This window comes from Halomonas sp. McD50-4 (genome assembly GCF_022348135.1).
GTDB classification, from domain to species: domain Bacteria; phylum Pseudomonadota; class Gammaproteobacteria; order Pseudomonadales; family Halomonadaceae; genus Vreelandella; species Vreelandella piezotolerans.
On record NZ_JAKRFG010000011.1, the window covers coordinates 1 to 54155 of the forward strand.

General features: G+C 57.7%; 66 protein-coding genes, 2 pseudogenes and 1 riboswitch (1 of these 69 running past the window's edge). Of the genes and pseudogenes, 22 read left to right on the top strand and 46 right to left on the bottom strand.

Annotated features, from left to right (window positions below):
- Positions 1 to 131: pseudogene (locus tag MHM85_RS13275) on the top strand (IS481 family transposase); the annotation flags it as partial.
- Here MHM85_RS13275 and MHM85_RS18420 read toward each other — a convergent pair.
- Positions 123 to 326 (bottom strand): annotated as a pseudogene (locus MHM85_RS18420) (porin); the annotation flags it as partial. The pseudogenes MHM85_RS13275 and MHM85_RS18420 overlap by 9 nt on opposite strands.
- 405 nt (positions 327 to 731) lie before the next feature.
- Here MHM85_RS18420 and MHM85_RS13285 point away from each other — a divergent pair.
- Both MHM85_RS13285 and MHM85_RS13290 read left to right on the top strand, forming a co-directional pair.
- Positions 732 to 1895: a glycosyltransferase family 1 protein gene (locus MHM85_RS13285; protein WP_219862419.1), complete on the top strand. Its 1164-nt coding sequence runs from the start codon at positions 732 to 734 to the stop codon at positions 1893 to 1895.
- Positions 1858 to 2397 (top strand): phosphatase PAP2 family protein, encoded by a 540-nt coding sequence (locus tag MHM85_RS13290; RefSeq protein ID WP_219862417.1) that lies wholly within the window; start codon positions 1858 to 1860, stop codon positions 2395 to 2397. Before MHM85_RS13285 ends, MHM85_RS13290 begins: the two co-directional genes overlap by 38 nt.
- A 131-nt stretch (positions 2398 to 2528) precedes the next feature.
- Here the strand turns inward: MHM85_RS13290 and MHM85_RS18425 are convergent, their stop codons facing one another.
- A complete protein-coding gene (locus tag MHM85_RS18425; RefSeq protein ID WP_255303963.1) occupies positions 2529 to 2660 on the bottom strand; it encodes a hypothetical protein in 132 nt (43 codons plus the stop codon).
- A gap of 692 nt (positions 2661 to 3352) precedes the next feature.
- On the opposite strand from MHM85_RS18425, the gene MHM85_RS13295 reads away from it, so the two are divergent.
- The 4 genes from MHM85_RS13295 to MHM85_RS13310 all read left to right on the top strand — a co-directional run bounded on the left by MHM85_RS13295 (position 3353) and on the right by MHM85_RS13310 (position 5145).
- Positions 3353 to 3484, top strand: coding sequence for an entericidin A/B family lipoprotein (locus tag MHM85_RS13295; protein WP_139527897.1), 132 nt, complete (start codon positions 3353 to 3355; stop codon positions 3482 to 3484).
- A 5-nt stretch (positions 3485 to 3489) separates the two neighbouring features.
- Entirely contained in the window at positions 3490 to 4020 is a 531-nt protein-coding gene (locus MHM85_RS13300; protein ID WP_139528004.1) for a YqiA/YcfP family alpha/beta fold hydrolase, read from the top strand.
- 74 nt (positions 4021 to 4094) lie between these two features.
- The gene (locus MHM85_RS13305; RefSeq protein ID WP_139527896.1) at positions 4095 to 4271 is read left to right on the top strand and encodes a DUF6435 family protein; all 177 of its coding nucleotides are present in this window, start codon (positions 4095 to 4097) and stop codon (positions 4269 to 4271) included.
- A gap of 4 nt (positions 4272 to 4275) precedes the next feature.
- On the top strand, positions 4276 to 5145 hold the full coding sequence (locus MHM85_RS13310; protein WP_219862412.1) for a ChaN family lipoprotein: 870 nt from the start codon (positions 4276 to 4278) through the stop codon (positions 5143 to 5145).
- On the opposite strand, the gene ntrC is transcribed toward MHM85_RS13310, so the two are convergent.
- From ntrC to glnA, 4 genes are all read right to left on the bottom strand, one after another.
- The gene (ntrC, locus tag MHM85_RS13315; RefSeq protein ID WP_139527895.1) at positions 5142 to 6572 is read right to left on the bottom strand and encodes a nitrogen regulation protein NR(I); all 1431 of its coding nucleotides are present in this window, start codon (positions 6570 to 6572) and stop codon (positions 5142 to 5144) included. The genes MHM85_RS13310 and ntrC overlap by 4 nt on opposite strands.
- A complete protein-coding gene (gene glnL, locus MHM85_RS13320; protein ID WP_139528002.1) occupies positions 6569 to 7627 on the bottom strand; it encodes a nitrogen regulation protein NR(II) in 1059 nt (352 codons plus the stop codon). Before glnL ends, ntrC begins: the two co-directional genes overlap by 4 nt.
- A gap of 206 nt (positions 7628 to 7833) precedes the next feature.
- The gene (locus MHM85_RS13325) at positions 7834 to 8376 is read right to left on the bottom strand and encodes a DUF4124 domain-containing protein (protein ID WP_153843221.1); all 543 of its coding nucleotides are present in this window, start codon (positions 8374 to 8376) and stop codon (positions 7834 to 7836) included.
- An 89-nt stretch (positions 8377 to 8465) separates the two neighbouring features.
- On the bottom strand, positions 8466 to 9872 hold the full coding sequence (glnA, locus tag MHM85_RS13330; RefSeq protein WP_139527893.1) for a glutamate--ammonia ligase: 1407 nt from the start codon (positions 9870 to 9872) through the stop codon (positions 8466 to 8468).
- Between the two features lie 555 nt (positions 9873 to 10427).
- Between glnA and MHM85_RS13335 the strand changes: the two genes are divergently transcribed.
- Positions 10428 to 11021 carry a hypothetical protein gene (locus MHM85_RS13335; RefSeq protein WP_219862410.1) on the top strand — a complete coding sequence of 198 codons (594 nt, stop codon included), beginning with the start codon at positions 10428 to 10430 and terminating at the stop codon, positions 11019 to 11021.
- A 58-nt stretch (positions 11022 to 11079) separates the two neighbouring features.
- Here the strand turns inward: MHM85_RS13335 and MHM85_RS13340 are convergent, their stop codons facing one another.
- Positions 11080 to 12105: an acyltransferase gene (locus MHM85_RS13340; RefSeq protein WP_219862408.1), complete on the bottom strand. Its 1026-nt coding sequence runs from the start codon at positions 12103 to 12105 to the stop codon at positions 11080 to 11082.
- Between the two features lie 199 nt (positions 12106 to 12304).
- On the opposite strand from MHM85_RS13340, the gene MHM85_RS13345 reads away from it, so the two are divergent.
- A complete protein-coding gene (locus MHM85_RS13345; RefSeq protein ID WP_239286245.1) occupies positions 12305 to 13204 on the top strand; it encodes an alpha/beta hydrolase-fold protein in 900 nt (299 codons plus the stop codon).
- On the opposite strand, the gene MHM85_RS13350 is transcribed toward MHM85_RS13345, so the two are convergent.
- Positions 13153 to 14787 (bottom strand): sensor domain-containing diguanylate cyclase, encoded by a 1635-nt coding sequence (locus tag MHM85_RS13350; protein ID WP_219862406.1) that lies wholly within the window; start codon positions 14785 to 14787, stop codon positions 13153 to 13155. The two genes, MHM85_RS13345 and MHM85_RS13350, sit on opposite strands and share 52 nt — an antisense overlap.
- Before the next feature lie 146 nt (positions 14788 to 14933).
- On the opposite strand from MHM85_RS13350, the gene MHM85_RS13355 reads away from it, so the two are divergent.
- From MHM85_RS13355 to MHM85_RS13380, 6 genes are all read left to right on the top strand, one after another.
- Positions 14934 to 15245: a hypothetical protein gene (locus tag MHM85_RS13355; RefSeq protein WP_139527890.1), complete on the top strand. Its 312-nt coding sequence runs from the start codon at positions 14934 to 14936 to the stop codon at positions 15243 to 15245.
- 337 nt (positions 15246 to 15582) lie between these two features.
- Entirely contained in the window at positions 15583 to 16200 is a 618-nt protein-coding gene (locus MHM85_RS13360) for a hypothetical protein (protein WP_239286301.1), read from the top strand.
- Positions 16201 to 16482: 282 nt separating this feature from the next.
- Positions 16483 to 17217 (top strand): ABC transporter ATP-binding protein, encoded by a 735-nt coding sequence (locus MHM85_RS13365; protein WP_239286303.1) that lies wholly within the window; start codon positions 16483 to 16485, stop codon positions 17215 to 17217.
- Positions 17201 to 18091: a metal ABC transporter permease gene (locus MHM85_RS13370; RefSeq protein WP_239286247.1), complete on the top strand. Its 891-nt coding sequence runs from the start codon at positions 17201 to 17203 to the stop codon at positions 18089 to 18091. The genes MHM85_RS13365 and MHM85_RS13370 overlap by 17 nt, the downstream gene beginning before the upstream one ends.
- A gap of 43 nt (positions 18092 to 18134) precedes the next feature.
- The gene (locus MHM85_RS13375) at positions 18135 to 19262 is read left to right on the top strand and encodes a zinc ABC transporter substrate-binding protein (protein WP_239286249.1); all 1128 of its coding nucleotides are present in this window, start codon (positions 18135 to 18137) and stop codon (positions 19260 to 19262) included.
- Between the two features lie 139 nt (positions 19263 to 19401).
- Complete coding sequence (locus MHM85_RS13380; RefSeq protein WP_239286251.1) at positions 19402 to 20079, top strand: cupin domain-containing protein; 678 nt, start codon at positions 19402 to 19404, stop codon at positions 20077 to 20079.
- On the opposite strand, the gene MHM85_RS13385 is transcribed toward MHM85_RS13380, so the two are convergent.
- Entirely contained in the window at positions 20076 to 20441 is a 366-nt protein-coding gene (locus MHM85_RS13385; protein ID WP_153843229.1) for a DUF6164 family protein, read from the bottom strand. The genes MHM85_RS13380 and MHM85_RS13385 overlap by 4 nt on opposite strands.
- Before the next feature lie 2 nt (positions 20442 to 20443).
- A complete protein-coding gene (gene gloA / locus MHM85_RS13390; protein WP_139527884.1) occupies positions 20444 to 20977 on the bottom strand; it encodes a lactoylglutathione lyase in 534 nt (177 codons plus the stop codon).
- 191 nt (positions 20978 to 21168) lie between these two features.
- Between gloA and MHM85_RS13395 the strand changes: the two genes are divergently transcribed.
- The 7 genes from MHM85_RS13395 to MHM85_RS13425 all read left to right on the top strand — a co-directional run bounded on the left by MHM85_RS13395 (position 21169) and on the right by MHM85_RS13425 (position 25795).
- On the top strand, positions 21169 to 21543 hold the full coding sequence (locus tag MHM85_RS13395) for a DUF2237 domain-containing protein (RefSeq protein WP_153843231.1): 375 nt from the start codon (positions 21169 to 21171) through the stop codon (positions 21541 to 21543).
- A gap of 124 nt (positions 21544 to 21667) precedes the next feature.
- Positions 21668 to 22012: a hypothetical protein gene (locus MHM85_RS13400; protein WP_139527882.1), complete on the top strand. Its 345-nt coding sequence runs from the start codon at positions 21668 to 21670 to the stop codon at positions 22010 to 22012.
- Between the two features lie 44 nt (positions 22013 to 22056).
- Positions 22057 to 22148, top strand: a riboswitch (TPP riboswitch).
- 24 nt (positions 22149 to 22172) lie between these two features.
- On the top strand, positions 22173 to 22982 hold the full coding sequence (gene thiM, locus MHM85_RS13405; protein WP_219862390.1) for a hydroxyethylthiazole kinase: 810 nt from the start codon (positions 22173 to 22175) through the stop codon (positions 22980 to 22982).
- Positions 22972 to 23586, top strand: coding sequence for a thiamine phosphate synthase (thiE, locus tag MHM85_RS13410; RefSeq protein WP_219862389.1), 615 nt, complete (start codon positions 22972 to 22974; stop codon positions 23584 to 23586). Before thiM ends, thiE begins: the two co-directional genes overlap by 11 nt.
- Entirely contained in the window at positions 23583 to 24503 is a 921-nt protein-coding gene (locus tag MHM85_RS13415; protein ID WP_219862387.1) for a LysR family transcriptional regulator, read from the top strand. The genes thiE and MHM85_RS13415 overlap by 4 nt, the downstream gene beginning before the upstream one ends.
- A 90-nt stretch (positions 24504 to 24593) precedes the next feature.
- The gene (locus MHM85_RS13420; RefSeq protein ID WP_153843235.1) at positions 24594 to 25001 is read left to right on the top strand and encodes a DoxX family protein; all 408 of its coding nucleotides are present in this window, start codon (positions 24594 to 24596) and stop codon (positions 24999 to 25001) included.
- A gap of 56 nt (positions 25002 to 25057) precedes the next feature.
- Positions 25058 to 25795 carry a class III extradiol ring-cleavage dioxygenase gene (locus MHM85_RS13425; protein WP_153843236.1) on the top strand — a complete coding sequence of 246 codons (738 nt, stop codon included), beginning with the start codon at positions 25058 to 25060 and terminating at the stop codon, positions 25793 to 25795.
- A 3-nt stretch (positions 25796 to 25798) separates the two neighbouring features.
- Here MHM85_RS13425 and MHM85_RS13430 read toward each other — a convergent pair whose 3' ends face one another.
- From MHM85_RS13430 to rpoB, 36 genes are all read right to left on the bottom strand, one after another.
- A complete protein-coding gene (locus MHM85_RS13430; RefSeq protein WP_153843237.1) occupies positions 25799 to 26674 on the bottom strand; it encodes a DMT family transporter in 876 nt (291 codons plus the stop codon).
- Between the two features lie 105 nt (positions 26675 to 26779).
- Positions 26780 to 28171, bottom strand: coding sequence for a serine hydrolase (locus tag MHM85_RS13435; protein WP_239286253.1), 1392 nt, complete (start codon positions 28169 to 28171; stop codon positions 26780 to 26782).
- Positions 28172 to 28368: 197 nt separating this feature from the next.
- Entirely contained in the window at positions 28369 to 28755 is a 387-nt protein-coding gene (gene rplQ / locus MHM85_RS13440) for a 50S ribosomal protein L17 (protein ID WP_044628819.1), read from the bottom strand.
- A 39-nt stretch (positions 28756 to 28794) separates the two neighbouring features.
- Positions 28795 to 29790, bottom strand: a complete 996-nt coding sequence (gene rpoA / locus MHM85_RS13445; protein ID WP_239286255.1) for a DNA-directed RNA polymerase subunit alpha — start codon at positions 29788 to 29790, stop codon at positions 28795 to 28797.
- A 125-nt stretch (positions 29791 to 29915) separates the two neighbouring features.
- Positions 29916 to 30536, bottom strand: coding sequence for a 30S ribosomal protein S4 (gene rpsD, locus MHM85_RS13450; RefSeq protein WP_044628820.1), 621 nt, complete (start codon positions 30534 to 30536; stop codon positions 29916 to 29918).
- Positions 30537 to 30548: 12 nt separating this feature from the next.
- Complete coding sequence (gene rpsK / locus MHM85_RS13455; protein ID WP_009099028.1) at positions 30549 to 30935, bottom strand: 30S ribosomal protein S11; 387 nt, start codon at positions 30933 to 30935, stop codon at positions 30549 to 30551.
- A 52-nt stretch (positions 30936 to 30987) separates the two neighbouring features.
- Entirely contained in the window at positions 30988 to 31344 is a 357-nt protein-coding gene (gene rpsM, locus MHM85_RS13460; RefSeq protein WP_062363022.1) for a 30S ribosomal protein S13, read from the bottom strand.
- Between the two features lie 121 nt (positions 31345 to 31465).
- A complete protein-coding gene (gene rpmJ, locus MHM85_RS13465) occupies positions 31466 to 31579 on the bottom strand; it encodes a 50S ribosomal protein L36 (protein WP_009099023.1) in 114 nt (37 codons plus the stop codon).
- A gap of 28 nt (positions 31580 to 31607) precedes the next feature.
- Positions 31608 to 32939: a preprotein translocase subunit SecY gene (gene secY / locus MHM85_RS13470; protein ID WP_054640906.1), complete on the bottom strand. Its 1332-nt coding sequence runs from the start codon at positions 32937 to 32939 to the stop codon at positions 31608 to 31610.
- Complete coding sequence (gene rplO / locus MHM85_RS13475; RefSeq protein WP_089674586.1) at positions 32940 to 33374, bottom strand: 50S ribosomal protein L15; 435 nt, start codon at positions 33372 to 33374, stop codon at positions 32940 to 32942.
- A gap of 3 nt (positions 33375 to 33377) precedes the next feature.
- Positions 33378 to 33560 carry a 50S ribosomal protein L30 gene (gene rpmD / locus MHM85_RS13480; protein WP_139527875.1) on the bottom strand — a complete coding sequence of 61 codons (183 nt, stop codon included), beginning with the start codon at positions 33558 to 33560 and terminating at the stop codon, positions 33378 to 33380.
- A 6-nt stretch (positions 33561 to 33566) separates the two neighbouring features.
- Positions 33567 to 34067 (bottom strand): 30S ribosomal protein S5, encoded by a 501-nt coding sequence (gene rpsE / locus MHM85_RS13485; protein WP_044628824.1) that lies wholly within the window; start codon positions 34065 to 34067, stop codon positions 33567 to 33569.
- 11 nt (positions 34068 to 34078) lie between these two features.
- The gene (gene rplR, locus MHM85_RS13490) at positions 34079 to 34429 is read right to left on the bottom strand and encodes a 50S ribosomal protein L18 (protein WP_139527874.1); all 351 of its coding nucleotides are present in this window, start codon (positions 34427 to 34429) and stop codon (positions 34079 to 34081) included.
- Positions 34430 to 34438: 9 nt separating this feature from the next.
- Positions 34439 to 34969: a 50S ribosomal protein L6 gene (gene rplF / locus MHM85_RS13495; RefSeq protein ID WP_139527873.1), complete on the bottom strand. Its 531-nt coding sequence runs from the start codon at positions 34967 to 34969 to the stop codon at positions 34439 to 34441.
- Between the two features lie 9 nt (positions 34970 to 34978).
- Entirely contained in the window at positions 34979 to 35371 is a 393-nt protein-coding gene (rpsH, locus tag MHM85_RS13500; RefSeq protein ID WP_009723892.1) for a 30S ribosomal protein S8, read from the bottom strand.
- A 32-nt stretch (positions 35372 to 35403) separates the two neighbouring features.
- Positions 35404 to 35709: a 30S ribosomal protein S14 gene (gene rpsN / locus MHM85_RS13505; RefSeq protein WP_044628827.1), complete on the bottom strand. Its 306-nt coding sequence runs from the start codon at positions 35707 to 35709 to the stop codon at positions 35404 to 35406.
- 10 nt (positions 35710 to 35719) lie between these two features.
- Positions 35720 to 36259 carry a 50S ribosomal protein L5 gene (gene rplE / locus MHM85_RS13510; RefSeq protein WP_139527872.1) on the bottom strand — a complete coding sequence of 180 codons (540 nt, stop codon included), beginning with the start codon at positions 36257 to 36259 and terminating at the stop codon, positions 35720 to 35722.
- Positions 36260 to 36277: 18 nt separating this feature from the next.
- Positions 36278 to 36592, bottom strand: a complete 315-nt coding sequence (rplX, locus tag MHM85_RS13515) for a 50S ribosomal protein L24 (protein WP_009723895.1) — start codon at positions 36590 to 36592, stop codon at positions 36278 to 36280.
- Positions 36593 to 36606: 14 nt separating this feature from the next.
- Positions 36607 to 36978, bottom strand: a complete 372-nt coding sequence (gene rplN, locus MHM85_RS13520) for a 50S ribosomal protein L14 (protein WP_009723896.1) — start codon at positions 36976 to 36978, stop codon at positions 36607 to 36609.
- Between the two features lie 50 nt (positions 36979 to 37028).
- Positions 37029 to 37289: a 30S ribosomal protein S17 gene (rpsQ, locus tag MHM85_RS13525; RefSeq protein WP_009723897.1), complete on the bottom strand. Its 261-nt coding sequence runs from the start codon at positions 37287 to 37289 to the stop codon at positions 37029 to 37031.
- 1 nt (position 37290) lies between these two features.
- Entirely contained in the window at positions 37291 to 37482 is a 192-nt protein-coding gene (gene rpmC / locus MHM85_RS13530) for a 50S ribosomal protein L29 (protein WP_027337514.1), read from the bottom strand.
- The gene (gene rplP / locus MHM85_RS13535; RefSeq protein WP_007112000.1) at positions 37482 to 37895 is read right to left on the bottom strand and encodes a 50S ribosomal protein L16; all 414 of its coding nucleotides are present in this window, start codon (positions 37893 to 37895) and stop codon (positions 37482 to 37484) included. Before rplP ends, rpmC begins: the two co-directional genes overlap by 1 nt.
- Before the next feature lie 15 nt (positions 37896 to 37910).
- Positions 37911 to 38615 carry a 30S ribosomal protein S3 gene (gene rpsC, locus MHM85_RS13540; protein ID WP_018917731.1) on the bottom strand — a complete coding sequence of 235 codons (705 nt, stop codon included), beginning with the start codon at positions 38613 to 38615 and terminating at the stop codon, positions 37911 to 37913.
- 11 nt (positions 38616 to 38626) lie between these two features.
- A complete protein-coding gene (gene rplV, locus MHM85_RS13545) occupies positions 38627 to 38959 on the bottom strand; it encodes a 50S ribosomal protein L22 (protein WP_044628831.1) in 333 nt (110 codons plus the stop codon).
- Positions 38960 to 38977: 18 nt separating this feature from the next.
- A complete protein-coding gene (gene rpsS, locus MHM85_RS13550; RefSeq protein WP_009098993.1) occupies positions 38978 to 39253 on the bottom strand; it encodes a 30S ribosomal protein S19 in 276 nt (91 codons plus the stop codon).
- Positions 39254 to 39286: 33 nt separating this feature from the next.
- Complete coding sequence (gene rplB, locus MHM85_RS13555) at positions 39287 to 40117, bottom strand: 50S ribosomal protein L2 (protein ID WP_044628832.1); 831 nt, start codon at positions 40115 to 40117, stop codon at positions 39287 to 39289.
- Positions 40118 to 40134: 17 nt separating this feature from the next.
- Positions 40135 to 40431, bottom strand: a complete 297-nt coding sequence (gene rplW, locus MHM85_RS13560) for a 50S ribosomal protein L23 (RefSeq protein WP_009723902.1) — start codon at positions 40429 to 40431, stop codon at positions 40135 to 40137.
- Complete coding sequence (gene rplD, locus MHM85_RS13565) at positions 40428 to 41033, bottom strand: 50S ribosomal protein L4 (protein WP_139527871.1); 606 nt, start codon at positions 41031 to 41033, stop codon at positions 40428 to 40430. The genes rplW and rplD overlap by 4 nt, the downstream gene beginning before the upstream one ends.
- 15 nt (positions 41034 to 41048) lie before the next feature.
- Complete coding sequence (gene rplC, locus MHM85_RS13570) at positions 41049 to 41687, bottom strand: 50S ribosomal protein L3 (RefSeq protein WP_044628835.1); 639 nt, start codon at positions 41685 to 41687, stop codon at positions 41049 to 41051.
- A 148-nt stretch (positions 41688 to 41835) separates the two neighbouring features.
- On the bottom strand, positions 41836 to 42147 hold the full coding sequence (gene rpsJ, locus MHM85_RS13575; RefSeq protein ID WP_009098983.1) for a 30S ribosomal protein S10: 312 nt from the start codon (positions 42145 to 42147) through the stop codon (positions 41836 to 41838).
- A 159-nt stretch (positions 42148 to 42306) separates the two neighbouring features.
- Entirely contained in the window at positions 42307 to 43500 is a 1194-nt protein-coding gene (tuf, locus tag MHM85_RS13580; RefSeq protein ID WP_139527870.1) for an elongation factor Tu, read from the bottom strand.
- Between the two features lie 29 nt (positions 43501 to 43529).
- The gene (gene fusA / locus MHM85_RS13585) at positions 43530 to 45653 is read right to left on the bottom strand and encodes an elongation factor G (RefSeq protein ID WP_139527869.1); all 2124 of its coding nucleotides are present in this window, start codon (positions 45651 to 45653) and stop codon (positions 43530 to 43532) included.
- A 167-nt stretch (positions 45654 to 45820) separates the two neighbouring features.
- Positions 45821 to 46291, bottom strand: coding sequence for a 30S ribosomal protein S7 (rpsG, locus tag MHM85_RS13590; protein WP_016915771.1), 471 nt, complete (start codon positions 46289 to 46291; stop codon positions 45821 to 45823).
- A 138-nt stretch (positions 46292 to 46429) separates the two neighbouring features.
- Positions 46430 to 46804: a 30S ribosomal protein S12 gene (gene rpsL / locus MHM85_RS13595; RefSeq protein WP_009098973.1), complete on the bottom strand. Its 375-nt coding sequence runs from the start codon at positions 46802 to 46804 to the stop codon at positions 46430 to 46432.
- 195 nt (positions 46805 to 46999) lie between these two features.
- Positions 47000 to 51214 carry a DNA-directed RNA polymerase subunit beta' gene (rpoC, locus tag MHM85_RS13600; RefSeq protein WP_153843238.1) on the bottom strand — a complete coding sequence of 1405 codons (4215 nt, stop codon included), beginning with the start codon at positions 51212 to 51214 and terminating at the stop codon, positions 47000 to 47002.
- A 10-nt stretch (positions 51215 to 51224) separates the two neighbouring features.
- Positions 51225 to 54155: the 3' portion of a DNA-directed RNA polymerase subunit beta gene (gene rpoB / locus MHM85_RS13605; RefSeq protein ID WP_153843239.1), read on the bottom strand. The gene runs 1146 nt beyond the window's last position; 2931 of the gene's 4077 nt are visible here — the last part of the coding sequence; the start codon falls outside the window, past its right edge; its stop codon occupies positions 51225 to 51227.

Genomic DNA, 54155 nt, shown 5'->3' on the forward strand with positions numbered 1-54155 from the left:
TGTACAATCACCACATCCCGCAAAAGGCGCTGCACCATCAATCACCGGTTGCGATGATGAAGGAATGGCAGGCCAAACGTCCTGAGTTATTTACCAAGCGGGTGGTTAATCACACGGGACCCGACACGTAAACGAGAGCCAAAGTTGCGAAACTCTTCACTATTATCAACGTTGTTTTCTTCTGCGCCGCCACCTTCGAACCCCATGGCAATACGGCCATAGATATCCAGCGTAGTGCCATCTTGATCATACACCATCGCCGCTTGGGCAGCAGAGGCACCCAGTAAACCGCTAACGGCCAGAGCAAGTGTCGTTTTCTTAAACATGATGGATCCCTTTAGATTCGCCCGTGCTTGTTATCAGCACTTATTGAGCCAGAGTAAAGCGTTAATTCGCCATTCAAGTCATTAAGACTATACATTGTAAAGTCACGACCGAAGCATTGACTGCTTCGTCATCGGCTACCTTAGAGAAGGTATATGTCATTCTTCTTAAAGTTTTATTTTATTTATGTCTATTTCATCAATAAAAACTTAAATAAAAATGTCCTCAAAAATTAACATTTATCTGTTATCCAAAATAAACGTTTCAACTTATAGTGAGACCTACAATTAAAACGTCGAACACGCTGCGCCCAGCCGCGCTGTCATCGCTTGTTCACCTACCTGACTCGTCAATGTCATTGTGGCTGCGCACTATGTTCGCAAACGTGATAAAGGGATGAATCGCACATGCGGCTCTGTATCGTTAGCGAAACATGGTCACCAGAAATCAACGGCGTTGCCCACACGCTCAGCCGGTTGTGCCGTGAATTACAGCGCCTGGGGGTCACAGTGGATGTGATTCGACCGACGCCTAAAACCGCTGGCGCTGCCCAAGACGCCGGGCACGAGCTACAGGTGAATCGCTGTTCGATTCCCGGCTACCGTGACGTGCAGGTGGGCTTTGCTCGCCACGCCACGGTGCGTCGCTTTTGGCAACAGCATCGACCCGACGTGGTCTACCTGGCCACGCAAGGCCCGCTTGGCTGGGCAGCACGGCAGGCCGCCTTGCGGCTCCAGCTTCCGTTAGTCGCGGGATGGCACACCAATTTCGACCACTATTGCCACGATTACGGGGTTTCTTGGCTGTCGTCCGCCACACGCCGCTATTTGCGTTACTTTCATAACGGCTGCGCGCTGACGCTAGTCCCCACCCAGCAGCAGGCAACGTTACTGCGCCAGCAGGGCATCCGCGACGTGCAGGTGCTGTCTCGGGGTATCGATGGCGAACACTTCTCGCCCGCCTCTCGTGATGACGCACTCCGGCTGCAGTGGGGCGTTAGTGAACACCAGCCAGTGGCCCTCTACGTAGGGCGCATTGCACCAGAAAAAAATCTCACCTTACTTCAGGAAACACTGCAAGCCATGCGCGATGTGCGCCCCGACATGGCGCTTGTGGTGGTCGGCGATGGTCCAGGGAGATCACAGTTAGAAAAAGCACTACCTGACGCGTATTTCACAGGCTTCATCGATAAGCAGGCATTGGCTCGGCACTATGCCAGTGCGGATATGTTCGTGTTTCCATCACTGTCGGAAACCTGGGGAAATGTGGTCACCGAAGCCATGGCCAGCGGGTTAGCGGTGGTGGCATACCGTCATGCCGCCAGCGCCGAACTGATCCAGAGCGGGCACAACGGTATCACGGTCGAACCCAACGATGCCGTGGCGTTTCAACAGGCGGCCGTCGCGCTTTGCCAGCATCCCGCCGAATACGCACGACTAGGAAGGATTGCCCGTTTACGCGCCCTAGAACAGAGCTGGTCGGGCATCGCGGAGCAATTTCTGCGCTACCTCAACGAGGCCCAGGAGGCTAATCATGCGAGCTCGTCCGCTTGTCGTATTCGATCGTCTTGATCTATGGGAGTGGCGGTTTTGCCAACGAGTCACTCACCTCTCGCTCTATCGCCCCTGGCGGCTGACCCTGCAAGCGGCCAGTAAACTGGGCGATTGGCCCGTTTGGGTGCTACTGATTACAGCGCAGCCCTGGCTACAACCCAATGGATGGGGGCGCATTTTGCAGTACACGCTGATCGCGCTCATAGCCATTACGGTCTACAAACTGGTCAAAACGAAACTGTGCCGCGAACGTCCTTTCATTACGTATTTGGGCGGCGTGCACTGCGGTGAGCCTGCCCGAGACCGCTACAGTTTTCCTAGCGGCCACACCATGCATGCCGTCATGTTTAGCGTCTTGGTGGCTGCCCATACGCCCTGGTTACTGCCCATCGTTTTACCACTCAGCCTGCTGATTGCCATTTCTCGCGTAGGACTTGGGCTGCACTACGTCAGTGACGTTCTGGTCGGCGGTGTCATGGGCTATGGCTTTGCACTGTTGAGCCTTTACTGGATGGGCTAGCCTCGGCCGTTACTACGACAAGACGCCATCACCGCTCTGGGGCTACGCACAAAAAAAGCCGCGCGCTCTATCGCTCATGAAATAGCGATGGAGCGCGCGGCTTTGTGATGCGAACGGTCAACGTGGCGGTACTACCTATCGGGCGGAATATCGTCACGTTCTTCGGTCGCCGCCATCAAGGATGTCTTGAACATCATGTATACGCCGACCCCGGAAAATCCCAGAAACAGGACGAACATGCCCAACATCAGTACCATCGCCATAGCGCTTGTCCCTGAAAGTACGCGGTTGCTACGTTGACGTCTTCTAACCGCTGAATTTTGGTTTAACCGAAAGGATAGACCAAAACCCCTTCTTCATCTGTACAAGTGCTGTTCAAATAACGCTGTAAATATTAAAAAATAGAGAAATCAGAGAGTTACTCGTTAAAAATTGACGCAAAAAAACCATCCCGCCGAAGCGAGATGGCTGTTTTGCACCGCTGCCACTCCCTGGCGTCGATGACCAACACATCCTGTGTTGATAAGAGTGAGCAGGCTGAGTGTCCTTTCACTTCCCTGGTGCTGATTGGGCGTCCTGCCCTCCTTGATTGCTTGTCAGCCTGCTCACGCTGTTAAAGGGTGGTGCTGACGTCATACTCTTCATAACACTCAATGTATTGCAGACTCTAGGCCATCGTTCGAAAAAACAAAATAAAAAAATACAAAACAATAACTTAGAAAAAAATACTCGCTGCCAAGTTAAGCACAGAAGCGTCCACGAGGGAGAATCTTTATGTATCGAACTGACACATGCGACAAATTCGCACGAGCTGCCCCCGTCCTTTGGCACATGAGACGTTAGCTCATCGTGACAAAATCCCTCGTTTCACGGTAGCGGTCGATGACAACAACGCTTATGTTACTTATCACACTCTCACGCTCGCATGGGCATACTTAGGCATGAGGAAAGGCCGATGAAACGTACCGTCGCACTGGGCATTTTGCTGCTGGCAACGCTGTTGGTGCTGGGTGGCTGCAATACCGTTCGCGGAATGGGGCAAGATATCGAACAAGGCGGTGAAGCCATTCAGCGGTCGGCGGATTGACCATGATGATGACTGTCTACCTTTCACATGGCTTGGAAAGTGGCCCGGGCGCACTAAAGATGCAAGCGCTCAAGGGCATTGCCGAACAGCTAGATGACTGTGAGCCAGTCGTCATGGATTACCGGGGCATGGACGAGCCAGCCCAGCGGCTGGCTCATCTACAGCAGGCACTTCAGAAGCGCGGCGATGATCCCTCACGTTGCGTCATGGCAGGGTCTAGCCTTGGTGGCTGGTTAAGCGCCGCCGTCAGTGCTCGGACACCAGTCCTGGGCTGTTTTTTGCTTGCCCCTGCGCTTGGCTTACCCAAATACCCCGAAACATCCCCCACCATTCAAGCGCGGCACACGCATATCATTCACGGTTGGCAGGATGATGTGGTACCTCCTGGCCCCGTTATTGAACGCGCCCAGGCACAGCGATTGTCACTCAGGATGATCGACGACGATCATCGTCTGCATAACAGTTTGGAGACGATCTTGGTTGATTTTCGTCGTTTTTTAACGCTATGCGCGACGAGTGAGCGCGGCGCTACATAAAATAAGAACGATTAAGAGTCGACATTGTCACCTCATGGCTATACAAATAGTGTACACACAAAAGGAGAGTGATCATGTTCGGTCTATTTAATCGCGACCCTCAAAAAAAGCTTCAGCAAGCCTATGAGCGTAAGCTTCAAGCGGCGATGGAGGCGTCCCGCAACGGTGATATGCGAGCCAACGCCACGCTGACCGAAGAAGCAGAAGCACTTTTGGCCGAGATCAACCGGCTCAAAGCTCAGAAGGGCTAACACAATGCGCCCCACGTGGCCATGGATTCTGCTGACGATGGCACTTGCCACGGGACACGCCTATGGCGATTGCCCGTCACCAGGGCAGTGGTGGCAAGCAGACGGTGCCGTGGGCGCACCAACGCTGCTTGCCCAGGCCGCTCGACAGCAGGTCGTACTACTGGGCGAACAGCACGACGTCGAGGATCATCACCGCTGGCAGCTGCACACGCTCGCAGGGCTGCATGCTCTCCGCGAAGATATGGTGGTTGGCTTGGAGATGCTGCCAAGAAGCGCTCAGCCGGTGTTAGACCGCTGGGTAGCGGGCGAGCTGACCGAGACAGAGCTGCTGGCCGAAAGCCGCTGGGATGACGCGTGGGGATTCGATGCCGAGCTCTACTTGCCCATTCTTCACTTCGCGCGACTGCAAGCGATTCCGCTGGTGGCTCTCAACATCAAGCCAGAATTGCGCCAACGGCTCGTTCAAGAAGGCTTTGATCGTGTCCCCGCTGACCAGCGCTACGGGATTCCTACCCCAATACCCGCCAGTTCAGTCTATCAGCAGCGTTTGACCGAGGTATTCGAGCAGCATGGCATGGGGCAAGGGGACCCTGCCATGCTAGCCCGCTTCACCCAAGCGCAGCTCACCTGGGATACCGCCATGGCCCACGGGCTTGCAGGCGCCGTCAAAGAGGGTGCGTTAGCCGTTGGCTTAATGGGCCTTGGTCACGTCACCTATGGCCACGGCGTAGAGCACCAACTCGAAGGGATGGGGATTCGACACACCCTCAGCCTACTGCCGTGGGATCAGGCAGAGTGCCGCCTCCCAGACCCCGCGCTTGCCGATGCCGTCTTTGTTCTACCTCCAGCCCTTACCCACGAGCCCACGAATTAGGCGTCATCCGCCAACGCAGGCAGCAGCGTTTTAAGCTTGCGTGTCAAGGTGTTGCGCCCCCAGCCCAGCAGCTCGGCGGCTTCGCCTTTACGCCCGCCGGTGTGCTTGAGCGCCGTCTCGATCAAAATGCGCTCGAAGTCAGGAACGGCCTCTTCTAGCAAATGGGTATGCCCTTCGGCCAGCGCATGATCGGCCCAATCACGGAACGCCGAGCGCCAGTCGCCATGGACGCTGCTCTCTGACGTGCCGACGGTGCGTAGCTCCGGAGGCAAATCTTCGACCAGAATCTCCCGACCGGAAGCCATCACCGTTAGCCATCGGCAAATGTTCTCGAGCTGACGGACGTTACCGGGCCACGGCAGGCGGGTCAGATGCGCTTCTGCTTCGGGGGTCAATACTTTAATGTCGGTGGACAACTCCTTGGCGGCTTCGGCCAAAAAGTGCCGGGTGAGGCGTGGAATATCCTCGCGCCGCTCGGCCAAACGCGGAAGATGGACACGAATCACGTTCAGGCGGTGAAACAAGTCTTCACGAAAGCGCCCATCGTCGACGAGTGATTCAAGGTTCTGGTGCGTTGCCGCGATGATCCGTACATCGACGTTCACCGGCGTATGCCCGCCCACCCGATAAAACTCGCCATCGGCCAGCACGCGCAGTAGGCGGGTTTGCGTTTCGGCGGGCATGTCGCCGATCTCATCGAGAAACAGCGTGCCGCCATTGGCCTGCTCGAAACGCCCCTGGCGCTGCTGCGCAGCACCAGTAAACGCGCCTTTCTCGTGGCCGAACAGTTCTGATTCGATCAAATCGCGCGGAATCGCCGCCATATTCAAGGCAATGAACGGCTTTCCCGAGCGCGGACTATGCTGATGCAGCGCCTGGGCCACGCGCTCCTTGCCCGTACCCGACTCACCGTTGATCAGTACCGTGATATGCGAATGGGAGAGCCGTCCAATCGCCCGGAAGACCTCTTGCATAGCCGGCGCTTCACCGATGATCTCGGCGCTAAGACCTTCCGGCACACTCACCGGCCGCTGCCGTTCACGCGCATGGGCAACGGCCCGGCGCACCAGCGCGAGCGCTTCATCCACATCGAACGGCTTGGGCAAGTACTCGAATGCCCCGCCTTGATAGGAGGCGACAGCGCTGTCGAGATCGGAGTGCGCGGTCATGACGATCACAGGCAAATCCGGATGGGCATCACGCACCCGTGCCATTAAATCCAACCCGTCGATGCCCGGCATACGGATATCGGTGACCAGCACATCCGGCGGGCTCTCCAGCAAGCGTGCGAGCGCCGTATCGGCACGCTCGATACACTCGACCTCCAGATCGGGTTGCGCCAGAGCGCGCTCCAATACCCAGCGGATAGCGCGGTCATCATCGACAATAACCACTCGTGCAACATCGGTACGTGTCGCCTCAGTCATGACGCTTCTCCGGTGCAATTAATGACCAATGGAATCAGTAAACGAAATTCGGTGTGTCCGGGACGAGAGTCGCATTCGATCAATCCTTGATGTTGGTGCAGTATTGACTGGGCAATCGATAGCCCCAGACCGCTCCCTTCTGCGCGGCCGGAGACCATCGGGTAAAAAAGGGTGTCGCGTAGCGACTCGGGGATGCCAGGACCGTTATCGATGATGCCGACTTCGCTCACCAGGCGGTGCCGCTCGGCTCCCAAAGTGAATTGGCGGCGCGCACGGGTACGCAGTGTCAGTTCGGGCGCGGGCGTACCTGCATCGCTCATGGCTTGCACCGCGTTGCGGGCCACGTTGAGCACTGCTTGGATCATCTGCGCCTCATCACCGGACAGGTCCGGTAGGCTCGGGTCATAGTCGCGGCTGACGACCACATGAGGATGCTCGGCGATCAGCAGCGCCCTTACGCGCTCCAACACTTTATGAATGTTGACCGGCTCATGCTTGACGATACGGTTCGGCCCTAGCATGGAGTCGACCAAGTCACGCAAGCGGTCAACCTCTTCCACGATGATATGGGTAAACTCGCGCAGGGCCGGGTCATCCAGGTCTCGCTCTAACAGCTGCGCGGCACCGCGAATGCCCCCTAGCGGATTTTTCACCTCGTGGGCCAACCCCCGCGCCAGCACTTTGATGGTTTCTTGGCGGGTGGTAAGGGCCTCCTCTCGGGAGATTTGCATCAACCGATCCCGCGGCTCGACTTCCAACAGCAGCTCGTCGGCCGACAGCGGTGTCACGGTGTAATCGACGGTCAGCGGCTCGCTATTGAGCGGCGTGATACGCGCTTCACGCTGTGTATAGGGATGAAACGCATCGCGTGCTTTGGCCAGCACGTCGTCGATGCTTTCGTCACCGCCCAGCAGCGTATCGAGACTGATCCCCTGTACGCGGCTAAAGCTCACGGCCAGCAGCGCTTCCGCCGCCGGGTTCATCCAGCGAACGCGGAGTTCACCGTCGAGCAACAGGACTGCTGTGGTGAGGTGTTCGAGCAAGCGCTGATACATGGCGTGTCCTGAAACGTCGCTTCGATCAATACACATGGCACTGATCCATCAAAAGAGGTATGCGAGAGGATCTGCAAAAAGCGCGCCAATTCGACGCAAGCGGCGGCATGCACGGCTTGTGGGCAGATAGCGGGGAGATGACGAGCCTTAATAGCGCAATGAGCCGCCTAGCCCACCGCCTCATTGCACCATTGTAGTGCACTCGATTAATCAGTGATAAAAATAGTCACCGGATCGGTGCGGTGCTGCACACGGCCCTGGCTATCCAACAACTCCGCATGAATATGGTGCGCTCCCACAGGTAACCCCGCCAGCCAGAAGGCGTCGCTATGCAGGGCGGATTGGCTCAGTTCGCCATTCACCCTCAGTTGAATTTGGTGGTCGTCCCGCAGTGGCGGCACCACCTGCACTTCCACTGGCGTCATGCCGCCCCGAACGGCGCTGCTGTTTGCCGGGTTGACGATGGTAAAGCGGTCATAAGGCATAAACGGTTGCCCGGGATGGCTCTGAGTGCGGCCCGGGGTTCGGCTGTCAGGTGGGGCAGAGCGCACCGTCGTCACGCTGGGCAGCGGTGCCAACGTGACGGCTTCACCGCCACGTTCTGGGTTGTCGGTAAACGTTACCTTGCCCTGGGCGTCCACCACGCGATACACCGTTTGCCCCAGCGCCGCGCTTACCCACATCCCCAATAGCAGTGCAGCACCTGTGGATAATCCTCTTGCATAGCGCACGTGCCAGCGACGGATCATGACGTCTTCCTCCCTTTTCCTTACCTCGCCTCAACGAAAAAACCCCGCCGAGGCGGGGTTTTCAGGCTAACGACACCTCAAGGGTGATCTTAGCAGCTGTAGTACATGTCGAACTCGATCGGGTGAGTCGTCATGCGAATACGCTCGACGTCTTCCATCTTCAGTTCGATGTAGGCATCGATCATGTCGTCGGTGAACACGCCGCCTTCGGTCAGGAACGCACGGTCAGCGTCGAGCGCTTCCAGGGCTTGATCCAGGCTGTTGGCCACGGTCGGGACGGACTTGCCTTCCTCGGGCGGCAGGTCGTACAGGTTCTTGTCCATGGCATCGCCAGGATGGATCTTGTTCTTGATACCATCGATACCCGCCATCAGCATCGCCGCGAACGCCAGGTAGGGGTTGGCGGTCGGGTCGGGGAAGCGCGTCTCGACACGCTTGCCTTTCGGGCTAGCGGTGTACGGAATACGGATGGACGCAGAACGGTTACGGGCGCTGTAGGCCAGCATGACCGGCGCTTCGAAACCCGGCACCAGACGCTTGTACGAGTTGGTAGAGGCGTTGGTGAAGGCGTTCAGCGCGCGAGCGTGCTTGATGATACCGCCAATGTAGTACAGCGCCATTTCGGACAGGCCCGCGTACTCGTCGCCAGCGAACTGGTTCTGGCCATCTTTCCAGAACGACTGGTGGACGTGCATGCCCGAGCCGTTGTCGCCCACCAGCGGCTTCGGCATGAAGGTCGCGGTCTTGCCATAAGCGTGCGCCACGTTGTGGATCACGTACTTCATTTCCTGAACTTCGTCGGCTTTCTTCACCAGCGTGTTGAACTTCACGCCGATTTCGTTCTGACCGGCGTTCGCCACTTCGTGGTGGTGAACTTCGACGGTCTGACCGATCGCTTCCAGGGTGTTACACATCGCACCACGGATATCGTGGAAGCTGTCGACCGGGGGTACCGGGAAGTAGCCGCCTTTCACGCGCGGACGGTGGCCCAAGTTGCCGCCTTCTACCTGGTTGCTGGTCGCCCATGCGCCTTCGTCAGAGGTGATTTTGTACATGGCGCCTTGAATGTCGGCTTTCCAGTGCACCTCATCGAAGATGAAGAATTCCGGCTCCGGACCGAAGAAGGCAGTGTCACCCAGGCCAGTCGACTGCAGGTACGCTTCGGCACGCTTGGCGATGGAGCGCGGGTCGCGATCGTAGCCCTGCATAGTGGCCGGCTCGATGATGTCGCAACGCAGAATCAGTGTGGCATCTTCGGTGAAGGGGTCGAGGAAGGCGGTACCGTCTTCCGGACGCAGGATCATGTCAGACTCGTTGATGCCCTTCCAGCCGTTGATGGAAGAACCATCGAACATCTGGCCGTTTTCAAAAAACTCTTCGTTCACGTCGCGTGCCGGTACGGTGACGTGCTGCTCTTTACCGCGCGTGTCGGTGAAACGCAGATCTACCCACTTAACATCATGTTCTTCGATTAGCGCGAGAGTCTTGGCTGACATAGTGTCCTCCGGTATGAGCGTGGCTTAAAGCGTGTAACTGTAAGCGATCGATAAAGGTGTTATTCAACAAATCGTTCAACACGCGGCTGCATGTGGCGCGTTTGTCTTTTTTGTTCGCTCAACGTTTGTTCGACGATGGATAACAAACCGCCCAGCGATCATTTCAGACCGGCTATCGTTGTAGCACGCCTGGAGGCGTCTGCCTACGCTTCAATAGCCGCTGATGAAACTACCTATGGCTTATAAGCACAGAGCATGCCAACTCTGCACCATAATGGAAAAAAATATCAACAACTCTTTGTTTTCAAATATGAAAAATGACTCATCCCATGCGTCTTAATGCAGCAAGGGAGTGGCAATTGCTTTTTCAAACGCCTAGACCGTCATTTCCTCGCACACCTTTGGTGCAAATAGCACTCAAGCCGCACCAAAATGATTAACTCGCCAGCCTCACTGTTTTTTTCGTTAAAAAACTTTCTCTTGCTACGTAAAGAAACCCACATCTACAATCAATTACAAACAGAGATGCTTTCATAACAAAAGGAAGCCGCGTGCATGGGTACGGTCTGCTTTATCGTTGATGCTTCAGTGACAGGAGCTTTGCTACCCCGCCACCTGCGCTCGATTCGCCAATCCGGTCTTGCTGACCACGCCCTACCCATTATCGTGACCTGTGCTCACTCGGATGAACGGCTCACCGATCTCGAAAAGCGTTACCACGCGCACGGCTTGGTGACACCTGCCCATACCCTAGGTGCACGCCTCAACCAAGCAGCGTATCTTAGCCAGGCAGACTGGCTGCTGATTGCGCTGCATAAAGAACCCATGGCGGCGCAGCTTTGGTACCTACTCTATCCACAGCTAGACACGGCGACGGATGCGCTGCTCATCAACGCCGCCACTCCCCGCTTTTCGGAACGCCTGTTGCTGCACTTTCTCAGCTCGGCGGTGACCGTTCCCCCCTATATTGCCATTCGCCGTGCGTGGTTGGAGCGAATCGGAGGCTTCGATCCAGAGCTCGATGAGCCTGCTCTGCTCGACTTTTTACAGCGCCTATACGCCTGCCCTACGCGTTTAAAAACGCTAAGCGGCGAGTCGCTTGGGCTTGCTCGAGGCTCGCCACACAGCCGCTCACCCACCTCCTCTTAGCGCCTGCCCCTTTTTGACTCTTAACGCCAACCTCACACCCACCAACCCATCGAACCGTTCATATTTTTAAACGTTTACCCAGCAACATGGCACCCAATGTGGTGGTATTGGCTACTTTGTTGAGCAGAATCGATCCCACACTACCCACCATGATGAGCAACAGCGCATAAACCGCCAGGGGCAACGTAGAAATGCCCACTAGCGTATCGGTGAGCGTAAAAAACATAGGATGCGCTAGATAAATACCAAACGAGTAAGCATTGATATAGCGCACCCATCCAGGCGCTTTACGCCCTTTTAAGCCACGCATCAATGCCAGCGTGAACAGCACAAAAAAGGGAATGACCCACACCTCTTTCGAGGAGAACGACAGCCGATACTCGAACGTGGCCAGCACGATCAAGCCAACGAACAACAAAAGCCAACGTGGTTGCGAGAGGGTTTGTAGCCAAACGGGCCGTTCGATCAACTGGCTAGAAGGCGTTAAGGGGTAATAGCGCACCAGCACTAGCGCCAAGAAGAACAGATAGATCCAACCCAACGGAGCCACCCAAAGCAAATAGCCCGGCGGCTCAATAGCCAACGCATACGCCACCCCCCAATATGCCATACTCACCAAGCAAGCTCCCCATAGCCAAGGAACCGGATGCAAGCGCCATAGCTGCCAACGAGTAAAGGCCCAATAAGCGGCATAGAACTGCATGGCGATGATCAAAAAATAGCCATGCCAGCCCGCATAAATAAAGTAGGCTTTTGCGTTCTCCCAAACATTCACGGCGCTGTCGCTGCCCGCCAGTTGCCACCACTGGGCAGTGGAATAGATGAACCCGTACGTTAAATAGGGCAGCATGACGTACTTCACTCGCTGCCATAGAAAACCTGGCGGTACTTGCTTGTCATAGCGAACGGCAAACACAAAGACCGAAATGAACAGGAATACAGGCGTGCCCAGCACCAGCGGTATGCGCATGAGATCGGTAACGACGTTGTCCACGCGCTGATTCAGGTGATCTAGCCAATGAAAGAGAAACACGGCGACACAGCCGTACGCGCGCAGCCAGTAAATTTCCTCGATTTTCTGCATCGAACCTCCACCAAGCCCCGCTGCTAAGCTGATGTAGGGGCTTACGACAATGAACAGGCTGGCTTACAGCGTTGTCCGACCTTTTAAACGACGGTAAATTCCTGGAGGCCTCGTGTTCGAACAGTCGCTCAGATTCCCGCTTTTACACGCTCTCGGACGCACTGTCTCTGAATGCCTCACCGGCTGGATGCGCGCGATCATGGGCGTTTTTGGTGGGTTGGCACTGAGTAGCGTTGCCCTGGCGGGCGATGTCTCGCGGGCACAGTTCTTTTCACCCACCCTGGGTTATGACTACCCGTATACGATCTATTTACCGGACGCTTATGACCCTCAGGCCTCGGCGCCTTACCCAGTGGTATACCTGCTACATGGGTCATTTGGTAATGAGTTTGACTGGGCAACCAAAGGCAACTTGCCACAAACGGCTGATCGTCTGATCGAGGCTGGGCATCTACCTCCAACGGTATTCGTCATGCCCGGCAGCCGCAGTTGGTGGGTCGATGGACATAATGAAGCTGCCCGTAGCGCTTTTTTCAACGACCTGCTGCCGCATATCGAAGCGACCTATCATGTGGGAACGACGCGCGAGCAACGTGGCGTAGCGGGGCTCTCTGCTGGTGGCTATGGCGCGGTGAATTTCGCCCTCGAACGTCCAGAGCTGTTTGCCGCTGCCGCTGCCCTCAGCCCCGCCAGCTATATCCCTGCGCCACCCAAAAACTCTTCCGCTCACCGACATCCAGCGTTTTTGAATGCGCAGGGCGAGTTCGATCAAGCGCTTTGGGAGCAGCTCAACTACACAGCCCACTTAGAAAGCTACCGCCTACGCGTCACGCCGCGCCCAGAGGCTGAGCAAGGCGACACGCCCCCTGTCCCGTTCTATATCAGCGCCGGACGCCGTGATGTCTATGACGCCGAGTTCCATGCACGCCAGCTGCGCCAAGCCATAGAGCGTATTCAACCTGGTGACGTACGGCTCGACCTCTACCCTGGTGGCCATACTTGGCGCGTCTGGAGAGCCAGCCTACCCGCGGCGCTAAACTTCATGTTTCAGTCTGTCGATGCAACGCCCGCAGTCTTGCCTGATTCACAAGCAGAGTAAAGGATAGCGCGATTACGCCCTTCCGCTTTGGCGCGATACATCGCCTGATCCGCGCAGTGAATCAGGGTGGCCTCATCCTTTGCGTGTAGTGGAAAGAGCGCCACGCCAATACTGGCGGAGACGCATACCTCGCCCACCAACAGCGCAAACGGCTCGGCCAGCGCTGAACAGAGTTGATGCGCGACCGCTAAGGCGTCCTCTTTCATGACCGAACCACCCAGCAGCGCCACGAACTCATCGCCGCCGATTCGTCCTACCATATCGGTGTCCCGCAGCCGGGCGCGCATGCGTTGTGCCGCCGCTTTTAACAACTGGTCGCCAACGGCGTGGCCCCAGCGATCGTTCACCGGCTTGAAGTTGTCCAGGTCAATGAACAAGAAGGCCAACTGGCCCCCCGAGCGCAGCGCCTTGGTCAGCTCGCCAAAAAACATCGCTCGATTGGGCAGGTCGGTCAGCGTATCGTGCTGTGCCAAATGCAGCACCCGCTGCTCCATTTTGTGTCGTGGCGTAATATCGTGAGAGATGCCCATAAAACTGATCACGTTGCCCTGCTCATCCAACAACGGCGCACCGTTGGTAAAGTGCCAGCGCCACTCGCCGTTGGCATGCTGCACACGGTACTCGATCAGCCCTTGCGGCTCGGCCGTCACAAACACGTTTTCGATATAACGACGGCACGCCTCTAAGTCCTCCGGATGCAGAACGAAGCTCATATGCCGCCCGAGCACCTCGTTCACCTCGTGCCCCAATATGCGCGGCCAGTTAGGCGAGATATAGGTCAGCATGCCATCGGCATCGAGGGTGTAAATGATGTCGTTTGCCTGCTCCACCAGTTGGCGAAAGCGCTGCTCGCTGGATTTCAGCGCCGCTTCGAGCGCTTTACGCTGAGTAATATCGTTGGCATACCCCGTCCACAGCACGCTGCCATCGGGCTCGCGGCGGGGTTGGTCACTGGCTTCCACCCACAGCATCTCGCCGTGACGATGAAACATCCGAAACTCCTGTTTCCCTGGCGTCAGCGTGCGAGCGCTTTCCAGCGAGCTTGCGATGACGGTATCGCGGTCTCCAGGATGAATGTTGGCCAGCAATGTTTGCGCATCGGCCAGCGCCTCTTCGACGCTCACCCCAAACATTTCTTCTACCCGCTGGCCAACGTAGGTGTAACGCCAGTGACCCGACAGCGAGTAGTGCAGCTGGTAGATGAATCCCGGCAACTGAGACAGCAGCGCATCCAAAGATTCGCCAAATGGCAGAACCAGCTCATGAAGTGCCCCATACACTGCGCGATACTCGCCCTCTACCACGGGAGAAAGCTGCAGTTGCCAACGCCTTGAGGCATCTGCCCAAGTCACCATCAGCTCCTGCACGGTCTGTTGCTGATCGCAGGCATATACGGCGGCCAGCACGTTATTCACGTCCAATGGAAAACAGCTGGCCAGCGCCATGTAGCTATTATCGTCAACCCAGCCCACCGCGTGCCGAAAGGCCGCGTTTGCATACACGTTCATCGCCTCGTGCGCTGAACGCTCCACCACGAACAGCGGCGTGCTCGACTGCTCAAATAGCGCACGGTACGGATGCATGGCGCCTTCTCCTCCCACGTTCCCCTAGAGGGGTAAGTTAAGCGCATCGACTAGGCGTGTCCACGCACATTGGCCGAGTGCTGCTAACGCACACTACACTGAATGTGCTGGCTTATTTTCTAACGACTCCTGTAAGGACACTGACCATGCATCAACATGTCGAATGGGATGAACCCGGTAGCGCAAGCGTCGCCGCCTTTTTCAAAAACGACCCCGACCACACGCCCCCTTACCCCGGCGCGATTCTCTCCGCTCGCTATCAGGGCCGCATCGTCCGAGTCAAAGTCGAAGCCTACCGGGAAGAAGACGCCGTCAGCATCGGCAGCGTCGCCGCCATTCTCGACCAGCACGGCCACCGCTTTCAGTCGCACAAAAAGCTCAACATCGGTGACATGGTCCGCCTACCCGACGACAAACGCGCCATGGAGCGCTGGGAAGAGGATGAGGAGAAGGAGTAAGTAAAAAAAGCATCGGGGTAGGGGTTCACTGGCCCCGCCCTTGCCTTTCAACTAAAGCTGCCAGAGCATGAGCGAGGCTCACGATGATGCTAGCAGCCCTACGACAATCGAAACCGGCCGAGAACCCCGGGAGTCTCCTGAGCAGTGCCTATACGGCTTTGAAGGAACCATGAGGTTTCAAGTCAACGAGCGTTAGCCAGGACGCTGCCTGCTCCCGCTCTTTTTACAAACGCGTACTCTCCCCATGCTACGCTTAACACTCATTTCTCAGTCTTTCAGGCGGTTCCCCATGCAATTACCCCTTTATTTGCGCGTGCTTTTCGCAGCAGTTCCGCTGATGCTGGCACTGCCCGCCCAGGCGCAGCCAGCGGATGACTGGGCGGCTTACGATGAAGTATTCGAAAGCGGTGCCCAGCAGGCCAACGTTTGGCAGTGGGGATGGACGGGTGTTTATGCCACGAGCCTGGCCTATAACGCCTACCAATCGAGCGAGGCCAGTGATCCGGACGACCGTTTCGATGCCCGCGTTGGCGTGGTGAAATCCGCGTTAGCGCTAGGGGGTATGCTGACTGACCGCCAACCGCATCCGGCGGCGCTGGCGGAGTACGAACGCTTGAAAGCGCAGGGCGATCTGAGCGGCGTACAGGCGCTAGGGCTGTCGCTTGCCCAGGCGGAACGGGAGCGCCGCGGGCTCGAGGCGCGGGTTGGCTCGTTGGTGGTGAATACCGTAGCGGGCGCGGTCATTGCCGCCGACGGTCGTGAGCGCGATGGCGCGATGAACTTTGCGACGGGCATGCTGATCAATGAGCTACAGATTTGGACGCAGCCCCACCAGGCGACCCGCGCTATCAATCGCTTCCAACCCGCCCGCGTATCGCTTGGCCCACTCACGCTGGAAGGCGAGTACGCGCTGTTGGTATCCCCTGAGCAGATTGGCGCCGTTTGGCGTTACTAGGATCACTTGGTATATCTCTCAAACATAAGCTCGCTCATCGTTGTCAGCACGCGATGAGCGCGTAAAATATTCGCCACTTTTTTGGTTTCACCAAACGTTATGTTATAACTTATTTATTGGTAAGTGAGGTTGCTCGATGAGTGAGCACATGCATCGCCATAACAAGGAAGGTCCTTGTCATTTTTCATTGATGTCGCTGTCGGCCACGAAGCGGCTCGGGCTGATGGCGCTGCCGTTGTTGGCCTTGTGGGGGCTGGTGGTATGGGCCAGCGGGTGGCCGCTATGAGCGAGCGTTCACCATCGTGCTTGCAGCTTCACGATCTGCATTTGGCCCAGGGTCGCCGCACGGTGCTCGAGCATGTGGATGGCGATATCAAACCCGGTGCGATTACCGCGCTCATCGGCGCGAACGGGGCCGGTAAAAGTACGCTGATCCAGGCCATCATGGGCGAACTTCGCCCTATTAGTGGCAAGGTGGTGTGTACGGTGGATAACGCTCGCCGCGCTTGGCTACCCCAGCAGTTGGCGCTGGATCTGACCTTTCCGATGAGCGTGGAAGAGCTGGTGATGACTGGCAGTTGGCCAAGCCACGGGGCGCTGAAAGGGTACTGTGCCGCCCATTACCGCAAGGGCCGTGAGATCATGGCGCGCTTGGGCATTTCTCACTTGGCGCACCGCCCCCTGGGCGAGCTGTCCGGTGGCCAGCGCCAGCGGGCGCTGATTGGCCGAACGCTGATGCAAGAGGCAGAACTGCTGCTATTGGATGAGCCGTTTGCCAACGTGGACAGCGACACGGTGGATATCTTGATTCGCATTCTGCGCCAAATGGCCGACGACGGCGTCACGATCATCATCGTGCTGCACGATATGGATCACCTCCGCCGCCTGGCCGATGAGGTACTGATGCTGAGCGCTGGCCACGGCCGCTGGGTCGCCCCCAGCGCGCTCAACCAGCAGCATGCACCCGCCCAAGTGGTGCCGTTTACGCTGGGAGGGCGTCATGCTGGAACTGCTTAATACCTGGTTCGTCAGCCCGTTCGAGTACGGTTTCATGCGCCGCGCCGTGGTCGGCGGGCTCGCGCTCTCCCTGGCCGCCCCGCCGCTGGGGGTGTTTTTGGTGCTGCGTGGCATGAGTCTGATTGGCGATGCCATGGCCCATGCGATTCTGCCCGGCGTGGCGCTGGGCTTTTTGCTGGCGGGCTTTTCGCTACCGGTGATGAGCGTGGGTGGCGTGCTATTTGGGGTGATGGTGGCCTTGCTGGCGGGAGCGGTCTCGAAAATGGGTGGCCAGCGGGAAGATGCCGCCATGGCGAGCTTTTTCATCATTTCCCTGGCTGCTGGGGTCATGCTGATCTCCATGGGGGGCAGCAGCGTGGATTTAACCCACGTACTGTTTGGCTCCATTTTGGCGATCAACTCCACGGCGCTGCTGTTGATTGCGTCGATCAGCACACTGATCGTCATCACCCTGGCGATCATTTTCCGCGCCTTGGTGGTGGAGTGTTTGGACCCGCTATTTTTGCGCGGCCAACACCGTCGCAGTAGCTGGGTACATAGCGTCTTTTTAGGGCTGCTAGTGCTCAACTTGACCGCTGGCTTCCAAACGCTCGGCACGCTGATGGCCGTGGGTTTGATGATGCTGCCTGCCACGGCGGCGCGGTTTTGGAGCAAGCGCTTGGAAGGATTGATGGGGATTGCCGTAGTGCTGGCGATGCTGGCCAGCACCGGCGGGCTGCTGCTGTCGTTCCATTTGGACACGCCATCAGGCCCGAGCATTATCTTGCTGGCCGGGGCGACTTATTTGTTCTCGGCGCTGTTTGGCCGCTACCACAGTTTGGCCGCCAAGCTGCGCCGTAAAACCACGCCGCTGGCGATGGAGCATTCTCACTAGCGAGTCGTCGTTTTCCGCTTTCTTACATCATCAGGAGCATGTTATGTCGTTTTTCTCTTCATCGCGTTGGTTAGTGGGCGTGTCGGCCATGTTGGCGTTGCCTGCGGCCATGGCGAACGAGCGGGTTCAAGTCGTCACCAGTTTCTCCATCCTGGCGGATATGGTCGAGAACGTCGGAGGAGAGCATGTGAAGGTCAGTGCCCTGGTTGGCCCGGATGGCGATGCTCACGTTTACTCCCCAAGCCCCGGCGATGCCCGAGCACTGGCAGGGGCAGACCTAGTGGTCTTCAACGGTTTGCTGTTCGAGGGCTGGATGGAGCGCCTGATTGACTCCAGCGACTACGACGGCCCATTGGTCACCGCCACCGACGGCATCGCACCCCGCGCTTTTGCGTCGCACGGTCACGATGACCACGCGCACCATGACGAGCACGACCATGCGCATGAAGAACACGGTCATGAAGAGCATGAACATGAAAAGCACAGCCATCATGAACACGGTCACGACGATCATGCGCATGATGACCATAGCGGTCACGAGCATGGTGATGACGACCCTCACGCTTGGCAAGATCTGCAGCAGGCGAAAGTCTACGTCACCAATATTCGCGATGGCTTGATCGAGGCGGATAGCGCCAATGCGCAGAGCTACCAAGCCAACGCCGAGCGTTATCTGGCAGAGCTGGATAACGTTGATGCCGAGATTCGTGAACTGCTAAGCGAGATTCCTGCGTCGGCCAGCGTCATCACCGGCCATGACTCCTTTGGCTACTTCTCCAGCGCCTACGGCGTGAATTTTCTTTCACCGGTTGGTCTATCGACCGAAGCCGATCCCAGCGGTGCCAGCATGGCCGCACTGATCGATGTGATCGAGCAGGAGAACGTACAGGCGCTGTTCCACGAGAACATGACCAACCAAGCGATCATTACGCAGCTAGCGGAAGAGACCGGCCTGCCCATCGCTGGCACGCTATACGCCGATGCGCTGGCCAGTGAAGGCGATGCCAGCACCTACCTTGGCATGATGCGCCATAACGCCCGGGTGCTGCACGATGCCCTAGCTACTCCGGGCCATGAAGCTCATGGTCATGACGACCACGACCACGACCACGACCACGACCACGACCACGACCACGACCACGACCACGACGATCATGGTCATCGCCACTAGACCAGGCCGGCAAGGCCCTATACCGCCCCATTAGGGCGGTATTTTTTTGCATTGCATTTTGCTGTCGGGATGGGGAGACTGACACCCACAGCGCCGCTGCCACTGTTCACTGTTTACTTCACCGCAAAGAGCCACGACCATGCGCCTAAACGCCGACTTTAGCCACTTTGCCTGTGTCACGCCGGAACAGTATCGCTGGGTGACCTCGCCTAGCGCAGGTGTCGAACGTATGATGCTGGATCGCATTGGCGATGAGGTGGCCCGCGCCACGAGCCTGGTGCGCTACGCGCCCAACAGCCAGTTCAGCCGCCATACCCACGAAGGCGGTGAGGAAATTTTGGTGCTCGAAGGCGTGTTTGCCGATGAGCATGGCCGTTACCCAGCGGGCAGCTATCTACGCAACCCCATCGGCACGGGACACACGCCGCGCATTGGCGACGAGGGTGCGCTGATCCTGGTGAAACTTCATCAGTTCGATGAAAACGACCTGCTCCAACTCGCCATTCCCGCCCACCGCCTGCCCTGGCAGCCCGACCGTCGGCCAGGCATCACCTACAAAATGCTGCACACCTATCAACATGAACGCGTCAGCCTAGAGCGTTGGGAAGGCGAGGTCATTATCGACTATCCGGCACTGCCGGGCGGCTTGGAGCTGTTCGTACTGGAGGGCTCGCTACGTGACGCAGACACCGAGTACCCGGCAGGTAGCTGGTGCCGCTATCCCCCGGGGGCTGCCCCGCGGCTTAGCGCTGGACCCTCAGGGGTCATGATGTACGTCAAACGCGGACACCTATCTAACGCGCTGTGCGACGTTTAGCGGGCGAGTCCTACGAACGGCAGTAAGGTCAGCAGAGCGATCATAAGCACCGCCACGATCACTAGCGTGACTTGAAGCGGATGGGCCATGAAGCGTCGCCACAGCGTAGGGGCATCATCACGCGCCAGCGCCTCTTCGTGTTCACGGCGCACCTTGGCTAATCGCTCGGCCTGGTAACGCGCCAGCACCGCCTCGGCATCGTCTTGCTGTGCTGGGTCGCGCAGCCAGATGGCATCAACTCCCAGGCGGAAAAAGCCCGCCTGGGTTTCGTACACGTCGAAACCATGTTCTTCCAGCAGTTGGCGGACTTCCATGGCCTCTTCATCGGTCACATGGCGCAACCGAAACAGCAGATGAGCCATCGTTAATCGCCCATGCCTGCCATACGGTCGGCTTGAATCACTTCGATCCAATAACCATCGGCGTCTTTGACGAAGATCACGTCTTTCATTTTACCTTGGTCGGCACGCTTCACGAAGGTGACGTCGTGCTCATCGAACCACGCTTGGGCGGCTTCCAAGTCCGGCACGCTAAAACAGATGTGCCCGAAGCCTTGCGGCTCGGCATTACCGTCGTGGTAGGCAAAGTCCTGCTCGTTTTCGGTGCCCCAGTTATGGGTCAGCTCTAGCAGGCCTTTCTGGCTGAAGGTCCAGGCGGTGCGCGCTTGGGTCTCTTCCGGCACGTGATCGCTCTCCTCGACATTGGCCAGAAAGTAGAGCGAAAACTGCATCTCCTCGAAGTCCAGACGGCGCAGCACCTGCATGCCAAACACCTTGGAGTAAAACGCGAGCGCACGCTCAGGGTCTTTGACCCGCAGCATGGTGTGGTTCAAGCGAAAGCCCTGGGTTTGCGAAGCGGCCGGGGTCACCCCCGGATGCTGTTCACCTTGATACGACATGACACTCTCCTGGTTGGATGATGCTTGTGTTTACGCGATGCAAAATCTTTGACGGACGTATGACTTTGTACAAGGCTTAGGCGACAGCGTCGTGCTTCCCGCTGCCTGTGCATCACTGCCTTTGAAGGCGTTATTTCCCATGTTATGAGGGCGAGGAACGCAGAATTCCAGCCTGCCCCCGAGGAGTCTTTATGTCCCGTGATCTAAACGTATTGGGTGAACCGCTCACGCCCTGCTGCCACTCGCCGAAAACCGGTTTCTATCGCGATGGTTTTTGCCGGGTAGGGCCAGACGATGTCGGCATCCATTCGGTGTGCGCCATGGTGACCGAGGAGTTTTTGGCCTTCTCCAAGGCGCAAGGCAACGACTTGGTGACACCGCGGCCGGAGTTTGGCTTTCCCGGTTTGAAACCCGGGGATCGCTGGTGTCTTTGCGCGCACCGCTGGGCCGAAGCGGCACAGGTAGGACTCGCGCCGCCGGTCGTTTTGTCCGGTACGAACGAGCGAACGCTAGAGATCATTCCACTGGTCAAACTCCAGCAGCATGCGCTAGATGCCGTGCATTAATACCTGGGCCAAGGCGCCCCCGAATGCCCCTGGAAAAATGATGCAAATCTTCTACACTTCTATTTCGACAATTTTACATAGTGACCCGTGATGCCCCATGAACGGCGTCCGATAGGAGCACGTCATGACAGCTATCGATATGACCCTTGGCGATCGCCTGACATTGAAGCAGCTGAGTAATGCGATTCAAAACGGCTTCTCCCCCATCGTCGAAGTCGAATCCATGGACGGTATCTACAAAGTGCGTTTCCACCATGCTAATGGCGTCTCGGACCTATGTGACGCTCAAGGTCGCGTCAGCACCTTTCTGGGAACCGGTGAAATTCGCGATGCCCTGGGCCAACTCGGCTTAACCCATGGCGTGCTGACCTTTGCCGATCAGTGTGGCGACGAAATGATTGGCGTGCAGGGTCGAGCCATCACCCCTGACGAAATGCTCACGTACGGGACCCGCATCGCGTTTCGTTAACTCGTTGCGGGCTTTACAGCGCCGTCCAAGGCTAGGATAGTACCCACCAACGACAGGGGCGCCGTTCAGCGGCTGAGAAGCACCCTTTGAACCTGAACCGGATAACGCCGGCGTAGGGAGTCGTGGTGCTTACCACCACCTCCTTACCCGGGAGGAAACCATGACCTACCCCCCACTTGGCGACATGCTCGCCGCTTTACGTGAGTCTACGCCGCTCGTACACTGCATGACCAATTATGTGGCCATGAACAGTACCGCCAACCTGCTGCTGGCCACGGGCGCATCGCCTGCCATGCTGCACGCCGCCGAAGAAGTCGCTGAGTTTACCACGATGGCAAACGCGCTCTCCATCAATATCGGCACGCTCTCTGCTCCCTGGGCCGAGTCGATGCAGCTGGCAGCGCGCACGGCCGATACGACCGACACCCCCTGGGTGCTGGACCCCGTCGCCGTCGGGGCCACCGAGTTCCGCCAGCGGGTGTGCCAGGCGCTGCTGTCCCATCGCCCCAGCGTCATTCGCGCCAATGCCTCGGAAGTGATGGCGCTGGCCGGCTTGGCCAGCCAAGGGCGTGGGGTCGATGCCACGGCCTCCGTCGATGACGCCACTCACGCCGCCATGACGCTCGCCCAGCGGCAACGCTGCATCGTCGCCATGACCGGCGAGACCGATGTCATCACCGATGGTAGCCACCACGTCCGGTTATCCGGGGGCCATCCGCTGATGCCCCGCGTTACGACGCTGGGCTGTGGCTTGAGCGCCTTGGTGGCTGGGTTCGTTGCCGCCAACCGCGAGCACCCGCTGGCCGCGACGCTGGCCGCCCTGGCGTGCTTTGGCATCGCCGGGCATCGTGCGGGTCAGCAGGCCAAGGGGCCGGGCAGCTTTCAGGTCGCGTTTCTGGATGCACTTTACCAGCTCACTCCAGAGGATCTTTCGTCGCAAAGCCAAATGGAGACGCTGCATGCCGTGTGATCTTTCGCTCTATTTGGTGACCGATGCCGCTCTGTGCGCGGAAGCGGGCCTCGAAGCGACGGTGGAAGCCGCCGTCAAAGGGGGCGTGACCGTGGTGCAGCTACGCGACAAGCATGCCAGCGACGAGGCGATGATCGAACAAGCCAAGCGCCTCAAAAGGCTGCTGGCGGGCACCCACGTGCCGCTGATCATCAACGACCGACTCGCCGTGGCCGTCGCCAGCGGCGCCGACGGCCTGCATGTTGGCCAGAGCGATACCGCGGTTCTAGAGGCGCGGGAGGCGCTGGGGCCGCAGGCCATTCTAGGACTGTCGATCAACACTCTCGCGCAGCTTCGTGACGCGCCCATCGCGCTGTTGGACTACGTCGGGTTAGGCCCCATTTTCGCCACTGCCAGCAAGCAGGATCATGCTCGGCCCATCGGCTTCGAGGGCCTGGCCGAGCTGGTGCGCGCCTGCCCGTTGCCCAGCGTGGCGATTGGCGGCTTAAAGGCGCAGCACGCCGCCCAAGTGAGTGCCGCCGGTGCCCAAGGGATGGCGGTGATTTCTGCGATCTGCGGCCAGCCCGACCCTTACCGGGCGGCGCTGGCGTTTCGCGCCTCATGAGTCAGCTGGACCAGCTGACCGCTTTCGTCAAAGTGGCGGAGCTTGGCAGCTATACCCGCGCTGCCGAGGCACTGGATCTTTCACGTACGCGGGTGTCGCGGCAGGTCATGGCGCTAGAGGAGACGCTGGGCGCGCGATTGATCCAGCGCACGACACGGCGGCTGCATCTCACCGATGCGGGAGAGCGCTATTTAGCCCATGCCCAGGCCATTTTGCTGGCGTTGGAGGAGGCCGCTGCCGATGTCGGCAGTGGCACTCACACTGTGAGCGGGCGGCTGCGTATCAATGGTCCCATGAGTTTCGGCACGCGCTATCTCGCGCCTCAGGTAGCGAAGTTCATGCAGGCGCACCCCGCACTCGACGTACGCCTCGATCTCAACGACCGCCGCGTAGACTTGTTGGAGGAGGGCTATGATGTCGCCATCCGCATCGGTAGCCTGCCCGACTCCAGCCTAATCGCCAGACGGCTAGCCCGCTGCCAGCTTGTGCTGTGCGCGTCACCCGGCTATTTAGCGCAGTACGGTACGCCTTTGCGCATCGGGGACCTGGCGCAGCACCACTGCCTGCGCTATCGCAGCGGGCAGAACAGCGGCGACTGGCGCTTCGGCCAGCAGTACGTTAGCGTCACGGGGCCGCTGGAGAGCAATAATGGGGATATGTTGACCCATGCCGCAGAAGCGGGATTAGGCATCGCCCAGCAACCCAGTTTTCTGGTTCATGAGAGCATCCAGCGGGGGCACTTGGTGCCGCTTCTGTTAGACCTACCGCCGACCTACCTAGACATACACGCCCTCTACCCCGCACGGCGTTTTCTACCCGCCAAGGTAGCGCACTTCATCGATCAGTTGGCCGATGCCTGGGGCGACCCACCCATATGGGAACAGGGGCTTGGATTATCGCGTATATCGCAACAGTAAAGTGCTCATCGGTTAGATTATCTTCTCCTCTCGCTAGCCTACAGTAGCATCATCGCATCCATGGTGATGCCCAAAACGCGAGAGAGTGCTATGACGACGTTACCTACCCCGACGACAACCCTTCATGCAACCGCCCTACTGCGCGTTAGCCTAGGTGTGATGGCCCTGGCTCACGGCCTGATGAAAGTGTTCGTGTTTACGCTTCCTGGCACGGTGGGCTACTTCGAATCGCTTGGCCTGCCCGGTTTCATGGCTTACTTGACCATTGCCGCCGAAGTCGGCGGAGGCTTGGCCCTGATGCTGGGCCTATACACCCGCTGGGTGAGTCTGGCGCTAGTACCGGTGCTGCTCGGCGCCGCCTGGGTACACCTCGGTAACGGCTGGGTCTTCTCCAATCCCGGCGGCGGCTGGGAGTTCCCAGTGTTCTGGGCCGTGGCCCTCCTGGTGCAAGCCGGCCTGGGCAGCGGTAGCTTCGTCATCAGCCGCCGACTGGCATAATCCAATGGCCTGCCGAGAATCACACGTTGGCAGGCCCATTGACTGGAGCGCATCCTATGTTACCGAGTCTCTTCATCTCCCACGGCTCTCCCATGCTGGCGCTCACCCCCACGCCAGCCCATCACTTCTTGAGGAAGCTGGGCCGCACTCTGCGACCCAAGGCCGTCGTGGTGGTTTCAGCACACTGGGAGACCGAACGGTTGCAGGTGAGCCGTAGCGCGACACCTACGACTATCCACGATTTTGGCGGTTTTCCCGACGCCCTGTTTGCCGTGCAGTACCCAGCGCCTGGGGAACCCGTCTTGGCCAAACGTTTGGCCCAACAGCTAGGCGCCACGGAGACGGAGCGCGGACTGGATCACGGCGCGTGGGTGCCACTGTCACTGATGCATCCGGATGCCGATATACCGGTGGTGTCGCTATCACTGCCCAGCCGCTGGGGTGCTAGCGAGTTGATCGCCCTGGGCGAGCAGCTCGCACCGCTGCGTCAGGAGGGTATCCTGGTGATCGGTTCGGGCAGCTTGACCCACAATCTCTACGAGCTGCAGGCTCAGGGCAGTCAAGTGCCGGCTTGGGTCGAGCGTTTCGCCGAGTGGGTGCATGCAAGGCTGCGAGAAGATGACCGCGATGCACTCATCCACTGGCAACGCGGCCCCGATGCTGAACGTAATCACCCCACACCCGAGCACTTTCAGCCGCTTCTGGTAGCCATGGGGGCGGGCGGACAGGCAACACTGCGTCATCACAGCGTCGAACACGGCGTGCTGGCCATGGATGTCTATCAGTTTGCCTAACGTCTACGCCGTTGGGCGGCGTTTCAAGGTAGTGCGTCGATCGTGGTAAGCGATAGCTAAGCCGCTCAACATGATCAGCGCGCTGCCGACCCATACCCAAAGGTCCGGCAGCTCTCCCCAGAACCACCAACCCAACAGCACCGCCCAGAGCATGGCCGTATAATCGAAAGGGGCTGCAATGGCCGCAGGCGCATAGCGAAAGGCCAGAGTAATGAATGCCGTGGCACCAACACCCAACACCCCAGATACCAAAAATCCAAGCCAATGCCACGGCTGTGGGGTTTGCCATACCCAGGGCAAACTCACGGCCGTCACGACCAGCGGCACCATGGTCATATAGAACACCATCGCCCATAGGTGCTCGTTGGCGCCATAGCGCCGCGCCGTCACCATCATGAGCGCATAGAACACCGCCGCCGCAAGAACGATCATTGCGCCCAGCTGGAAAGCATCACCGCCAGGGCGCACGACGATCAGCACTCCTAAGAAGCCTAGCAGCGACGCCACCAGCACCGGCGGGTCGATACGCTCACCCAGCAGCGGTACGGAGAGTAGCGTCACGAACAGGGGTGCCACGAAGGCAATCGCCGTGGCCTCGGCCAAGGGCAGCAGGGTCAAGCCCCACACGAAGCAGACCATCGTGGCGGTGTAAATCAAACCGCGCAGCAGATGCACGCCTGGACGCCGAGTACGCAGCTTGCGTAATCCGCCGCTTACGTAAGCCAACAGGGCAATCAGCGGCAGCGATACCAATGTGCGGAAAAAGATGATCTGTAAGGGCGAGTGGACGGCTCCCAGCCATTTAGAGACCGCATCGCCAAGCGCCAAAAACAGCACGCCTAAGCACATGAATAAAATGCCTTTTAGCGAGGGCGTCATCCGTTGTCTCCTCTTCTACGTTTATTATTGTGGCTGCGCACCCAGACGCACAGCATAAAAAAGCCCCGCCAACCGGGGATTGGCGGGGCAGCGATATCATGCGGCTCAAAGACTCGCGTTGACCACCATGCAGTCCATGCCCTGCGCCTGTAGCGCTTGGCACGCTTGGCGTGCCTGCGATTCGTTCAATGAGACGACACGGGCGCGAAACACTGTCGTGGGCCCCTGAAGCGGATCGATGGCAACGCGGCCTCCCACGCTCGTTGGCAACCGCTGTGCGGCTTGGCGAGCAAACTGCTCTGCCTGTGCCGCTTGGCTAAATGCTCCGACTTGTATGCCCCAACTCGCCGAGGCTGCTTGCCCCTCAGGCGACGCACTGGCCAGTACCTGCTCCCGCTCGATAAAGGCCTGCAGCGGATCTGGAGACGCGGAGGGCGGCGTACGGTCTGCCTCAGCAGCATCAATGAGTTGAGATTCGACGGCCTGCGCGGGCGTTGTTCGTGTAGCGCTCGGTGTCGGGGAGAGGGACGTTGCCGAGACATTGGCTACCATCGGCTGGGTAGAGGGACGAACAGGCGTTGACTGTCGCAGCGGTTGCGCAGGCCCGGCAAAGCCCATGAACTCACTGGAAAAGCTCGTGTTCGCCAACCAAGTGCGCTGATCTCTGAGCGAGGCGCGCATAAAGCTACGGTCCAGCAGATCCGCCATGTGGGTATCCCGCGAGGAGGAGCTAAATCCGCCCATCACCACGGCCACCATCCGCCGACCGTTGTGAACGGCGGTGGTGGCTACGTTAAAGCCCGAAGCACGAATAAAGCCGGTTTTCAAACCGTCGGCCCCCGGGTAGTCGCGCACCAAGCGATTGTGGCTGGTATGGCGCGTGCCACGATAGGTGAACTCCTGCAACCCGAAGTAGTGATAGTATTGAGGAAAGTCCTGCATGACTCGTACCGAGAGCGTCAGCATGTCACGCGCGGTCGTCCTTTGCTGGTCATCGGGCAGCCCAGAGGCGTTGCGGAAGGTGGTGGCGTTCATCCCCAGTTCACGGGCTTTCACTGTCATCAGGTTAGCAAAGCGCTGCTCGCTGCCACCTAATGCTTCCGCCACGACCACGGCCACATCGTTGGCAGAGCGCACGGCTAGCGCACGAATCGCCGTATCCACAGGAATGGAGCTACCGGCCGACAGCCATAGTTTGGTCGCCGGCATGGCAGCCGCCTGAGCAGAAACGGGCAACGGCTGATCGAGGCTTAGCCTTCCCTCCTCCAGCGCTTCGAATGTTAGGTAGAGTGTCATCATTTTCGTGAGCGACGCAGGATAGCGTGGCTCGTCAGCATTTTCAGCGTATAGCACTTCGCCGTTTTCGAGATCCACAACGATGCCTGCATAACGAGGATTCGCCTGGGCGTTGGCGCTACCCATCAGCATCATCATCAGCATGACCAGTAGCCAGTGCGCCGCCCAAACCGCTGTGCTCACTCCTCGTGTTGTTGCCATACCGACCTCTTACTGATTGATCACACTGCCCGACGCTTGGCCGTTCATACGGCTGCTGCATTAGCCTAGCATGCCTTATCGTTAAATTGATCTTCCCTTAGAGCATTCATCTCGATAAAGCAGCGGAAAAAGCGCAGATATAAAAAAACCGACCCAAAAGGGTCGGTTTTCATTGTGCCTACCAGAAGGAGCAGCGCTTATTCAGCGACGGCTTCTTCTTCAGCCACCGGGCGGTCTACGAGCTCAACGTACGCCATGGGCGCGTTGTCGCCGGTGCGGTAACCGCACTTGAGAATACGGATGTAACCACCCGGACGCTCGGCGTAACGCGGACCCAGCTCGTTGAACAGTTTGCCGACGGCTTCTTTGGAGCGCGTACGAGCAAACGCCAAACGGCGGTTTGCAACGCTATCCTGCTTTGCCAGGGTGATCAGCGGCTCGATAACGCGACGCAGTTCCTTGGCCTTGGGCAGGGTTGTCTTGATGACTTCATGTTCGACCAGCGAGACAGACATGTTCTTGAACATGGCCTGACGGTGCGAGCTGGTACGATTCAGATGACGACCACTCTTACGATGACGCATGGTTGTGATTCCTTACCAAACTGGGACTCAAGTCGACGCTTACGCGGAGGCCTTGTCGTCCTTCAGGCTAGCGGGTGGCCAATTTTCCAGCCGCATGCCGAGGGACAAGCCGCGCGCTGCCAATACATCCTTGATTTCATTCAAGGACTTCTTACCGAGGTTCGGGGTCTTCAGCAGCTCCACTTCCGTGCGCTGAATCAGATCACCGATGTAGTAGATATTCTCGGCTTTGAGGCAGTTAGCGCTGCGTACGGTCAACTCGAGATCGTCTACGGGGCGCAATAGGATCGGATCGACGTGATCCTCTTCCTCTTCGACTTCCTGCTCTTTATCAGCTTCCAGGTCGACGAAGGCGGCCAGCTGCTCTTGCAGAATGGTCGCACTGCGACGGATAGCCTCTTCCGGACCCAGGGTACCGTCGGTTTCCAGGTCGATAATCAGCTTATCGAGGTCGGTACGCTGCTCGACACGAGCGGCTTCGACCGAGTAGGAAACACGGCGAACAGGGCTGAAGGTGGCATCCAGCTGCAGGCGTCCAATCGCACGGGTCTCTTCATCAGAGCCACGAGCGTCAGCCGGTTCGTAACCACGACCCAGCGCGACCTTAAGCTGAATTTTCAGCTCGGCACCTTCATTGACGTGTGCAATGACATGGTCCGGGTTGACGATTTCGACGCTATGATCAAGCGCAATGTCGCCAGCGGTGACGACGGCTGGGCCCTGCTTGTTCAGCGAGAGCACCGCCTCATCGCGGCTGTGCATCTTGATCGCAACATCTTTCAAGTTCAGGAGGATTTCGATGACATCTTCCTGCACCCCTTCGAGCGCACTGTATTCGTGCTCTACACCGGCAATTTCAGCCTCTACCACAGCGGCGCCGGGCATGGATGAAAGCAGAATGCGACGAAGTGCATTCCCCAGGGTGTGACCAAAGCCGCGCTCGAATGGTTCGAGGACGATTTTGGCATGATGTGCGCTGATTTCTTCGACCTTGATGTCGCGAGGACGAAGAAACTCTGTCACTGAACGCTGCATATGAACACCTTTCAGGCTGCCAAACGGATACTGAGTACTCTAAAGCACAATACTCAAGAGCATCTGGGCGGTTAGCTTTGCTATCCCGCCCAGGCCTCAAGAAGCAGAAACGTACATCAAACTGCTTACTTGGAGTACAGCTCGACGATCAGGTTTTCGTTGATGTCGGCAGTCAGGTCACCGCGTTCAGGCAGAGCCTTGAAAGTGCCTTCCATCTTCTTGGCGTCGATGTCGATCCAAGCGATGTCGCCACGGTTGGCCGCAATGGTCAACGCGTTTTGAATACGGGCTTGGTTCTTCGCCTTTTCACGGATAGCGACCACGTCACCGGGCTTCACTTGGTAGGAAGCAACGTTAACGGTGCGGCCATTCACGGAAATCGCCTTGTGGCTGACCAGCTGACGCGCTTCAGAGCGAGTCGAGCCGAAGCCCATGCGGTAGACGACGTTGTCCAGTCGGGATTCGAGCAGCTGCAACAATACTTCACCGGTCGCACCTTTGAGGCGAGCGGCTTCTTTGTAGTAGTTGCGGAACTGCTTTTCGAGTACGCCATACATACGGCGTACTTTCTGCTTCTCACGAAGCTGCAAGCCGTAGTCGGAAAGACGCTGACGACGCTGGCCGTGTACACCCGGGATCTGCTCGGATTTACACTTCTTCTCGAAGGGAGTCACGCCACTCTTCAGGAAGAGATCGGTGCCTTCACGACGAGACAATTTGCACTTAGGTCCAATATAACGAGCCATGAATCTGTCTCCTTAAACGCGGCGTTTCTTAGGCGGACGGCAGCCATTGTGGGGAATGGGCGTCGCGTCTACGATGCTTTGCACGCGGAAGCCGGCGGCATTCAGTGCGCGCACGGCGGATTCACGGCCGGGACCGGGGCCTTTGACCAGCACGTCTACGTTTTTCACACCATACTCGGCTGCAGCAGTCGCTGCACGTTCGCTTGCCACTTGCGCAGCGAACGGGGTGCTCTTACGAGAACCACGAAAACCCGAACCACCGGCAGTTGCCCAAGAGAGAGCATTGCCCTGGCGGTCTGTGATCGTCACGATCGTGTTGTTAAAAGAGGCATGGATATGCGCAACGGCATCCACTACCTGCTTTTTAACCTTTTTACGGTTACTACGCGGGTTAGCCATGTTGATGTCTATTCCTGTCTATACGCTGGCTCTCTATGAAAGAGCCTGCGTGTTATTTGCGGATCGGCTTACGCGGGCCCTTACGGGTACGCGCGTTAGTCTTGGTCCGCTGACCACGCAGCGGAAGACTACGACGATGACGCAGACCACGGTAGCAGCCTAAGTCCATGAGACGCTTGATGTTAAGCGTGACATCACGACGAAGGTCGCCTTCTACGGTGAACTTACCAACTTCAGAACGCAGGGTATCCAGCTCATCGCTGGACAGGTCTACGATCTTGGCAGTCGGCGCGATACCGGCAGCAGCACAAATGTGCTTAGCGCGAGTACGGCCAATCCCGAAGATATAGGTCAGCGAGATCGCCGCATGCTTGTTGTCCGGGATATTGACGCCTGCAATACGGGCCATCAGCTTACTCCGAAATTTGAGCGGCTTGCTCGTTTAATCATCTACAAAAGGCGCAACAGCATACCCCTTTATAAGCCCTAAGGCAAGGGGTATGCCGGCACCCGCTTAATACAGCCCAGGTTTAGCCCTGACGCTGTTTGTGCCGCGGTTCGATGCAAATGACGCGAACAGCGCCATTGCGACGAATGATCTTGCAGTTACGGCACATCTTCTTTACGGAAGCTCGAACTTTCATCGTTCTCTCCAATTCGCAACGGCGCGCCTCAGCGCATGATGCCGCCGCTACCGTAGCCTTTCAGGTTGGACTTCTTCATCACTGAGTCATATTGATGCGACATGAGATGCGACTGCACCTGGGCCATGAAGTCCATGATGACCACTACCACGATCAGCAGCGACGTACCGCCAAAGAAGAACGGGACGTTCCACGCTACGATCAGGAACTGGGGCATCAGGGAAACCGCAGTGATATACAAGGCACCGAACAGAGTGAGACGCGTCATCACTTTGTCGATATAGCGAGCGGTCTGCTCGCCGGGGCGAATGCCCGGCAGGAAGGCGCCTGACTTTTTCAAATTGTCAGCCACATCCTTGGGATTGAAGACCAGCGCTGTGTAAAAGAAGCAGAAGAATACCACTGCCGCCGCGAAAAGCAAGATGTAAAGCGGTTGGCCAGGGCCTAACGCTTGTGATGCACGCTGCAACCACTCCATCCCTTCGCCAGCCCCTACCCACTGACCGATCGAAGCCGGAAAGAGAAGGATGCTAGAAGCAAAGATGGCTGGAATAACACCGGCCATGTTCACCTTCAAAGGCAAGTAGCTGCTTTGGCCTGCATACATCTTATTGCCGACTTGGCGTCGCGGATAGTTCACTTTGAGGCGGCGTTGACCGCGCTCGATGAACACCACGAACGCAACGGTGGCAATACCTAGCACTGACAGCGCTAACAGCGGAAGAACATTCCAGGCCCCTTCATTGCGAGCAAGCTCGAACGCTTGCCCCACGGCACTGGGCAGCCCAGCGACGATCCCCGCGAAGATCAGCAGCGAAATACCGTTGCCAATCCCCTTCTCGGTGATCTGCTCACCTAGCCACATCATAAACACCGCGCCCGACACGAACGTGATGATCGCAGTGAAATAGAAGCTGAAGTCAGCGCTGTAAGCGATGCCTTGGCTAGCCAGACCCACGGACATGCCGGTAGCCTGGACAAGTGCCAGTATCACCGTGCCGTAGCGGGTGTACTGGCTGATCTTGCGGCGGCCAGCCTCGCCCTCTTTCTTGAGCTGTTCAAGATGAGGGGAGACCGCAGTCATGAGCTGCATGATAATCGACGCCGATATGTAGGGCATAATGCCCAAGGCGAGGACGCTCATGCGCTCCAGGGCGCCACCCGAGAACATGTTGAACATGCCTAGGATGGTGCCCTGTTGCTCCCTAAACAAGGCAGCAAGCTGGTCAGGATTGATACCGGGAACGGGAATGTGGGCACCGATACGGTACACCACGATGGCGAGGAGCACGAAGCGCAAACGCGCCCACAGTTCACTCAGACCGCTGCCCATCGCCGGCATATTTCCTGACTTGGCCATTTAGTCCTCTACCTTGCCGCCAGCGGCTTCGATCGCTTCACGGGCACCTTTGGTGACCTTGATACCACGAACGGTAACCGCCTTGTTCAGTTCGCCAGAAAGGATGATTTTCGCGTGTTGCGTTGCATCCTTCAGCACGTTGGCTTGCTTTAAGGTTTCCATGGTGACCTCGTCACCGGCAACCTTGGCAAGCTCGGCCAGGCGGACTTCTTCAGATACCAGCGATTTAGCGGACGTGAAGCCGAACTTCGGCAGACGACGCTGCAGCGGCATCTGACCGCCTTCGAAACCTGGCTTGACGCTACCGCCACTGCGAGATTTCTGACCTTTGTGGCCACGGCCACCGGTCTTACCAAGACCGGAACCGATACCACGACCAACGCGCTTTTCAGCGTGCTTGGAGCCCGGTGCCGGGCTCAGGGTATTGAGTTTCATGGATTACTCTCCCTCAACGCGCACAAGGTAGGTCACCTTGTGGATCATGCCGCGTACGGCAGGGGTGTCTTCCAGCTCAACCGTATGACCGATGCGACGCAGGCCCAGGCCCTTCATAGTAGCCTTGTGCTTGGGCAAAACGCCGATGGTGCTGCGGATCTGGGTAACCTTGATCGTTGCTGCCATGGTGCCTTACCCCGTGATCGCTTCGACAGACAGACCGCGTTTGGCGGCCACGTCTTCCGGTGCTTGCATGGAGGAGAGACCTTTGACAGTCGCCCGCACCACGTTAACCGGGTTGGTGGAACCGTAGCACTTGGCCAGTACATCGTGGACACCGGCCAGCTCTAGTACAGAGCGCATGGCGCCACCGGCGATGATACCGGTACCTTCGGAGGCTGGCTGCATGTACACCTTGGAAGCGCCGTGACGGGCTTTGACCGGGTACTGCAGCGTGTTGCCTGCAAGGTTGACCTTGACCATGTTGCGACGAGCTTGATCCATCGCTTTCTGGATTGCGACCGGCACTTCACGCGCCTTGCCACGACCGAAACCGACACGACCTTTACCATCACCAACGACGGTCAGTGCGGTGAAGCCGAAAATACGACCACCCTTGACCACCTTGGCGACGCGGTTGACCTGCACTAACTTCTCTTGCAGATCGCCGCTTTGCTGTTCGTTCTTCGCCATCGTAAAACCCTTTAGAATTCCAGGCCGCCTTCACGAGCGGCGTCGGCCAGAGCCTTGACGCGACCGTGATACTTAAAGCCAGCACGGTCGAAGGCCACCTGGGTGATGCCTGCTTCTTTAGCGCGCTCGGCAATCAGAGCACCGACCTTAGTAGCCGCGTCTGTGTTGCCGGTCGCACCCTCGCGCAGTGCCTTGTCCAGCGTAGAAGCACTGGCCAGCACTTTGCCACCATCCGGCGAGATAATCTGCGCGTAGATGTGACGCGGGGTACGGTTGACGCACAGGCGATACACGCCCAGCTCGCGGATCTTGGCGCGAGCGCGGCGGGCACGACGGAGACGAGATTCTTTCTTCGCGTTCATAACCCTGCCTTACTTCTTCTTGGCTTCTTTGCGACGCACCTGCTCGTCGGCGTACCGTACACCCTTGCCTTTATACGGCTCAGGCGGACGGAAGGCGCGGATTTCCGCGGCGCACTGACCGAGCATCTGCTTGTCCGCGCTTTTCAGCACGATCACGGTGTTTTTCGGCGTTTCCGCCGTAACACCCTTAGGCAGTTCGTAGTCGACCGGGTGCGAGAAGCCCAGTGAAAGATTGAGCGTCTGGCCCTTAGCTTGGGCACGATAACCGACGCCAACAATTTCGAGAGTTTTTGTGAAACCCTCAGATACGCCCGTGACCAGGTTCTGAACCAAGGCGCGGGTAGTACCGGCCATTGCCCAGCTCTTGGCAGACTCACTCGGGGCGAAGGTCAGCTGGCCGTCTTCTTGAGCGATCACCACGTCTTGGTGAACGGTCATAGACAGCGTGCCCTGGCCGCCTTTGGCGGTCAGCTGGCCAGCGTCGATTTTGATGTCGACACCAGCAGGCACTTTAACCGGATATTTCGCTATGCGGGACATTCCAGCCTCCTAGAATACGGTGCAGATGACTTCGCCACCGACGCCTGCTTGGCGCGCGGCACGATCGGTCATGACACCATTAGAGGTGGTGACAATCGCGATACCCAGACCATCGGCGACCTTAGGCAGGTTGTCTTTGCCTTTGTACTGGCGCAGAGACGGCTTGGAAACCCGCTGAATGTGCTCGATAACCGGCTTACCCTCAAAGTACTTGAGAGTAACGGTCAGCTCGGGTTTAACGCCTTCAGCCACCGTAAAGTCGGTAATGTAGCCTTCTTCCTTTAGCACGCGGGCCACTTCGACTTTCAGCTTGGAGGACGGCATGGTAGCCGTCTCCTTGGTGGCCATCTGCGCATTGCGGATACGGGTGAACATATCCGCCAGAGTGTCTTGCATGCTCATTTAATGTGCGCTCCTGATGATTCTACGTGGCGTTACCAGCTGGACTTCTTCAGACCAGGGACGTCGCCACGCATGGCGGCTTCACGCAGCTTGTTACGGCCGAGACCGAACTTGTTGTAAAAACCGTGCGGACGGCCAGTCACGCGGCAGCGATTACGCTGACGCACCGGGCTTGAGTCGCGCGGCAGTTGCTGCAGCTTCAGCGTCGCCTCGAAACGATCTTCTTCAGAAGCGTTCACGTCCGAGATGATTTTCTTGAGCTCTGCGCGCTTAGCCGCATACTTCTCGACTAGCTGAGTACGCTTGAGCTCACGCTCTACCATACTTTTCTTAGCCATGATCCAACCCTTATTTCTTGAACGGGAAGTTCAGTGCAGCTAGCAGCGCACGGCCTTCCTCGTCGGTGTTGGCGGTAGTAGTGATAGTGACGTCCAGCCCCCGAACGCGATCGATCTTATCATACTCGATCTCCGGGAAGATGATCTGCTCACGCACACCCATAGAGTAATTGCCGCGACCGTCAAAAGACTTCGGGTTAAGACCACGGAAGTCACGCACGCGGGGAATCGCAATGTTTACCAGGCGGTCCAGGAAGTCCCACATACGCTCTGCGCGCAGTGTCACTTTGATACCGATCGGCCAACCTTCGCGCACCTTGAAGCCCGCGATGGACTTGCGTGCCTTGGTCACCAGCGGCTTCTGACCAGAGAGTTTCTCCAGGTCGCCGATGGCGTTGTCGATCAGCTTTTTATCACTGACCGCTTCGCCGATACCCATGTTCAGAGTCACTTTCGTGATCCGGGGTACCTGCATTACGTTGGCGTAGCTGAACTGCTCTTTGAGTTGAGCTACCACCTCGTTTTGATAACGTTCTTTCAAGTTCGCCATTTTGCTACCCGACTCGCGTTAGGCGTCGATCTGCGTCTGCGTCGACTTGTAGATACGTACCTTGGTACCGTCTTCCTTAACTTGGAAGCCGACGCGATCCGCCTTACCGGTCTCCGAATTGAAGATGGCTACGTTGGACGCGTGAATCGGAGCCTCACGCTCGACGATACCGCCCTGATTACCCGCCATGGGATTGGGCTTGGTGTGACGTTTGATCATGTTCACACCAGACACCACGAAGCGGTTTTCTAGTACCCGCTTAACGGTGCCGCGCTTGCCCTTATCCTTCCCGGCGATGACGATGACTTCATCGTCACGTTTGATCTTTTGCATATCCGCCTCGCTCCTTACAGCACTTCAGGCGCTAGGGAAATGATCTTCATGAACTTCTCGTTACGAAGTTCACGAGTTACCGGCCCGAAGATACGCGTGCCGATCGGCTGTTCGTTGGTGTTGTTCAACAAAACTGCCGCATTTCCATCGAAACGGATCAGCGAACCGTCACTACGACGGACGCCACTACGGGTGCGAACGACCACCGCTTTCAGCACTTGGCCTTTTTTGACCTTACCGCGCGGAATCGCTTCTTTCACCGTTACCTTAATGACGTCACCAACGCGGGCGTAACGACGGTGAGAACCGCCTAGCACCTTGATGCATTGCACCCGGCGCGCTCCGCTGTTGTCGGCGACATCCAGCATTGTCTGAGTCTGAATCATCGGTTTTCTCCAAACCTAATCTGACTGCACTGGTTGGACAGACGCAGGGGTTAACCTTTGGCCTGCTCGACCACCTCGACCAGCGTCCAGGCTTTCTTCTTGGAAAGCGGACGGCACTCCTGAATGGAAACCGTATCGCCTGCCTTTGCCTGGTTCGCCTCATCATGGGCGTGCAGCTTGGTGGAGCGCTTAACGTATTTTCCGTAGATCGGGTGACGCTCACGACGCTCGATCATAACGACGATGGACTTGTCCATCTTGTCGCTGACCACCTTGCCGGTCAGCGTACGTGTTTTTTTCTCTTCGGCCATCTCAATCACCTGCCTTCTCGTTGAGCACAGTCTTAACGCGGGCGATATCCCGACGGACCTGCTTGAGCAGATGAGTCTGGCTCAGTTGGCCAGTGGCCTTCTGCATGCGCAGGTTAAACTGCTCGCGGAGGAGCTCGAGGAGCTGCTCTTTGAGCTCTCCTGCGGACTTTTCACGAATTTCCTGGGCTTTCATCACATCACCGTCCGTTTCGCAAAGGTGGTGGACAGGGGCATCTTCTGGGCGGCCAGCTCAAATGCTTCACGGGCCAGCTCTTCGGACACACCTTCAATTTCGTACAGGACCCGACCCGGCTGGATCTGGGCTACCCAGTACTCAACTGAACCTTTACCCTTACCCATACGAACTTCGAGCGGCTTCTTGGAGATCGGCTTGTCCGGGAATACGCGGATCCAAATCTTACCGCCACGTTTGACGTGACGTGTGATCGCACGACGGCCAGCTTCGATCTGACGCGCAGTGATGCGGCCACGACCGGTTGCTTTGAGACCGTACTCCCCGAAGCTGATCTTGCTTCCGCGATGCGCCAGGCCACGGTTGCGGCCTTTCATCATCTTGCGGAATTTCATACGCTTGGGCTGTAACATCGACTCGCTCTCCCCTTACCTGGAACCTTTCTTCTTGGGCGCGTTGCCGGCAGGCTGCTGTTGCTTCGCCTTGGCACGTACTTCCTCGATACCGCCGAGGATTTCACCCTTGAAGATCCACACTTTGACGCCGATGACGCCGTAGGTGGTGTGAGCTTCGTAAGTGGCGTAGTCGATGTCCGCACGCAGAGTGTGCAGCGGAACGCGACCTTCGCGGTACCATTCGGTACGTGCGATTTCGGCACCACCCAGACGACCTGACAGCTGAATCTTGATGCCGCCAGCGCCAAGACGCATTGCGTTCTGTACCGCGCGCTTCATGGCACGACGGAACATGACGCGACGCTCCAGCTGACCCGCTACGTTGGCAGCGACCAGCTTGGCATCCAGCTCCGGCTTGCGAACTTCTTCGATGTTCACATGAACCGGAACACCCATCATCTCGGTCAGATCGCGACGCAGACGGTCGACATCTTCACCTTTTTTACCAATCACGATACCCGGGCGGGCAGTGTGAATGGTGATGCGGGCGTTGTTAGCCGGACGCTCGATGTGGATGCGGCTTACGGAAGCGTTTTTCAGACGCTCTTCCAGGAAGCTGCGCACTTCGAGATCGTTGTTGAGCTTATCGGCATAGGCGCCGCGCTCGGCATACCAGACAGAAGCATGGTCTTTGACGATGCCCAGTCGAATGCCTGTTGGATTGACTTTCTGACCCATCTGGTCGACTCCTACTTCTCGGCTACCTTGACGGTGATGTGGCAGGTGCGCTTCAAGATACGGTCCGCACGGCCTTTGGCGCGCGGCTTGATACGCTTGAGCGTCATGCCCTCATCGACGCAGATGGTCGAGACACGCAGCTCGTCGATGTCCATGCCGTTGTTTTCTTCCGCATTCGCGATGGCGGACTGAAGCACTTTCTTGACCAGTTTGGCAGCCTTCTTCGGGGAGAAGGTCAGCAGATCAAGCGCTTCGGCGACCGGTTTACCGCGCACCTGGTCAGCCACCAAACGGGCCTTCTGTGCGGATAAAGCAGCGCCACTCAGCTTAGCTGTGACTTCCATCTCTTAATCCTCTCTGGCTTACCGTTTGGCTTTCTTGTCCGCCGCATGCCCGCGATACGTGCGAGTGGCAGCGAATTCGCCCAGTTTGTGGCCAACCATTTCCTCGGAAACATGCACCGGGACGTGCTGGCGACCGTTATGGACAGCAATGGTGAGGCCTACCATGTTTGGCAGGATCATCGAACGACGCGACCAAGTCTTGATCGGTTTGCGGTCGTTCTTCTCCACTGCAGCCTCTACCTTCTTCAAAAGATGAAGGTCAATGAAGGGACCTTTCTTAAGTGAACGTGGCACAGCCGTTACCTCTTAATGTCTTGGCAATTTAGATCAACGTGTCTTATTACGACGACGAACGATCAGCTTGTCGGTGCGCTTGTTCTTACGCGTCTTATGACCCTTAGTCGGTACGCCCCACGGGGATACCGGGTGACGACCACCACTGGTGCGGCCTTCACCACCACCGTGCGGGTGATCCACCGGGTTCATCGCGACACCGCGAACAGTCGGACGCACACCTCTCCAGCGCTTCGCACCGGCCTTGCCAAGTTGACGCAGGCTGTGCTCGGAGTTGCTCACTTCACCCAAGGTTGCGCGGCACTCTGCCAACACTTTGCGCATTTCGCCAGAGCGAAGACGCAGCGTGGCGTAGTTACCTTCACGAGCAACCAGCTGAGCGCTAGTACCGGCACTGCGAGCAATCTGCGCGCCTTTACCCGGCTTCAGTTCGATACCGTGAACGGTAGAACCCAACGGGATGTTGCGCAGCGGCAAGGCATTGCCTTTCTTGATGGGCGCGTTGACACCAGACTCCAGCACGTCACCCGCGCTGACACCTTTCGGTGCAATGATGTAACGACGCTCGCCATCGGCATACTTCAGCAGTGCAATGTGCGCACTGCGGTTCGGGTCGTGCTCCAAACGCTCAACGGTGGCCGGAATGCCATCTTTGGTGCGTTTGAAGTCGATCAACCGATAGTGATGACGGTGCCCACCGCCCACGTGGCGGGTGGTGATGCGACCGTAGTTGTTACGGCCACCGGACTTGGACTGCTTTTCCAAAAGCGGTGCATAGGCACGGCCTTTGTACAGTTCCTCACCAACGATCTTGACGACGTGGCGACGACCGGCGGATGTGGGTTTGGTCTTGACGATTGCCATTATCCGTACTCCTGCCCTTATTCGGCGCCAGAGAAGTCTTCGAGCGTTTCACCCGCAGCCAGGGTCACATACGCTTTGCGGTAACCCTTACGCAGGCCAACGCCGTGAGCAGTACGCTTAGTTTTACCCTTGACGTTCAGCACCTGAACGCTGCCGACCTTCTTGCCGAACAGTGCTTCAACGGCTTTTTTGATCTCGGGCTTGGTAGCATCACTTGCCACCTTGAAAACGTACTGGTTGCGCTCGGCTGCCATCGCGGCCTTTTCGGTCACGTGCGGTCCAAGCAGAACCTTGAATACGCGTTCCTGGTTCATGCCAGCTTCTCCTCGAATTTACGCAGGGCGGAGACGGTGACCAGGACCTTATCAAAGGCAACCAGGCTCACCGGATCAGCTGCAGCGACATCCACCACGTCAACGTGGGGAAGGTTGCGTGCGGCCAGATAGAGCGTTTCATCGACTTCTTCAGTGACGATCAACACTTTCTCAAGGTTGAGCTCTTTCAGCTTGGCAGCGACCTGCTTGGTCTTCGGCGCTTCTACGCTGAACTCTTCAACAGCGACCAAGCGCTCTTGACGTACCAGCTCAGACAGGATGGAACGCATCGCCGCGCGGTACATTTTGCGGTTAACTTTCTGGGTGTAGTCCTGTGGACGCGCCGCGAAAGTGACACCGCCGCTGCGCCACAGCGGAGAGCGGATAGTACCGGCACGTGCACGACCGGTACCCTTCTGACGCCACGGCTTCTTACCACCACCACGTACGTCGGAACGGTTCTTTTGAGCGCGCGTGCCCTGACGGCCACCAGCCAAATAGGCGGTAACGACCTGGTGCACCAGCGCCTCGTTGAATTCTTTGCCAAAAGTGGCGTCGGCTACTTCAACGGTACCCGTGCCTGCAGCAAGATTCAGATTCATTGGTAATTATCCCCTTCAGCCAGCTTTCACGGCGCTGCGAACGATAACGTCGCTACCGGTAGCACCCGGCACTGCGCCCTTGATCAGCAGCAGGTTACGCTCGGCGTCGACACGGACGATCTCAAGGCTCTGTACGGTGCAACGGGTGTTACCCATTTGACCGGCCATTTTCTTGCCTTTGAATACACGACCCGGTGTCTGACACATGCCGATAGAACCCGGCGCGCGGTGCGACAGGGAGTTACCATGGCTGTTGTCTTGGGTACGGAAGTTCCAGCGCTTAACAGCACCCTGGAAGCCTTTACCCTTAGAGGTGCCGGTCACATCGATCATTTGACCAGCTTCGAAGAGGGATACGGTGAGTTCGCCACCCACTTCAGGAGCTTCTTCGCCTTCTGCAAGGCGGAATTCCATCAGTGAACGACCAGCCTCAACACCCGCCTTGGCAAACTGACCCGCTTGCGCTTTGGTGAGGTGCTTGGCTTTACGAGAACCTGTAGTCACCTGAACCGCTGCGTAACCGTCAGACTCAATGGTCTTGACGCGTGTTACACGGTTAGGATCAACTTCAATAACGGTCACGGGCACGGATGCGCCATCTTCGGTAAAGACACGGGTCATCCCGGCCTTTTTACCGACTAAACCGATAGTCATACTCAGTCTCCTATAGTGTACGGGGCTATCACCCGCTATGGCTGCCCTTTCCAGAGCATTCCACTAGCACATTGTGTGGCGCCTCACGGCGCGGCGGCTGCTGCTCAAACATGATCGATGAGCGCTGGGCCGCAAAGTGTCTAGTGTATTAGTCGAGCTTGATTTGCACGTCTACGCCAGCGGCGAGATCGAGCTTCATCAGCGCATCAACGGTTTTCTCGGTCGGCTCGACGATATCGAGCACACGCTTGTGAGTACGAATCTCATACTGATCACGCGCATCTTTGTTGACGTGCGGTGAAATCAGGATGGTGTAGCGCTCGCGGTTGGTCGGCAGCGGAATCGGACCACGAACCTGAGCACCAGTACGCTTAGCGGTTTCAACGATCTCCGCTGTGGACTGATCGATCAGGCGATGGTCGAACGCTTTCAACCGAATGCGAATCTTTTGGTTCTGCATTTGCCCTAAACTCCAATGGATGTCGACGGCGCGAGCCGTCTACCCACGCATTCAAAGGATGCGCATTATAGGCACGCCAACAGCACATGTCAAACATTTGCGATTGGTGCGCAGAAAAGGGGGCTCACTAGAGCCCCCTCTTATCATCAAGTAATCAGATTACTTAACGATTTTGGCCACAACGCCAGCACCAACGGTACGACCACCTTCGCGGATCGCGAAGCGCAGACCGTCGTCCATAGCGATCGGAGCGATCAGGGTAACAACCATTTTCACGTTGTCGCCCGGCATGACCATTTCAACGCCTTCCGGCAGTTCACAAGTACCGGTAACGTCAGTGGTACGGAAGTAGAACTGCGGACGGTAGCCTTTGAAGAACGGGGTGTGACGACCACCTTCTTCTTTGGACAGTACGTAGACTTCGGCTTCGAAGACAGTGTGCGGGTTGATGGTGCCCGGCTTCGCCAGTACCTGACCACGCTCAACGTCATCACGCTTAGTACCACGCAGCAGCGCACCAACGTTCTCACCTGCACGACCTTCGTCGAGCAGCTTACGGAACATTTCTACGCCAGTAACGGTGGTTTTGGTGGTGTCGCGGATACCCACGATTTCCACTTCTTCACCAGCTTTAACGATACCGCGCTCTACACGACCGGTAACAACGGTACCACGGCCAGAGATAGAGAATACGTCTTCGATCGGCATCAGGAACGGCTGGTCGATCGCACGCTCCGGCTCGGGGATGTAGTCATCCAGAGCTTTGATCAGGTTAGCTACCGCAGTAGTACCCATGCCGTTCTCGTCTTCACCGTTCAGTGCCATCAGGGCAGAACCAGTGATGATCGGCGTATCGTCACCCGGGAAGTCGTACTCGGACAGAAGTTCACGAACTTCCATTTCGACCAGCTCGAGCAGCTCTTCGTCATCGACCATGTCCGCTTTGTTCAGGAACACGACGATGAACGGAACGCCAACCTGACGAGACAGCAGGATGTGCTCACGCGTCTGCGGCATGGGGCCGTCAGCGGCAGAACATACCAGAATCGCGCCGTCCATCTGGGCAGCACCGGTGATCATGTTCTTGACGTAGTCAGCGTGTCCCGGGCAGTCAACGTGTGCGTAGTGACGCACTTCAGACTGGTATTCAACGTGAGATGTCGCGATGGTGATACCACGCTCACGCTCTTCCGGAGCGTTATCGATGGTATCGAATTCACGCCAGTCGCCGCCGAAAACCTCAGCAGACACGCGGGTCAGGGCCGCTGTCAGAGTCGTTTTACCGTGGTCGACGTGACCGATGGTGCCGACGTTGACGTGCGGTTTGGAACGTTCAAATTTTTCCTTAGCCACTGCTATAACCTCTTTACGTTAGCTAACGGTTAACCGTTTTGGTTGATGACGGCTTCAACGACGCTGGAGGGCGCCTCCTCGTACTTCGCGAACTCCATAGAGTAGCTCGCACGGCCCTGGGTCTGTGAGCGCAGATCGGTTGCGTAACCGAACATCTCACCCAGTGGCACCGTTGCACGAATGACTTTACCAGAGGAAGAGTCATCCATGCCCTGCACCAGGCCGCGACGACGGTTCAGGTCGCCCATGACGTCACCCATAAACTCTTCGGGGGTCACGACTTCGACCTTCATCACCGGCTCCAGCAGCACGGCCTTGGCCTTCCTGGCACCTTCTTTCACTGCCATAGAAGAAGCAATCTTGAACGCAGTCTCGTTAGAGTCCACGTCATGGTAGGAACCATCGAACAGCGATACTTTGACGTCGATCATCGGGTAACCCGCGATGACACCATTTTGCAGCTGCTCGAAAGCACCTTTCTCAACCGCAGGTACGTATTCCTTCGGAACCACACCACCTACGATCTCAGAGTTGAACTTGAAGAAGATCTCTTCTTCGCCTTCACCCTTCTCTTCTGCAGTCAGCGGCTCGATACGCAGCCACACGTGACCGTACTGACCACGACCACCGGACTGACGTACGAATTTACCTTCCTGCTCGACGCTGCCACGAATCGTTTCACGGTAGGCAACCTGCGGCTTACCGATGTTCGCTTCTACCTTGAACTCGCGACGCATACGGTCAACGATGATGTCCAGGTGCAGCTCGCCCATACCCGAGATGATGGTCTGGCCGGTCTCTTCGTCGGTCTTGACCTGGAAAGAGGGGTCTTCCTGAGCCAGTTTACCCAGCGCAACGCCCATCTTCTCTTGGTCGGCCTTGGATTTCGGCTCAACGGCAACCGAGATGACCGGATCCGGGAACTCCATGCGCTCGAGAACGATTTTGTTATCGATGTCGCACAGAGTGTCACCTGTAGTGACGTCCTTCAGACCGATACAAGCAGCGATGTCGCCTGCGAGTACTTCTTTGATCTCTTCGCGAGAGTTGGCGTGCATCTGAACGATACGACCAACGCGCTCTTTCTTCTGCTTCACGGAGTTGTAGACACCGTCACCAGATTTCAGAACGCCTGAGTAGACGCGAATGAAGGTCAGCGTACCAACGAAGGGGTCGGTGGCGATCTTGAACGCTAGTGCAGCGAACGGAGCGCTATCGTCTGCTTCACGAGTCGCGACGGTGCCGTCTTTGTCGTCCAGCTCACCTTCGATCGCCTTGACTTCTGTCGGCGAAGGCATGTACTCGATAACGCCGTCCAGTACCGCCTGAACACCTTTGTTCTTGAAAGCAGAACCACAGGTAACCAGAACGATCTCGTTAGCCAGCGTGCGAGCGCGCAGACCCGCCTTGATTTCAGCGACGGTTAGCTCGCCTTCTTCAAGGTACTTGTCCATCAGCTCTTCAGAGGCTTCGGCAGCCGCTTCGACCATCTGCTCGCGGTACTCTTCAGCGGTCTCTTGCAGCTCCGCCGGAATGTCCACGAGGTCGAAGTTCATGCCCAGGCTCTCTTCGTCCCACAAGATGGCTTTCATCTCGATCAGGTCGATAACGCCTTTGAAGTCTTCTTCCGTACCCCAGTTGATCTGGATCGGCACAGCGTTGGCACCCAGACGCTCTTTCAGCTGGTTGACAACCATGAAGAAGTCAGCGCCGGTACGGTCCATCTTATTGACGAATACCATACGCGGAACTTCGTATTTGTTGGCCTGACGCCATACGGTCTCGGTCTGCGGCTGAACGCCGGAGGAACCGCACAGCACGACGACCGCGCCATCGAGAACGCGCAGAGAACGCTCGACTTCGATAGTGAAGTCAACGTGCCCAGGCGTATCGATGATGTTGATGCGGTGCTCGTCGAACTGCTTACTCATGCCCTGCCAGAAACAGGTCGTTGCAGCCGAGGTGATAGTGATACCACGCTCCTGCTCCTGCTCCATCCAGTCCATGGTCGCCGCACCGTCATGCACTTCACCCACTTTGTGGGAAAGGCCGGTGTAGAACAGTACGCGCTCGGTCGTTGTGGTTTTACCCGCATCGACGTGTGCCACGATACCGATGTTGCGATAACGCTTAAGTGGAGTCTTGCGTGCCACGGTGAAACTCCCGTTAGTTGGCGATGCTCGTTAATCCAGCGGTGTACTTTTTGCTTATGCCACCGCCGCCATCGACAACGATAGCGGCGGCGTGTTGCAACATGACGAACATCTTTTCAATCACACTACAACTGGCAAAAAGCGACACAAACTTAGAAGCGCCGAGCTTAGAAACGATAGTGAGAGAAGGCCTTGTTGGCTTCTGCCATGCGGTGTACGTCTTCACGCTTCTTAACGGCAGAACCTTTACCTTCAGCGGCATCCAGCATTTCACCTGCCAGACGCTGAACCATCGTTTTTTCACCGCGACGACGCGCAGCGTCTACCAACCAGCGCATTGCCAGCGCTTGACGGCGTGACGGACGAACTTCAACCGGCACCTGATAGGTCGCACCACCTACGCGGCGAGACTTAACTTCAACCATCGGCTGGATGGTTTCCAGCGCTTTGTCGAAGATTTCCAGCGGCTCTTCTTTACTACGCTCGGCAACCTTGTCCAACGCACCGTATACGATGCGCTCAGCTACGGACTTCTTGCCGCTGACCATCAGGTGGTTCATGAACTTCGCCAGACGCTCACTTCCGAACTTGGGATCCGGCAGGATTTCGCGTTTAGCTACAACTCTTCTTCTAGGCATGATAAGCCCTCAATTAAGGATCCTTCAGGTAAACCCGGGACTCACGTCGCTCGTTGCGCCGCCCGACCTTACTCTTATCAGACCGATATATTCGTGTGAAAGGTAACGCCGCAGCCCTTGATGCTGCGATAAGACGTCTTAGGACTTCGGACGCTTAGTACCGTACTTAGAACGACCCTGCTTACGGTTCTGAACGCCAGAGGTGTCCAGGGCGCCACGAACGGTGTGATAACGCACACCGGGCAAATCCTTTACACGACCGCCACGGATCAGAACAACAGAGTGTTCTTGCAGGTTGTGACCTTCACCACCGATGTAAGAAGAGACTTCAAAACCGTTGGTCAGGCGCACACGGCAAACCTTACGCAGCGCCGAGTTCGGTTTCTTCGGGGTGGTGGTGTAAACGCGCGTACAAACGCCGCGCTTTTGCGGGCATGCCTGAAGCGCAGGCACGTCACTTTTAGTGACGGGGCGCTTGCGCGGCTTGCGCACTAGCTGATTAATCGTTGCCATGGTGTTTAGCTGACTCCAATGGTTGCCTTAGCCTTTAACAAGTACCTTCAGCGGATGCGGGCGCACCCGCCCCACTGTTAAAGGCTGCGCATTCTAAAGGCTGACCCCAGGTGGCGTCAAGTCTTGCCGACGTATTCGCCGACAAGACCCTGCTCTCAGGGCCAGCTACTCGTGTTGCTCGTTGTCTACCGCTGGTTACAGATCGTCGTCTGAATCCAGGGCGGTCAACTGAGCGCCAAGCTCCTGCTCTACCTCGGTGGCCGAGGGATTGAACAGACGCTCTACGTCTTCGCGCTTGCGACGACGCTCTGCGTGATGGGTCAGACCGGTACCTGCCGGAATCAGACGTCCAACCACCACGTTTTCTTTCAGGCCGCGCAGGTAGTCGCGCTTGCCGGTTACCGCTGCTTCGGTCAGTACGCGGGTCGTTTCCTGGAACGACGCGGCAGAGATGAACGACTCAGTGGCCAAGCTGGCCTTGGTGATACCCAGCAGCAAGCGCTGATACTTGGCCGGGAACTTGCCTTCTTTCTCCAGACGCTCGTTCTGCTCCAGCACGCGCACCAGTTCTGCCTGGTCGCCGGTAATGAAGTCAGAGTCGCCGGAATCGGTGATCTCCACCTTGCGCAGCATCTGACGCACGATGACTTCGATGTGCTTGTCGTTGATGCCTACGCCCTGCAGACGATAAACGTCCTGTACTTCGGCGGTGATGTACTTGGCCAGCTCCGCGACACCCAGCAGACGCAGGATATCGTGCGGGTTGCTTGGGCCATCGGAGATCACCTCCCCCTTCTCGACCGTCTCGCCTTCGAACACGGCGATTTGACGCCATTTCGGGATCAGCGCCTCGAACGGATCGCCAGACTCAGGCGTAATCGTCAAACGACGCTTACCTTTGGTCTCTTTACCGAAGCTCACTACACCGCTGATTTCCGCCAAAATAGCGGACTCTTTGGGTTTACGTGCTTCGAACAAGTCAGCCACGCGGGGCAGACCACCGGTGATGTCCTTGTTACCCGACGCCTCGACCGGGATACGCGCAACGACCTCACCTACACCGATGGTCGCACCGTCGTCCACCGAGATGATGGAGTTACCCGGTAGCAGGTATTGAACCGGCGTATTGGAACCGGACACGGATACGTACTCACCAGCGGCATCTTTCAGCATCACCATCGGGCGCTTGTCACGACCCGCCATTGGGCGTGCGGCCGACTCGATCACTTCGATGGACGACAGACCGGTCATCTCATCGACACTGCGGTGCATGGTGACACCTTCATCGAGGTCGATGAATTGCGCCTTACCTTCCACTTCCGCAATGATCGGATGGGTGTGCGGATCCCACTTGGCTACGACAGCACCGGCATCGACCACGTCGCCATCGCGCACGGAGAGCTCGGCACCATAGGGCAGCTTGTAGTACTCACGCTCACGACCGTGATCGTCGGCAACCGCCAAGGCGCTCGAACGAGAGACCACGACCAGTTTGCCGTCGGCACGCTCAACGTGCTTGATGTTATGCAGGCGCACTTTACCGCCGTGCTTGACCTGAACGCTGTCGACCGCAGACGAACGCGATGCTGCACCACCGATGTGGAACGTACGCATGGTCAGCTGGGTACCCGGCTCACCGATCGACTGTGCGGCGATGACACCGACGGACTCACCGATGTTGACCTGGTGGCCACGGGCAAGGTCACGTCCGTAACAGGCGGAACACACGCCGTGAGCGGTATCACAGGTAATCGTGGAGCGTACGACGATTTCGTCAACGCCCATGGTGTCCAGCGAGGCACACCACTTCTCGTCGAGCAGCGTATTACGCGGAATCAGTACTTCTTCGGTACTCGGATCGACCACGTCCTGCGCGACGACACGACCCAGTACGCGCTGAGACAGCGGTACGATGATGTCGCCACCCTCGATGATCGGGTGCAGCGTCAGGCCGTTTTCGGTGCCACAGTCGGTCTCGGTAATCACCAAGTCCTGAGCAACGTCTACCAGACGACGAGTCAGATAACCGGAGTTGGCCGTTTTCAGTGCCGTATCCGCCAGACCTTTACGTGCGCCGTGGGTCGAGATGAAGTACTGAAGTACGTTCAGACCTTCACGGAAGTTGGCCACGATCGGCGTTTCGATGATCGAGCCATCCGGCTTGGCCATCAGGCCACGCATACCCGCCAACTGACGGATCTGAGCGGCACTACCACGAGCACCGGAGTCGGCCATGATGAAGACGCTGTTGAACGAGTCTTGCTCGACGTCGTTACCATCACGATCAACGACCGTCTCTTTCGAGATACCCACCATCATCGCCTTGGCAACTTTATCGTTGGCCTTGGACCAGATATCGATAACTTTGTTGTACTTCTCGCCTGCGGTTACCAGGCCAGAGGAGAACTGGTCTTCGATCTCTTTGACTTCTGCTTCAGCGGCATCAACGATCTCGGTCTTGGCATCGGGGATAACGAAGTCGTTAACACCGATAGAGGCACCGGACCAGGTCGCCAGACGGAAGCCGGTGTACATCAGCTGGTCAGCGAAGATGACCGTGGGCTTCAGCCCCGCACGACGGTATACCTCGTTAATTAGGCTGGAGATCGCCTTCTTCTTCATCGGCTGATCGATCAGCGCGAACGGAACGCCTTCCGGCAGAATACGGAACAACAGCGCACGACCTACGGTGGTGTCGTAAAGACGGCGGTGCTCGGAGCGCTCGCCAGTCTCTTCGTCGACGTCCACTTCGTCCAGACGCACCTTGACGCGGGCATGCAGCGACACGGACTGTGTGCCGAAGGCGCGCTCTACCTCATTGAGGTCGGAGAACACCATGCCTTCGCCCTTGGCGTTGATTTTTTCGCGGGTCATGTAATACAGACCCAGAACAACGTCCTGCGACGGTACGATGATCGGCTCGCCGTTGGCCGGGGACAGCACGTTGTTGGTCGCCATCATCAGCGCGCGGGCTTCGAGCTGGGCTTCCAGCGTCAGCGGTACGTGAACCGCCATCTGGTCACCGTCGAAGTCAGCGTTGTAGGCCGCACAGACGAGCGGGTGCAGCTGAATCGCCTTACCTTCGATCAGCAGCGGCTCGAACGCCTGGATACCCAGACGGTGCAGCGTCGGCGCGCGGTTGAGCAGTACCGGGTGTTCGCGAATGACGTCGGCCAGGATGTCCCATACTTCCGGCAGCTCGCGCTCGACCATCTTCTTCGCGGCTTTGATCGTGGACGCATGGCCCAGCGACTGCAGCTTGGAGTAGATGAACGGCTTGAACAGCTCGAGCGCCATTTTCTTCGGCAGACCGCACTGGTGCAGACGCAGGGTCGGGCCCACGGTGATGACCGAACGGCCGGAGTAGTCGACGCGTTTACCCAGCAGGTTCTGACGGAAACGCCCCTGCTTACCCTTGATCATGTCGGCCAAGGATTTCAGCGGACGCTTGTTGGAACCCGTGATGGCACGGCCGCGGCGGCCGTTATCCAGCAGTGCGTCGACCGCTTCCTGCAGCATACGCTTCTCGTTACGCACGATGATGTCGGGCGCATTGAGGTCGAGCAGACGCTTCAAACGGTTGTTACGGTTGATCACACGACGGTAGAGGTCGTTGAGATCCGAGGTCGCGAAACGGCCACCGTCTAGCGGCACCAGCGGACGCAGGTCCGGCGGTAGTACGGGCAGCACTTCCATGACCATCCACGCCGGCGCATTGCCGGAGTGGTAGAACGCTTCCAGCAGCTTCAAGCGCTTGGAGAGCTTCTTGATCTTGGTTTCAGAGTTGGTCTGCGGAATCTCTTCACGCAGCGTGTTGATCTCTTCTTCCAGATCGATGTCTTTGAGCAGCTCCTGAACGGCTTCGGCCCCCATACGGGCGTCGAAGTCGTCGCCGAACTCTTCCAAGGCTTCGAAGTACTGCTCGTCGTTGAGCAGCTGACCACGCTCCAGAGTGGTCATGCCGGGGTCGATGACCACAAAGCTTTCGAAATAGAGCACGCGCTCGATATCACGCAGCGTCATATCGAGGAACATGCCGATACGCGACGGCAGGGATTTCAAAAACCAAATGTGAGCCACCGGCGATGCCAGTTCGATGTGACCCATGCGCTCACGACGCACGGCCGCCTTGGTGACTTCGACACCACACTTCTCACAGATGATGCCGCGGTGCTTCATGCGCTTATATTTGCCGCACAAGCACTCGTAGTCTTTGACCGGGCCGAAAATCTTGGCACAGAACAGACCATCCCGTTCCGGCTTAAAGGTACGGTAGTTGATGGTCTCAGGCTTCTTCACCTCGCCGAAGGACCAGGAGCGAATCATGTCCGGCGACGCCAGGGTAATCTTGATCGCGTCAAACTCTTCGGACTGAGATTGCGATTTGAGTACTTTCACCAAATCTTTCATGGGACGGCTCCTAGCTCTCTAACTCGATATCGATGCCCAGCGAGCGGATTTCCTTCACGAGTACGTTGAAGGATTCCGGCATGCCTGCCTGCATGGTGTGGTCGCCATCCACGATGTTCTTGTACATCTTGGTGCGGCCTTCGACGTCGTCCGACTTGACGGTGAGCATCTCTTGCAGCGTGTACGCGGCGCCATAGGCTTCCAGCGCCCACACTTCCATCTCACCAAAGCGCTGACCACCGAACTGCGCCTTACCACCCAGCGGCTGCTGCGTAACAAGCGAGTAAGAACCGGTAGAACGCGCGTGCATCTTGTCGTCTACCAAGTGGTTGAGCTTCAGCATGTACATGTAGCCAACGGTCACCGGGCGGTCAAACGCATCGCCGGTACGGCCATCGTACAGCGTCATTTGGCCCGACTCCGGAATGTCCGCCAGCTTCAGCAGGTGCTTGATTTCGTGCTCTTTGGCACCGTCGAACACCGGCGTGGCCATGGGCACACCGCCCTTTAGGTTCTTCGCCAGCGCGATGACTTCGTCATCGGTCAAGGAGTCGATATCCTCGACGCGAGTACCCGGCGTGTTATACACCTGACCCAGGAAGTCACGAATTTCTGCGACTTGCTGACCGCGGGCGTCGCGCAGCATGGCGTCGATTTTGACACCCAAGCCGCGTGCCGCCATACCCAGGTGGGTTTCCAGAATCTGACCGACGTTCATACGCGACGGTACACCCAGCGGGTTCAGTACCACGTCCACCGGCTCGCCCTTCTCGTCGAACGGCATATCTTCGATGGGCATGATCGCAGAGATAACACCTTTGTTACCGTGGCGACCGGCCATCTTGTCACCGGGCTGAATACGACGCTTGACCGCCATATAGACCTTGACGATCTTCAGCACGCCCGGCGCGAGGTCATCGCCCTGAGTCAACTTGCGCTTCTTGTCTTCGAAACGCTCGTCCATCTCTTTTCGACGGTTTTCGAGCTGCTCGTCGGCCTGGGCCAGCAGTTCGTTGTAGGACTCGTCCTGCATACGCAGCTTGAACCACTGCTGACGGGGCAGTTCGTCCAGATACGCGTCGTCCAGCACGTCGCCTTTCTTCAGCTGCGGACCGCCGTTGACGGCCTGACCTGCCAGCGTACGCTTCAGACGCTCGAAGGTGGCATCTTCGGCGATGCGGTAGGTCTCTTGAAGATCCTTACGCACTTCGTCCAGCTGCATCTGCTCGATGGAGAGTGCACGGGAGTCTTTTTCGACGCCGTCACGGGTGAAGACCTGAACGTCGATGACCGTCCCTTTCATGCCGGTGGGAGCACGCAGAGAGGTATCTTTTACGTCAGACGCTTTCTCACCGAAGATGGCGCGCAGCAGCTTCTCTTCGGGCGTCAGCTGGGTTTCGCCTTTGGGCGTGACCTTACCGACCAGAATATCGCCGGGGCCGACTTCGGCACCAATGTAAACAACGCCCGCTTCGTCCAATTTGCCCAGCGCCGATTCACCGACGTTGGGAATATCGGAGGTGATCTCTTCCGGCCCCAACTTGGTGTCGCGGGACACACAGGTCAGCTCCTGGATGTGGATCGTGGTGAAACGGTCTTCTTGAACCACACGCTCGGAGAGCAGGATGGAGTCCTCGAAGTTGTAGCCGTTCCAGGGCATGAACGCGATACGCATGTTCTGGCCAAGCGCGAGGTCACCCATGTCGACGGACGGACCGTCGGCGAGGATGTCACCACGCGCCACGTTGTCACCAGGGCGCACGATGGGGCGCTGGTTCATGCAGGTGTTCTGGTTGGAACGGGTGTACTTGGTCAGGTTGTAGATGTCGACACCGGCTTCACCGCCGATGATTTCATCTTCGTTGACCCGCACCACCACACGACGCGCGTCGACGGAGTCAATGACGCCGCCGCGGCGCGCCACGGCACACACGCCGGAGTCGCGTGCCACGAAACGCTCCATGCCGGTACCGACCAGCGGCTTGTCGGCGCGCAGGGTCGGAACGGCCTGACGCTGCATGTTCGCACCCATCAAGGCGCGGTTGGCATCGTCGTGCTCGAGGAACGGAATCAGCGCGGCGGCTACGGAGACGACCTGACGCGGAGACACGTCCATCAGCGTCACCTGTTCGGGACGCATGAAGGTCGTCTCGCCACGGTGACGCACCTGCACCAAGTCATCGCTCAACTTGCCAGACTCATCTACGGCAGCAGAGGCCTGGGCGATAACGAAATCGCCCTCCTCGATGGCAGAGAGATGCACCACGTCATCGGTCACCTGGCTATTGACGACCTTACGGTAAGGCGTCTCCAGGAAGCCGTAGCTATTGGTGTGGCTGTACGTCGCCAGCGAGTTGATCAGACCAATGTTCGGGCCTTCCGGCGTCTCGATCGGGCACAGACGGCCATAGTGCGTGGCGTGTACGTCGCGCACTTCGAAGCCTGCACGCTCACGGGTTAGACCACCTGGGCCGAGTGCCGACACACGACGCTTGTGGGTCACCTCGGAGAGCGGGTTGTTCTGGTCCATGAACTGAGACAGCTGACTGGAGCCGAAGAACTCTTTCACCGCCGCCGCAACCGGCTTGGCGTTGATCAGGTCTTGCGGCATCAGGCCTTCGCTTTCCGCCATGGAAAGGCGCTCTTTCACCGCACGTTCGACGCGCACCAGACCGACGCGGAACTGGTTCTCGGCCATTTCGCCCACGCAGCGAATACGACGGTTACCCAGGTGATCGATATCGTCCACGTCGCCGAAGCCGTTACGGATATTGATCAGCTCACGCAGGACATCGAGGATGTCTTTACGATCCAATACGCCAGAGCCCGTGTCGGATTCACGGCGCAGGCGACGGTTGAACTTCATCCGGCCAACGCCCGACAGGTCGTAGCGGTCTTCGGTGAAGAACAGGTTGTGGAACAGCGTCTCGGCAGCCTCTTT

What these genes read in the sequence shown, in the direction of transcription:
- MHM85_RS13285 (WP_219862419.1), top strand. Translation starts at nt 732, where the DNA reads ATGCGGCTCTGTATCGTTAGCGAAACATGGTCACCAGAAATCAACGGC.
- MHM85_RS13290 (WP_219862417.1), top strand. Translation starts at nt 1,858, where the DNA reads ATGCGAGCTCGTCCGCTTGTCGTATTCGATCGTCTTGATCTATGGGAG.
- MHM85_RS18425 (WP_255303963.1), bottom strand. Translation starts at nt 2,660, where the DNA reads ATGGCGATGGTACTGATGTTGGGCATGTTCGTCCTGTTTCTGGGATTT.
- MHM85_RS13295 (WP_139527897.1), top strand. Translation starts at nt 3,353, where the DNA reads ATGAAACGTACCGTCGCACTGGGCATTTTGCTGCTGGCAACGCTGTTG.
- MHM85_RS13300 (WP_139528004.1), top strand. Translation starts at nt 3,490, where the DNA reads ATGATGACTGTCTACCTTTCACATGGCTTGGAAAGTGGCCCGGGCGCA.
- MHM85_RS13305 (WP_139527896.1), top strand. Translation starts at nt 4,095, where the DNA reads ATGTTCGGTCTATTTAATCGCGACCCTCAAAAAAAGCTTCAGCAAGCC.
- MHM85_RS13310 (WP_219862412.1), top strand. Translation starts at nt 4,276, where the DNA reads ATGCGCCCCACGTGGCCATGGATTCTGCTGACGATGGCACTTGCCACG.
- ntrC (WP_139527895.1), bottom strand. Translation starts at nt 6,572, where the DNA reads ATGACTGAGGCGACACGTACCGATGTTGCACGAGTGGTTATTGTCGAT.
- glnL (WP_139528002.1), bottom strand. Translation starts at nt 7,627, where the DNA reads ATGTATCAGCGCTTGCTCGAACACCTCACCACAGCAGTCCTGTTGCTC.
- MHM85_RS13325 (WP_153843221.1), bottom strand. Translation starts at nt 8,376, where the DNA reads ATGATCCGTCGCTGGCACGTGCGCTATGCAAGAGGATTATCCACAGGT.
- glnA (WP_139527893.1), bottom strand. Translation starts at nt 9,872, where the DNA reads ATGTCAGCCAAGACTCTCGCGCTAATCGAAGAACATGATGTTAAGTGG.
- MHM85_RS13335 (WP_219862410.1), top strand. Translation starts at nt 10,428, where the DNA reads ATGGGTACGGTCTGCTTTATCGTTGATGCTTCAGTGACAGGAGCTTTG.
- MHM85_RS13340 (WP_219862408.1), bottom strand. Translation starts at nt 12,105, where the DNA reads ATGCAGAAAATCGAGGAAATTTACTGGCTGCGCGCGTACGGCTGTGTC.
- MHM85_RS13345 (WP_239286245.1), top strand. Translation starts at nt 12,305, where the DNA reads ATGGGCGTTTTTGGTGGGTTGGCACTGAGTAGCGTTGCCCTGGCGGGC.
- MHM85_RS13350 (WP_219862406.1), bottom strand. Translation starts at nt 14,787, where the DNA reads ATGCATCCGTACCGTGCGCTATTTGAGCAGTCGAGCACGCCGCTGTTC.
- MHM85_RS13355 (WP_139527890.1), top strand. Translation starts at nt 14,934, where the DNA reads ATGCATCAACATGTCGAATGGGATGAACCCGGTAGCGCAAGCGTCGCC.
- MHM85_RS13360 (WP_239286301.1), top strand. Translation starts at nt 15,583, where the DNA reads ATGCTGGCACTGCCCGCCCAGGCGCAGCCAGCGGATGACTGGGCGGCT.
- MHM85_RS13365 (WP_239286303.1), top strand. Translation starts at nt 16,483, where the DNA reads ATGAGCGAGCGTTCACCATCGTGCTTGCAGCTTCACGATCTGCATTTG.
- MHM85_RS13370 (WP_239286247.1), top strand. Translation starts at nt 17,201, where the DNA reads ATGCTGGAACTGCTTAATACCTGGTTCGTCAGCCCGTTCGAGTACGGT.
- MHM85_RS13375 (WP_239286249.1), top strand. Translation starts at nt 18,135, where the DNA reads ATGTCGTTTTTCTCTTCATCGCGTTGGTTAGTGGGCGTGTCGGCCATG.
- MHM85_RS13380 (WP_239286251.1), top strand. Translation starts at nt 19,402, where the DNA reads ATGCGCCTAAACGCCGACTTTAGCCACTTTGCCTGTGTCACGCCGGAA.
- MHM85_RS13385 (WP_153843229.1), bottom strand. Translation starts at nt 20,441, where the DNA reads ATGGCTCATCTGCTGTTTCGGTTGCGCCATGTGACCGATGAAGAGGCC.
- gloA (WP_139527884.1), bottom strand. Translation starts at nt 20,977, where the DNA reads ATGTCGTATCAAGGTGAACAGCATCCGGGGGTGACCCCGGCCGCTTCG.
- MHM85_RS13395 (WP_153843231.1), top strand. Translation starts at nt 21,169, where the DNA reads ATGTCCCGTGATCTAAACGTATTGGGTGAACCGCTCACGCCCTGCTGC.
- MHM85_RS13400 (WP_139527882.1), top strand. Translation starts at nt 21,668, where the DNA reads ATGACAGCTATCGATATGACCCTTGGCGATCGCCTGACATTGAAGCAG.
- thiM (WP_219862390.1), top strand. Translation starts at nt 22,173, where the DNA reads ATGACCTACCCCCCACTTGGCGACATGCTCGCCGCTTTACGTGAGTCT.
- thiE (WP_219862389.1), top strand. Translation starts at nt 22,972, where the DNA reads ATGCCGTGTGATCTTTCGCTCTATTTGGTGACCGATGCCGCTCTGTGC.
- MHM85_RS13415 (WP_219862387.1), top strand. Translation starts at nt 23,583, where the DNA reads ATGAGTCAGCTGGACCAGCTGACCGCTTTCGTCAAAGTGGCGGAGCTT.
- MHM85_RS13420 (WP_153843235.1), top strand. Translation starts at nt 24,594, where the DNA reads ATGACGACGTTACCTACCCCGACGACAACCCTTCATGCAACCGCCCTA.
- MHM85_RS13425 (WP_153843236.1), top strand. Translation starts at nt 25,058, where the DNA reads ATGTTACCGAGTCTCTTCATCTCCCACGGCTCTCCCATGCTGGCGCTC.
- MHM85_RS13430 (WP_153843237.1), bottom strand. Translation starts at nt 26,674, where the DNA reads ATGACGCCCTCGCTAAAAGGCATTTTATTCATGTGCTTAGGCGTGCTG.
- MHM85_RS13435 (WP_239286253.1), bottom strand. Translation starts at nt 28,171, where the DNA reads ATGGCAACAACACGAGGAGTGAGCACAGCGGTTTGGGCGGCGCACTGG.
- rplQ (WP_044628819.1), bottom strand. Translation starts at nt 28,755, where the DNA reads ATGCGTCATCGTAAGAGTGGTCGTCATCTGAATCGTACCAGCTCGCAC.
- rpoA (WP_239286255.1), bottom strand. Translation starts at nt 29,790, where the DNA reads ATGCAGCGTTCAGTGACAGAGTTTCTTCGTCCTCGCGACATCAAGGTC.
- rpsD (WP_044628820.1), bottom strand. Translation starts at nt 30,536, where the DNA reads ATGGCTCGTTATATTGGACCTAAGTGCAAATTGTCTCGTCGTGAAGGC.
- rpsK (WP_009099028.1), bottom strand. Translation starts at nt 30,935, where the DNA reads ATGGCTAACCCGCGTAGTAACCGTAAAAAGGTTAAAAAGCAGGTAGTG.
- rpsM (WP_062363022.1), bottom strand. Translation starts at nt 31,344, where the DNA reads ATGGCCCGTATTGCAGGCGTCAATATCCCGGACAACAAGCATGCGGCG.
- rpmJ (WP_009099023.1), bottom strand. Translation starts at nt 31,579, where the DNA reads ATGAAAGTTCGAGCTTCCGTAAAGAAGATGTGCCGTAACTGCAAGATC.
- secY (WP_054640906.1), bottom strand. Translation starts at nt 32,939, where the DNA reads ATGGCCAAGTCAGGAAATATGCCGGCGATGGGCAGCGGTCTGAGTGAA.
- rplO (WP_089674586.1), bottom strand. Translation starts at nt 33,374, where the DNA reads ATGAAACTCAATACCCTGAGCCCGGCACCGGGCTCCAAGCACGCTGAA.
- rpmD (WP_139527875.1), bottom strand. Translation starts at nt 33,560, where the DNA reads ATGGCAGCAACGATCAAGGTTACCCAGATCCGCAGCACCATCGGCGTT.
- rpsE (WP_044628824.1), bottom strand. Translation starts at nt 34,067, where the DNA reads ATGGCGAAGAACGAACAGCAAAGCGGCGATCTGCAAGAGAAGTTAGTG.
- rplR (WP_139527874.1), bottom strand. Translation starts at nt 34,429, where the DNA reads ATGAACGCGAAGAAAGAATCTCGTCTCCGTCGTGCCCGCCGCGCTCGC.
- rplF (WP_139527873.1), bottom strand. Translation starts at nt 34,969, where the DNA reads ATGTCCCGCATAGCGAAATATCCGGTTAAAGTGCCTGCTGGTGTCGAC.
- rpsH (WP_009723892.1), bottom strand. Translation starts at nt 35,371, where the DNA reads ATGAGCATGCAAGACACTCTGGCGGATATGTTCACCCGTATCCGCAAT.
- rpsN (WP_044628827.1), bottom strand. Translation starts at nt 35,709, where the DNA reads ATGGCTAAGAAAAGTATGGTAGAGCGTGAGCTCAAGCGTACTCAGCTA.
- rplE (WP_139527872.1), bottom strand. Translation starts at nt 36,259, where the DNA reads ATGGCGAACTTGAAAGAACGTTATCAAAACGAGGTGGTAGCTCAACTC.
- rplX (WP_009723895.1), bottom strand. Translation starts at nt 36,592, where the DNA reads ATGCAAAAGATCAAACGTGACGATGAAGTCATCGTCATCGCCGGGAAG.
- rplN (WP_009723896.1), bottom strand. Translation starts at nt 36,978, where the DNA reads ATGATTCAGACTCAGACAATGCTGGATGTCGCCGACAACAGCGGAGCG.
- rpsQ (WP_009723897.1), bottom strand. Translation starts at nt 37,289, where the DNA reads ATGGCCGAAGAGAAAAAAACACGTACGCTGACCGGCAAGGTGGTCAGC.
- rpmC (WP_027337514.1), bottom strand. Translation starts at nt 37,482, where the DNA reads ATGAAAGCCCAGGAAATTCGTGAAAAGTCCGCAGGAGAGCTCAAAGAG.
- rplP (WP_007112000.1), bottom strand. Translation starts at nt 37,895, where the DNA reads ATGTTACAGCCCAAGCGTATGAAATTCCGCAAGATGATGAAAGGCCGC.
- rpsC (WP_018917731.1), bottom strand. Translation starts at nt 38,615, where the DNA reads ATGGGTCAGAAAGTCAATCCAACAGGCATTCGACTGGGCATCGTCAAA.
- rplV (WP_044628831.1), bottom strand. Translation starts at nt 38,959, where the DNA reads ATGGAAGTCACAGCTAAGCTGAGTGGCGCTGCTTTATCCGCACAGAAG.
- rplB (WP_044628832.1), bottom strand. Translation starts at nt 40,117, where the DNA reads ATGGCAATCGTCAAGACCAAACCCACATCCGCCGGTCGTCGCCACGTC.
- rplW (WP_009723902.1), bottom strand. Translation starts at nt 40,431, where the DNA reads ATGAACCAGGAACGCGTATTCAAGGTTCTGCTTGGACCGCACGTGACC.
- rplD (WP_139527871.1), bottom strand. Translation starts at nt 41,033, where the DNA reads ATGAATCTGAATCTTGCTGCAGGCACGGGTACCGTTGAAGTAGCCGAC.
- rplC (WP_044628835.1), bottom strand. Translation starts at nt 41,687, where the DNA reads ATGACTATCGGTTTAGTCGGTAAAAAGGCCGGGATGACCCGTGTCTTT.
- rpsJ (WP_009098983.1), bottom strand. Translation starts at nt 42,147, where the DNA reads ATGCAGAACCAAAAGATTCGCATTCGGTTGAAAGCGTTCGACCATCGC.
- rpsG (WP_016915771.1), bottom strand. Translation starts at nt 46,291, where the DNA reads ATGCCTAGAAGAAGAGTTGTAGCTAAACGCGAAATCCTGCCGGATCCC.
- rpsL (WP_009098973.1), bottom strand. Translation starts at nt 46,804, where the DNA reads ATGGCAACGATTAATCAGCTAGTGCGCAAGCCGCGCAAGCGCCCCGTC.
- rpoC (WP_153843238.1), bottom strand. Translation starts at nt 51,214, where the DNA reads ATGAAAGATTTGGTGAAAGTACTCAAATCGCAATCTCAGTCCGAAGAG.